The sequence below is a fragment of the Verrucosispora sp. NA02020 genome (assembly GCF_013364215.1).
Classification (GTDB): domain Bacteria; phylum Actinomycetota; class Actinomycetes; order Mycobacteriales; family Micromonosporaceae; genus Micromonospora.
Window position 1 is genome coordinate 3,844,441 of the sequence record NZ_CP054923.1, and the last position, 57,671, is coordinate 3,902,111.

Genomic DNA, 57,671 nt, shown 5'->3' on the forward strand with positions numbered 1-57,671 from the left:
CCGACGGGGTGGGGCCGGCGCTGGTGCGGCCGGGCGTCGGTGCGGCCGGTCCGCTGGTGGCGACCGACGGCGTGCTCTCCGGGTCGCCGGTGGGGAGCACCGACCCGCCCTCCGCGCCCAGGGGTGACAGGGTCGGCGGGTCGGACGGCGACTCCACCGGTGCCTGCGACGGCATCTGGTCCAGCGCGCGGGTGCTCCCGTCCGGCGGCTCCGGCTGCCGGAAGGTGGACCAGAGCACGATCACACCGAGACAGGCCAGCGCGGCAGCGCCGATCAACCGCCACAGTCCGGGACCGGTCGGACCGGGTTGATCATCACTTGCCGCAGACATGGCCACGACGGTAGACGCCGGTTCGTGCCCGTTCCTGAGCCGAAAGACCCAGTCGGGCCCAGAGGCGGCCCGGCCCGGCACCGAAGCCGGCCCCGCTGGGCCCTGGGCGACCCTCACCTGGGTCCTAAGCCTCATCTCCCGGGCCGTCGGGCGTGGTTAGCGTACCGCGACATTCGTCGCCGACGAACGGATCGAGACCTCGGAGGTTCCATGCCAACCCGCGACCTGCCCGCGTCCGGGCCGCGCCGCCGGCCGCGCTGGCGGTACTGGATGGTGGCGGTGACGCTCGCCGTCACCGCCGCGCTGACCTCCTGGACCGCGATGGGACCGCTGCGTCTGGCCGCCGGTGAGGAGGCCCCGCTGTCCCAGGGCAAGCCCGCGACGGCCTCGTCCAGCGAGGGCGGACGGTGGTCCGCCGAGCGCGCGGTCGACGGCGACACCAAGTCCCGCTGGTCCAGCACCTTCGCCGACCCGCAGTGGCTGGGGGTCGACCTCGGGGCTCCGGCCCGGATCGACAGCGTGGTCCTGAACTGGGAGTCCGCCTACGCCACCGAGTTCGAGATCCAGGTGTCGCCGGACGGGCTGGCCTGGACCTCGATCTACCGCACCGGCAACGGCACCGGCGGCACCCAACGCCTCGACGTGTCCGGCGAGGGCCGGTACGTACGGATGTACGGCACGAAGCGGGCCACCGGGTACGGCTACTCACTGTGGGAGTTCCAGGTGTTCGGGGCGTTGACCGGCGCGAGCGCCACCCCCGCCGCCCCACAGACGTCGGGGGCCGCCTCCGGCACGCCCAGCGCGTCGGGCACCCCCGGATCGAGCAGCCCGAGCCAGTCCCACCCCGCCGGCCACGGCAACGGGGCGACCGGTGCGCCGACCCCCGGCGACTACGTGCTCGCCGAGCGGCCGGTCACCGGTGTGACGCCCTCGACCGCGAACCCGCCGCGCCGCGACCACCGCGAGTTCCAGGTCAACTGCGCGGTCAGCCACCGGCTGGAGGACGACCCGATCGTCTTCTTCAACCGGCCCGGGGCGTCGCACGACCACACCTTCATGGGCAACACCACGACCAACGCGGCGAGCACCATGCAGTCGCTGCCGAGGGGCGCGACCACCTGCCGGGTGCCGGGCGACAAGTCGGGCTACTGGATGCCGACTCTGCTCAACGGCAACACGCCGATCGTGCCGCAGGGGCCGCAGGTCATCTACTACAAGAGCGGCGTACGCGACTACACCAGCGTCCGTCCGTTCCCGCCCGGCCTGCGGTTCCTCGTCGGCAGCCCGATGACCACCGCCGCGCAGTTCGAGTCCTCCCCGGCCTACCAGAAGGGCTGGGAGTGCGGGAACAGCTACGACAACGTGGACTTCCCGGCGAACTGCCCCTCCGGCACCCAGCTCAACGTCCGGATGCAGGCGCCGAGCTGCTGGGACGGGCGGCACCTGGACACCCCCGACCACGTCAGCCACATCGTGTACCCGGTCAACGGCGTCTGCCCGACCAGCCACCCGGTCGCGGTGCCGATGATCGAGTTCAAGATGGCCTGGCCGGTCAGCGGCGACATGTCGCAGGTACGGCTCTCCAGCGGGCGGGGCTACTCGTTCCACTACGACTTCTACAACGTGTGGGACACGCCCACCCTGGCCGCGTTGGTGAAGCACTGCATCAACGCCGGTCGCCAGTGCGACAGCCGGGGCTACGACCAGTTCGAGCCCGGCGCGGGTGCGGCCCTCGACGAGCAGTACCAGGTGCCCGGCAGCCGTACCGTCCTGAGCCGGTCGGGCTGGACCGCCACCGCCTCCGGCGGCGCGGACACCGCGGCGCGGATGCTCGACGGTGACACCGGCACCCGGTGGACCTCCGGTGCGCCGATGACCAACGGGCAGTCGTTCACCGTCGACATGCGGTCGGTGCGGACCGTCAGCGGTGTCTCGCTGCTCTCCACCGGTGCCGACCACGCCCGGGGTTACCAGGTGTTCCTCTCCACCGACGGAAGGAACTGGACCGGTCCGGTGGCCAGCGGCAAGGGCTTCACGAACCAGACCCTGGTCGACTTCGAGGCCCGCGACGCCCGCCACGTGCGGGTGGTGCAGACGGGTTCGGCCAGCAACTGGTGGTCGGTGGCGGAGTTCACCGTCTTCTCCGGCTGACCTCTCTCCCGCACGACGAGGCGGCGTGGCCCGGTCCGGGCCACGCCGCCTCGCGCTGTTCGGCGCGTGATCCGATCCGAATGGGTTGACTGGTTATCGTCAATATGATAATTGACGGCCACATTCAGGTGGCGAGTTCTCCTCCGCGCCGCCTCGCAGTTGACTCTCGGTGATTTTTCGGCGACGGCTAGCGCAAGCGAGATCCGCGTTGGATAATATCCGGGCGTCAGTCGCCCCGCATTGCCAATTCGGGCTGTGCCGCCGGTGGAGGGACAATTCCGTGAAGCGTGACCAGTCACCTGTGCTGCCCGGCGACGGTGCCACGGACTACGCACGTTATATGCGTACGGAGGCGTTGCTCGGGCTTCAGCGGGCCCCGGAGGAGATGATCCACCGCGACGAACTGCTGTTCCAGGTGGTGCACCAGTCCACCGAGCTGTGGCTGAAGCTGGCGGCGGCGGAACTGGTCGAGTCGGTGGCCCGGGTGGACGCCGGGGAGATGGTGGCGGCCGAGACGCTGCTCGGTCGGGCGAGCCTCGGGGTCCGGCTGGTCACCGACCAGTTGGAGATGCTGAGGCACCTCTCACCAGCGGATTTCCAGGCCATGCAGCCCGCACTGGGCAACGGCTCCGGTGCCGAGTCGCCGGGATGGCGGCAGGTCCAGACGCTCAGCCGCCGACTCGGCCGGGCCTTCCACGACCACCTCGACGCCCGGGGCATCGCCCCGGCGGCGCTGCCCGACCTGGACCCGACCGACCCGACGCACCGGCTGGCCGAGGCGATGGTGGAGTGGGACGAGCGGGTGGCGTCCTGGCGGGTGCGGCACTACCAGGTGGCGCTGCGGATCGGTGGTCACCCACCGGCCGGCACCCCGGGCAGCCCGGCGAACATGCTCGCCAAGCTCGTCGGCCACCGATTCTTCCCGGAATTATGGCAGGTGCGTCTGCACACCCCCGACGCGGAATCCGTCGCGCTGCACTGACCTTTCCTCGGCCTTCGGCCGACCCCGATTACGATCCTCTTCGGAATGTCGAGGTGCGGTTTCGTGCGCGAATTGACGAGCTGGTCGGCGGGCGCGGCCGATCCCGACGAATTCCCCTACGACCAGGTGGTCGACGCATTCCACCGGGTCGGCAAACATTTCGTCGACAAGGAACTGCTCGCCCGGTTGGACGAGGCGCGCGCGAGGGTGACCGGGTACGACGAACGGGCGCGGTTGCTGCGTGACTTCCTCGACGTCGCGCTGGACAAGTGGGACGGCCGCTACGACTACCGTAGCTACCTCGCCCTGCGGCTGCTCCGGTTGCCCGACGGGACCGACGACCCGCCGCCCGACGCCGGGGCCGACGCCCGGCAGGGCCGGGACCGGCTCGTCGTCCGGCTGGTCGCCGACGCGGTCTCCTTCGAACTGGCGGCTGCCGCCAAGGTCACCGGACTGTTGCCGGAGCAGCGTCCGGGGCGGGCGGTGGTGGCCAAACGCTTCCGGCTCGGCGTCCGCGCCGCCCTGCCCGCCCTGGCCCGTCTCGGTCTCACCGGGACGATCGACGACGCCACGCCCGTCACCGCCGCCACGACCCTGTCCGCCGTCGTCGCCGGCCTGGACACCACCGGCGACCCGTCGCTGCGGCTGAGCATGCTGCCGGTGCACGTCACCCACGACGAATACCTGTTCATCCGGGTGCTCCAGGCATACGAGTGTGTCTTCGCCGGGGTCGCCGACGAACTCCGGGGCGTGGTCGACGCCCTGCGGACCGGGCCGCCCGACCGGGCCGTCGACCGGCTCGGCTACGCCCGCGACCTGCTCGGCACCGCCGGTTCGCTCTTCTCGCTGCTGGCCACCATGCAGCCCGCCGCGTTCCAGACGTTCCGGCAGTACACCGAGGGCGCCAGCGCCATCCAGTCCCGGTCGTACAAGCTCGTGGAGTCGCTCTGCCGTACCCCCGCGCCGGACCGGCTGGACTCGGTGGCCTACCGGTCCGTGCCGGAGGTCCGCGCCCGGGTGCGCGACGGCCAGCCGACCGTGGACGAGGCGTACCGTCGCGCGGTCCACGACGGCCGGCTGGACGAATCGTCGCGCCGCCTGATGGCGGCCGGCATGGGCAGGTTCGCCGAGGCCCTGGCGCAGTGGCGGCGGACCCACTACGGGGTGGCGGTGCGGATGCTGGGCCGCCGTCCCGGCACCGGCTACACCGAGGGCACGCCCTACCTGGCGGCGGTACGCGACCTGCCGGTCTTCGACGCCGTCGGCCCGTACCCGTCTCGTCCGACCGGAGGTCGTCCCGCGTGAACCCCGTCGACCTCCCGCCCGGCCCCGACACGCCGGCCTGCCTCGACCCGGCCGTGCACGCGGCGCTGCGCGCCGAGTTCCCGCTGCTGCGCACCTGCGTCTATCTGAACAACAACTCCACCGGGGCGGTGCCGGCCGGTGCCGAGCGGGTGCTGCACGACTACTGGGACACCCTGCGCACCTGGCGTGACGACGCCTGGCAGGACTGGCACGTCGGCCTCGACCGGTACGCCGACTCGGTGGCCGCCCTGCTCGGCGCGCCACCGGGCAGCGTGGTCACCGACGCCAACCTGAGTACGCTGCTGGCCCGGCTGGCCTCCTGCTTCGACTACCGGCCGCCCCGCGACCGGGTGGTCATCACCGACCTGGAGTTTCCGACGGTCCCGTTCGTCTTCCGGGCGTTCGGTCGCTACGGCGCGCGACTCGACGTGGTCGGCACCGGCGGACCGGACCTCGACCAGGACGCCCTGGAGGCCCGCCTGGACGAGCGGACGCTGCTGGTCTGCGTCACGCACGCCGCCTTCACCTCCGGCGCCACCCTGGACCTGCCCCGGCTGGTGGAGGCGGCCCACCGGGTCGGCGCGCTGGTGGTGGTGGACGCCTTCCAGACCGTCGGGGTGGTGCCGCTGGACGTGACCGCGCTCGGTGTCGACGCCGTCCTCGGCGGCGCGAGCAAGTGGCTCTGCGGCGTCGGCACCGCCTTCCTCTACGTCCGGCCCGACCTGGTGCCGCACCTGGAACCGGCGGCGACCGGCTGGCAGGCCGGCGACCGGGCACTCACCTTCCGCCCCTCCACCGGCTGGGCCCCCGACGCGCGCCGGTTCGCCGGCGGCACGCCGTACCCGCTGACCTCGCTGGTCTCCCAGGTCGGGCTGGACCTGCTGGCCGGGGTCGGCGTACCGGCGATCCGTCGGCACTCGCTCGCTCTCACCCAGCGGGTCCTGGACCGCGCCGCGCAGGCCGGCATCGCCGTGGTCAGCCCGACCGCCGCGCACCGGCGCGGCGGCGTGGTGTTCCTGGACGTGCCCGACGGCGAGGCGGTCAAGCGGCGGCTGGCCGCGCAGCAGTTCGTCTGTAGCTGGCGCGGTTACCTACGGGTCGGCCCGCACGCCTACAACACCCTCGACGAGATCGACGCGTTCATGGACGCGTTGGGCAAGGAGTTGGGTCGATGACCGTCACGCTCTCCCCGCGCGCGTTGATGAGCCTGCTCGCCAACGGGCCCAAGGCCATGGACGTGCTGGAGACGGCGCTCGCGCTCGGGCTGCTCGACGAGCTGGAGCCCGGTCCGGTCCGGCTCGACACCCTGGCCGACGACCTGAAGGTACGCCCGCTGCGGCTGTACAAGTTCCTCGACTGCCTGGAGAGTCTCGGTTTCCTCGTCCGGGAGGGCTCGGGCGGCGACATCGGCGCCACCCGCTACCGGGCGGTGCCCGGACTGCGCGCGGCGGTCGAGGCGGTGGTCGGCCCGGACGCGCTCGAACGCGACCGGGACCGCTACCCGTGGCGGCTGCTGCACGGGCGGCTCGCCGACAGCCTGCGGGGCGAGGTGAGCATCGACGACGACGACTTCGCCTGGCCGCCGAAGACCGACGAACAGACCGCCGACTTCGAACGCAGCATGGCCGTCGGGCTGGGGCCGGTCGTCGAGGCGGTCCGGCAGCACGCCGGTCGGCTCTGGCCGGGGCGTCGTCGGCTGCTGGACGTGGGCGGTGGCGACGGCACACTGGCCGCGCACGTCCTGGACACCGCGCCGGAGCTGCGCGCCGACGTGTACAACCTGCCCGCGGTGGCACCGCTGGTGGACCACACCCGCGTCGCCCGGGGCCATCCGGACCGGCTCGGCTTCGTCGGTGGAGACTTCCTCACCGAGGAACTGCCCCCGGGCTACGACGCGATGTCCTTCGTCCGGGTCCTGCACGACTGGCCCGACGAGGTGGCCCGGCACCTCGTGACCCAGGCGTACGCGGCGCTGGAACCGGGCGGCCTGCTGCTGATCTGCGAGGAGTTCCGCACCCCCGACCGGCTGGCCATGCAGTTCTTCTGGAGCTACTTCCTGATCGGTGTCGACACCTGTGTGAGTCGACTGCGTGAGGCCGGCTACTACACCACACTGCTCGTCGACACCGGCTTCACCGAGGTGACCGTGCTGCCCGGCACCTGGGAGTTGGTGACCGCCCGGAAACCGACCTCGCGGGGCTGATCGTCACCCGTCGACGTCGCGGTGGGCGATGCATTCCCTCTCGTACGGTGATCGGCTCGGCACACCAATTGCCGACCGATTCACGGAATCGTCCCCCACCGTCGGACGGGCCCGCCCAGGGCGGCCGTGATTGTGCTCACGACCGGCACCCCTGAAGCACGGGGAAGTGCCTGCGATCTCCCTATGCTGGCCCGGTGATCGCCCGTTACCGTCCGCCCCGCGCGGCCGGACCGGGCAGGTGGCGGGTGCCTTGCGCGAGGCGGGGGAGGAAGTAGCGAGCAATGACCAGCTCCACGCGGACCTGGGACGGGCTGTCCATTCCCGCCCCCGGCACCTATCGACTCGACCCGGCGCACAAGCGGATCGGGTTCCTCGCCCGACACATGATGGTCAGCCCGGTGCGGGGTGAGTTCCGGGACGCCACCGCGCAGATTGTCGTCGCCGAGGATCCGCTTCTGTCGACGATCGAGGCGACCATTCAAGCGGGCAGTATCGATACGACGAGTACGGATCGGGACACGCACCTGTGCAGTGCCGATTTCCTCGACGTGGAGACGTTTCCCACCCTGGAGTACCGCAGTACCGGAATTGCGCGACTGGAGAAGACCGATCCGATCTTCTACTGGGCGAAGCTCAGGAACCATCGCCTCGGCCGGCGGCCGGCCCCGGAGGAGTCGGCGCATCCGGCGAGCCCGGCGACCGCCCGGTTCGTGCTCGCCGGGGAGTTGACCGTCAAGGGGATCACCCGTCCCGTCGACCTCCAGGTGGAGTTCGGCGGCGCCCGGCGTGACCCGTACGGGCAGGACATCTTCGGGTTCAGCGCGACGGCGGAGATCAACCGTGAGGACTACGGCCTGGTCTGGAACGTGGTGCTGGAGAGCGGTGGGGTGCTGGTCGGCAAGAGCGTCCGCATCGAGATCGCCGGTGAGGCGATCCGCCAGGCGTAGCGTCACGCCGCGTTCACCGCAGGTTGGCGACCGATTAGCATCCATTGATCGCGATGTCTGCGACAATCCGTCTGTGCCTGCCATCCCGTCAGGCGGGACCCCCGCCCGCCGTGGCAGGCGACAGTCAGGAGTCGCCCAGTGGCTCACGCCCGTACGGCCGCCCTCGCCTCGGTGGTCGCCGTCGCCCTGTCCCTCGTCGTGGCCCCGGCACCGGCCGGCGCCACCCCGCCCAACATCCCGTCGCACAGCACGGCGGTGAGCCGGCTCGGCGCGCTCACCGTGGCCGCCGAGTCGCACCAGTCCAGCTACAGCCGGGACCTCTTCCCGCACTGGATCACCGTCACCGGCACCTGCAACACCCGCGAGCAGGTCCTCAAGCGCGACGGCAGCAACGTGGTCGTCGACGCCAACTGCTATCCGACCTCCGGGTCCTGGTACAGCCCGTACGACGGGGTGACCCGGACGAACCCGGCCGACATCTCCATCGACCACGTCGTACCGCTGGCCGAGGCATGGCGGTCCGGGGCCTGGTCCTGGACCACCGCGCGGCGCCAGACCTACGCCAACGACCTGGGCGGTCCGGAGCTGTGGGCGGTCACCGGCAGCGTCAACTCGTCCAAGGGTGACCGGGACCCGGCGGCGTGGAAGCCGCCGCGAGCCGCCTTCCACTGCACCTACGCGCGCGCCTGGATCCAGGTGAAGTGGTACTACGGCCTCTCCGTCGACAGCGCCGAGAAGTCGGCGTTGTCAGGCATGCTGAACACCTGCTGACCCGCGTGTAAGGAAGGGCCCCCTACTAACGCCTCGTGTATAGGAGGGGTCCCTTCCTTACACCTGGTGGGTTGCTGGTGTGGGCCGGGGAAGGACCGGCACGGAGAGGGCGGACGGGTGGAGGGCGTACTCACGGGCTTCGCCGTCATCGCCACCGTCATCGCGATCGGCTACCTGGTCGGGCGCATCGGGCTGCTGGGGCCGGAGGGGCCCGCCGTGCTCTCCCGGGTCTCCTTCTTCGTCGCCACACCCGCCCTGCTCTTCGAGACCGTCTCCCGCGCCGACGTGGCCACCGTCTTCTCGTCGGCCCTGCTCGTCACGCTGATCAGCACCACCGTCGTCGCGGCGGTCTTCGTGGCCGTCACGATGCTGTGGTGGCGGCGATCGGCACCCGAGGCGACGATCGGTGCGCTCGCCGCCTCGTACGTCAACGCGGGCAATATCGGCATCCCGATCGCGGTCTACGTGCTCGGTGACGCCGCACTCGTCGCGCCGGTGCTGATGTTCCAGGTGGTCGTGATGGCACCCCTGGCGTTCGCGGTGCTGGAGTCGTCGGCGGCACGATATTCGTCGGCGGCGCGGGAGCCGTCGGCGGCGCGGGAGCGTCGGTCGGTGGTCCGGGCGGCTGTCCGGCCGTTGTTGAACCCGATCACCGTCGCCTGCGGCCTGGGGGTGCTCGTGAGCGTCGTCGGCTGGTCGCCGCCGGAGCCGGTGATGCGACCGGTGGACCTGGTCGCCGCGATGGCGGTGCCCGCCGCCCTGCTCGCCTACGGCCTGTCCCTGCGCGGTGCCCCGCCGCCCGGTTCCGGGGACACCGCGTGGGACGTCCGGCTCGCCGTGGTGCTCAAGACGCTGGTCCACCCGGCGGTCGCCTACCTGGTGGCCCGCTTCGGGCTCGGCCTGTCCGCACCGCTGGTGCTGGCCTGCACGGTCACCGCCGCCCTGCCCACGGCGCAGAACGTCTTCGTCTACGCCGTCCGCTACGGCCGGGGCGTCGTGCTGGCCCGCGACGCCATCCTGCTCTCCACCGTGACCGCCGTCCCGGTGCTGATCGCCGTGGCGCTGCTCGCCGGCTGACCGGCAGCGGGCCGCACCGGCGATCCGCCCTCGAAAGCACTCCCCGGGCGGCGGGGCGGACAACGGCGGGGCGGAGAACGGCGGCGGGGCGGACAACGGCGGCGGGGCGGAGAACGGCGGCTTGATGGACGGTCCGTGACCGGCGCGGCGGGCGCGTGGTGCACCTGCCCGCCGCGTCCGGCTCCGGCTGCACCGGTGGCGCCGACGAATGACCGCGCAGAAAGCGTTATTCGATCTCGGCTTCGCCAGTCGCCTGTGACCTGCGGAGATAACGCTCTCACGGATTGCGGCGGAGCCCTTGACGGGCCGCCGGCCCAGCCATCACGATGAATGCCCTGCCCCGCCTTTCGCGGCACCGGCGACCTGTCGGACGCGTCGCGACGGGGCAGGCTTCCACCTCCATCACCTCACCAGGCGTGATCGGCGCACGCCCTCCCCACACCGTGGAAAGGACGTATCGTGCGCAGATCCCCCAGAGCCTGGCTCGGTGCCGCGCTGAGCGCGGTGCTCGTGCTGGGCGGCCTGGTCGCGGCGGCACCGCCCGCCGTCGCCGCGCCGTTCAGCGTGCTGGTGTTCAGCAAGACCGCCGGGTTCCGGCACGGCTCCATCGGCCCGGGCATCACCGCCGTCCAGCAGCTCGGCGCCGCCAACGGGTTCACCGTCGAGACCACCGAGGACTCGGCCCAGTTCACCGACGCCAACCTGAGCCGGTTCGCCGCGGTGATCTGGCTCTCCACCACCGGCGACGTGCTCAACGCCGCCCAGCAGGCCGCCTTCGAGCGATACATCACCGCCGGCGGCGGGTACGTGGGCGTGCACGCCGCCGCCGACACCGAGTACGAGTGGCCCTGGTACGGCGGTCTGGTCGGCGCGTACTTCGCCTCGCACCCGGCCGACCAGACCGCCACCGTGAAGGTCGCCGACCGGGTGCACCCGTCCACGGCGAACCTGCCGCAGCGGTGGACCCGGCTGGACGAGTGGTACAACTACCGCACCAACCCCCGGGGCGACGTGCACGTGCTGGCGACGCTGGACGAGAGCACCTACACCGGCGGGAGCATGGGTGCCGACCATCCGATCTCCTGGTGCCACACCTACTCCGGCGGTCGTGCCTGGTACACGGGGATGGGGCACACCGACGCGTCGTACGCCGAGCCGGACTTCCGCCGGCACCTGCTCGGCGGCATCCTCGGCGCGGCCGGTGCGGCGGAGGCCGAGTGCGGTGCCACCGTCGACTCGAACTTCCAGCAGGTGGAGCTGGCCAAGGGCGCGGCCGAGACCGGCGAGCCGATGAGTCTGACCGTGCTGCCGAACCGGGGAGTGCTGCACACCTCCCGCAACGGCGTCATCCGCTACACCGACGCGGTCGGCAACACCAAGGTCGCCGCCACGCTGCCGGTCTACACCGGCGACGAGGAGGGCCTACAGGGCATCACGGTGGACCCGAACTTCACCACCAACCGCTGGGTGTACGTCTTCTACGCACCACCCCTGGACACTCCCGGCGGCGGTGCACCGGCCACCGGCACCGCCGCCGACTTCGCCCGCTGGGCGGGGGTCAACCGGCTGTCCCGGTTCACCGTGAACGCCGACCACACCGTCAACCTGGCCAGCGAGACGCTGGTCCTGGACGTACCCACCGACCGGGGCATGTGCTGCCACGTCGGTGGGGACATGGCCTTCGACGCGGCGGGCAACCTGTATCTGTCCACCGGTGACGACACCAACCCGTTCGACTCGGCCGGGTTCACCCCGATCGACGAGCGGCCTGGCCGTAACCCGGCCTTCGACGCCCAGCGCACCTCGGCCAACAGCAACGACCTGCGCGGCAAGGTGCTCCGGATCAGGCCGAGCGCCACCGGCGGCTACACCGTCCCGGCCGGCAACATGTTCGCCCCGGGCACCGCGCGGACCCGCCCGGAGATCTACGCGATGGGCTTCCGCAACCCGTTCCGGATGAGCGTGGACAGGGCCACCGGCGTCGTCTACCTCGGCGACTACGGGCCGGACGCGGGCACCGCCGACCCGAACCGGGGGCCGGCGGGCAACGTCGAGTTCGCCCGGATCGACCGGCCCGGTTTCTACGGCTGGCCGTACTGCACCGCCCGCAACGACGCCTACAACGACTACACCTTCCCGTCCGGACCGTCGGGCCCGAAGTTCGACTGCGCGGGCGGGCCGGTGAACAACTCGCCGAACAACACCGGCATCACCCAGCTTCCACCGGCCGTGCCGGCCTGGCTGCCGTACGGCGGGTCCGGCTCGCCGCCGGAACTCACCGGCGGCGGACTCTCCCCGATGGGTGGCCCGGTCTACCGGTACGACCCGGCGAGCACCTCCGACGTGGCGTTCCCGGAGTACTACGACGGGACCTACTTCGCCGGTGAGTTCGGTCGACGCTGGATCAAGAACATCACGCTCGACTCCGCCGGCCAACCTTTCACGATCAATCCGTTTCCGTGGACCGGCACCCAGGTCATGGACATGGAGTTCGGCCCGGACGGCGCGCTCTACGTGCTCGACTACGGCACCGGCTGGTTCAACGGCGACGCCAACTCGGCGCTGTACCGCATCGAGTACGCCCGCGACGGCCGCGCACCGAGAGCCGTCGTCTCGGCCACCCCGACCAGCGGGGTCGCCCCGCTGACCGTGCAGTTCTCCTCGGCCGGGTCACTCGATCCGGACGGCGACCCGTTCAGCTACGCGTGGGACTTCGACAACAACGGCACCACCGACTCCACCGCCCCGAACCCGAGCCACACCTACACCACCAACGGGGTACGCACCCCGACGCTGACCGTCCGGGACAGCACCGGCAAGACCGGCACCGCCAGCACGGTCGTCACGGTCGGCAACAGTGCCCCGGTGGTCACCGTCAACACCCCGACCAACGGGCAGACCTTCGCCTTCGGTGACGCGGTGCCGTTCTCGGTCACCGTCACCGACGCCCAGGACGGCCCGATCGACTGCGCCCGGGTCACCGTGAACTACGTCCTCGGCCACGACTCGCACGGCCACCAACTCGGCAGCGTGCGCGGCTGCACCGGGGTCATCCAGACCTCGGTCGACGGCGAGCACGACACCGCGGCGAACATCTTCGGCATCATCGACGCCGAGTACACCGACCGTGGCGGAGGCGGGCAGCCGGCGTTGACCACGCACACGCAGGCGGTGCTGCAACCCCGCACCCGTCAGGCCGAGCACTTCGGGGACTCCTCCGGCATCCAGATCACCCGGCCGGGCAGCGCGCACGGCGGCGCGGCGGTCGGCTACATCGACGACAACGACTGGATCTCGTTCCGCCCGTACGACCTGACGGGCATCCGGTCGTTCAGCGCCCGGGTCGGCGCGCCGGCCGGTGCGGGTGGCACCCTCCACCTGCGGGTCGACTCGCCGACCGGGCCGCTGGTCGGCTCGACCACCGTGACACCCACCGGCGGGTACGGCACCTTCGCCACGGTCGCCGGTGCGGTCACCGCCCCGACCGGCACCCGCACCCTGTTCCTGGTGTTCTCCGGTGGCGGCGGCATGTTCGACCTGGACGAGTTCACGCTCTCCACCAGCACCGTCGGCGGTCCCGGCCCTGGCCCGGACCCCGACCCCGGCACCAACCTGGCGCGCGGTAAGCCGGCGCGGGCGTCCAGTACCGAAGGGGCCTACGTCGCGGCCAACGCCGTCGACGGCGACGCCGGGACCCGGTGGAGCAGCGCGTTCAGCGATCCGCAGTGGATCGACGTGGACCTGGGCGCCACGTACGCGGTCGACCGGGTGAAGCTGACCTGGGAGGCGGCGTACGGCAGCGGCTACCAGATCCAGACCTCACCGGACGGCGTCACCTTCACCACCGTCCGCACCGTCACCGGCGGCGACGGCGGGGTGGACGACCTGACCGGCCTGACCGGCACCGGCCGGTACGTCCGGATCACCGGCACCGCGCGCGGCACCGGCTGGGGCTACTCACTGTTCGAGTTCGAGGTGTACGGCAGCAGCAGCGGCGGCCCGTCCGGCGGCAACCTGCTGCGGAACAAGCCGACGACGACCTCCAGCGACGAGGGGGCCGGCATGACCGGCGCCCAGGCGGTCGACGGTGACCTGACCACCCGATGGTCCTCGGCGTTCTCGGATCCGCAGTGGATCCGGGTCGACCTGGGCGCCCCGACCGCGATCGGCCGGGTCAAGCTGACCTGGGAGGCGGCCTACAGCAGCGCGTACACCATCCAGACCTCGACCGACGGCACCACCTGGACCACCGTGCGCACGGTGACCGGTGCCGACGGCGGAGTGGACGACCACGCCGGACTCGGCGCCAACGGCCGGTACCTGCGGATCCACGCCACCGCCCGGGGCACCGGCTGGGGCCACTCGCTCTACGAGGTGGAGGCGTACACGAGCTGACCCGTCGACGTGGCCGGCACGGACGTCCGTGCCGGCCACGTCCGACCGGGGCCGGTCAGGAGCGCTCCGGCGCACGACCGACCCGGATCGCCAGCCGGTCCAGGTAGCGCACCTGGAGCACGACCAACGCGACCAGGAACAGCAGCAGCATCGGCAGCGGGAGCAGCGCGCCGAGGGCCAGTTCGTCGGCGGGGATCCGGCCGGTCGTGCCCTGCGCCAGCGCCTCGACCGGTGCGGTCCGGGTGCTCGGGGTCTGTGCCACGATCCACGGCCACAGCAGTTGCCCGGAGCTGACCAGCCAGGTCACCAGACCGGCCAGCAGCACCATCGGTACGGCCGGGGCGAGCATGGTGCGGCCGAACCCGCCACCCGCCCGCCACCGGGGCTCCAACCCACGGAACAGCAGCGTGAACAGGAACAGCGCGGGGATGCTGACCCAGCCGGGCGGGATCACCCCCAGGAAGGTGTTGACCTGGTCGAAGTCACGGGTACGCAGGTAGGACTCGACGGCGAGCGGCCCGGTGCCGACGAAGAGCCACGGCGCGAACGGCAGCAGGAGCAGTTCGCTGAACCGGCCCAGTGGGCGCAGCCCGCCGATGGCGAAGCCGCCGGCCACCGCGACGGTGATCGTGACCAGCGTCGCGACCAGGGTCGGCAGCCAGGTCCAGATGAGCATGTCGGACAGACCGGCGCCCGGCACCGGTCCGAGGTCGTTGGTGAACCGGAAGCTGCGCCTCAGCCAGGGCCACGCCACCCAGAGCATCAGGCCGACGGCGACCACGCCCGCCACGGTCAGCCCGATCCGGGCCGGGCCGCTGCCCCCGGTCGTCGGGGCGCTGCTCCCGCTCGTCGGGACGCCCGACGGCGTGGTGACGGCGCTGGACGCGGGCCAGGCCGGTGCGGTGGTCGAGGCCGGCGTGGCCGTGGCGGAATCGCCGGCCGGGGCGTCGGCGAGTTCGATCCGGGCGCGGGTGACCAGCAGCAGCGCCGTCGCGGCCAGGCCCAACACGGCCAGGACGGCGAGCAGCAGCATCGCGTCGGCGGAACCACGGCCGACGTCCATCCGTGCCAGGGACTGCACCACGATGGTCATCAGCGGGAATTGGGCGCGGTTGCTGGCGGCCAGCAGCGGTGCCACGAAGCTCTGCACCGTGGCCGCGACGATCCCGAGCACCAGCAGACCGGCCACGGTCGCCATCGCGGGCAGCGCGTCGGCCGGGCGGCGACGGCCGCGAAGCGTGGCGAGGAAGGCGGTGGTGGCGACGGCGACGACCAGCCCGGCGCTGCCCACGGCGGTCAGTTCCACGAGCGTCGCGTACGGGCGGTCCACGGCCTGTCCGGGCTCGATGCGGTCGAGACGCCAGCCGAGCAGCAGCGCCACCGGGGCGTACCCGGCGACCGGCACGGCCAGCAGGGCACGGGCCGCGAGCCGGGGTCCTCGCCCGGCGCGGTCGGCGAGCAGGGCCAGCAGCGGTGCGACCAGCAGAGCCAGCACGAGCGGCACGATCGCCAGCAGCAGCGCCATCCGGTACTCGCCGATCACACCCTGCTCGAAGCGCTGCCGGTAGTGCTCGGCGCCGACGTCGGTCGCCGGACCGAGCAGGTTGTCCCGGGTGGTGGACCGCTGGATCGCCAACCCGGTGGGCAGCAGATAGGACCAGAGCAGGGCGAGGAAGGCGGGTAGCAGCAGCACGAGCCCGATGCCGACGCGGGCACCGGTGCCCGGTCGGGTGGACGGTTTCGTCACGGAGAGTACCGGGCCGGTCATGGTGCTCCTCGCCTCGTCGGATCCCTGGCCGGGCCCGACGATAGGCGTAACGATCAAGCCGGGCCACCGGAGCGAAGATCTTTCGTCCGCACGGCCCACCAGCGGTACCGATGCGGCGGGGGAGCATGAGCAGGCCGGGCGCCGTCGGGTCGACGACGCCCGGCCAGGGGCTCAGCAGAGGCCGTTGCAGCCGTCCGGATTCCGCGGCGGCGCACCGATCCAGGGCTGGGAGAGGCCGGGTACGTGCTCCGGCTGCGCCCCGCTGATCCGGGGCTCCGAGAAGACCGTGTTGTACGCGTTGGCGGTGTCGTCGACGTAGATGATCCCGCTCAGCTTGTTCTCCGGGATGGTGCCGTTGGCGTACGGCGGCGTCCAGTTCCGGACCGGCGTGATGTTCGCGCCGAGGAAGCGGGTGATGCCGTCGGCACCGGTCAGCACGGAGACCACGTCGCCGGAGTAGTCGGGGTTGACGTACCCGTGGTGGCCCTCCTGGTCGCCGTGGCCGCTGCCGTCGTCACCCCCGTCGTCGCCGTGCTCGCCACCGTCGGAGTCGTCGTCGGAGTCGTAGTGGGTGTTGATGCCGTCGTCGCAGTTGCCGCTGTTGTCGCAGGTGGTGACGGTCTGGTTGCCGGAGCTGTGGGTCGAGCTGTTGAAGGTGACGCTCTCCACATGGACGGTGCCCGTCTTCTTCCCGTTCTGGTCGTAGAGGTGCACGGTCGTCTCGGAGTGGGTGTCCGACTGGCCGTTCTTCGTGTGGCTCTTGGTGGTGGTCTCACTGATCAGGCGACCGTGCGGGTCGAAGACCATGACGGTCTGCTCGGTGTAGAGGTCGCCGGGCTCGCCGCGCTCCTCGTACTGGGTGAAGACGGTGTTGCCCTTGGACCCGTCGGCGTTGACGTGTTCCCGCACCGACCCGCCCGGCACCAGGTCGACCTCGTCGCGCGACCCGTCGGCGTAGTGCAGCCGGTAGTCGGAGTCGCCGAACCACGGCTTCTCGGTCTTCACGACCCCGCCGTACGCGGCCGGGCTGTGCGTCGTCTCGCCCGGCTCGTACTCGACGAACATCGATTCGAAGGGCGTGATCAGTGGGTTGCCCGGCTCGCCGACGGCCTGCGAGCGGGTGCCCCGGCCGATCGCGACGCCGTCGCGCTGCACCGAGAGCTTGAGCTCGTCGAACTGCTTGAGGTCGATGCCGAGCCGGCTGTAGGTGTCCTGCCGCACCGGAAGGGCGAAGACCCCCAGGGTCGGCAGGTTGGTGGTCTCCCGGAGCGCGAGCAGGTCCTCCGGGAACGCGATGAAGCTGCCCCGCCCATACCCGAACGACGGCAGCTTGTTCACCGAGGCCAGTTCCACGGCGACCTCCAGGCTGGGCCGGCTCGCCGGGTCCCACGGGTCGGTGCCCGCCGCCACCTCGTCGGCGTCGCTGAAGCCGTCCTTGTCGCTGTCGACCACCCGCCAGGACAGGTAGCAGCCGGTCGGGTCGCAGACCCGGGCGTACGACAGCTTCTTGCGCGGCGGCTTGTCGGCGGAGGCGGCGGTGCTGCCGGCGGTCAACGCCAGCGGTATGGCGAGCAGCGGGGCGACGACCATCGCCACTCGCCTGCGGTTACGAAGGATCATGAGCGGTACCGTCGCACCCGTCCGGGCGCTTTCCGACCGCTGAGTCGGCAATCAGTCGCCGGGTCGCGGCACCCTGGGAGGATCCCCAGCTAGGGTGTGGCTGCTGCGCTGGTACGACGAAGGTGACGGACGTGGAGATCGACCAGTGTGGCCACCGGCCGGAGGACGCCGACCGACTGCTGGCCGCCGCCGACCGGACCGCCGATCCGGTGGCCGCCGCCCGGCTGGTGGCGGAGGCGTTCGTCGCGGTGTCCCGGACCGCCGACCCGACCGTCCTGCCGCCGATCGTCCGGCGGTTGGCACGGCTACGGACCCTCCCGCCACGTCCCGAGGTCGAGTTCCTGCACCACGCCGTCGGTTGCGCGGTGGGTGCCCGGACCGGGCGGCGGGTCGCTCCCCGGGAGACCGACGACGCGTTGCGCCTCTTCGCCAGCGCCGGGCTGCACGACGATCCGCTGCACGTGGAGTGCGCGATGATCGCCACGTTGAGCGCGCTGCGACCCGACCAGGTGCGCCCGAGGTTCGCCGCCCTCGTCGAGCGGTGGGTGTCCGGCGAGGAGGCGACCGACCCCGCGCGGCGGGCCCGGTTCACCACGATGCTCGGGATGGGCGACGCGTGGTCCGGGGACCTGCTGCGCGGCCGGGCGACGCTGCGTCGCGCCCAGGCGTACGCGGTCGAGGCCGGGCGGCTCGACCTCCAGGCCGAGATCGTGTCGTGGCTGGCCAAGTGCGAGGCGCTCTGCGGTGACCTGACGCAGGCGCGGCGTTGTCTGGACGAGGCTCGGCTGCTGGCGGCCCGCTCGGGGTCGGCCTGGGTCGGGTTCCACATCGCCGAGTGCGCCGCCGCGCTGCACCTGGCGGCGGGCGACGTCGAGGCGTGGGTCGGGGTCGTGGGGCGGTTGGTCGACTCGGCGGTCGGCAGCAACTCCGGGCTCGTCTTCGAGCACCGGTGGGAACTCGCCACCCACCACGCGCTGGGCGGCGACGCCGAGGCCGCGCAGGCCGTCCTCGCCGCCATCGCGGACCCGCCGCTGGACTGGCCGGGTGCGCCCGCCCTGCCGGCCTGGCGGGCCTGGATCGCCGATCCGGCGGACCCGGCGGCGATGGGTTGGCTGGAACAGGCGCTCGCCGGGCTCAACCGGCCGGTGGAGCGGCTCTCCCGGGCCCGGCTGGCCTGGCTGCTCGGCGCCCAGCACGCGCGCCTCGGCCGGCGGGTCGACGCGATCCGGCTGCTCGAACTGGCCAGCAGCGAGTACGCGGCGACCGGCGCGGCGGGTCTGCTCGCCCGGGTCACCGTGGACCTGGACGCCGTCACCGACGTCCCGGTCGGTACGCCGTGGTCCGTGGCGCAGGTGCCGTCGACCCGGCGCGGCCGACCGGCCGACGCCGGCACGCAGGTCCGGCTGACCGCCATGGAGACCAGGGTGGCCGGTGCCGTCGCCGACGGACTCAGCAACCTGGAGGCGGCCCGGCTGCTGGCGGTGTCGGCCAAGACGATCGAGTTCCACCTCGGCAACATCTATCGCAAGCTCGGCGTCCGTAACCGCACCGAACTCGCCCGGCACCTGTCGCGCTGAGCCGTGGCCGTACGGCCGAGCTGAAAGGAAGGGCCCCCTGCTAACGCCTCGTGCATAGCAGGGGACCCCTCCTAACGGCACCGTTCGGTGTGCGGAATCCTCAAGGTTTCCTCAACCGGGCAGCTCAAGATCTATCGACCTCCGTCGCCGCGACTAGTTTGACGGCAACCGATGGACGTGCGTGACACGCCACAAGCAGGAGGAGGGGAGATGCGACGCACACGACTGCGCCTCGCGCTCTTCGCGCTGCCCGCCCTGGTGGGCGGAGTACTCATGGCGGCGGCATCACCCGTGCCGGTGGGCGCGGTGCCCGCCGGCACGGGTGGTCCGGCCGACACCCATCTCGACGAACCCGACCACGTCGGCCACGTCCGGGTCCAGATGACCGGCGCCGACATGCTGGACCGGGTGGCCGCCGCCGGGTTCGACATCGAGCACGGTCTGACCCGGGTGCCGGACGGCATCGAGGGCGAGGTGGCGGCGACCGCCGAGGAGCGCACCGCGCTGGAGGCGATGGGCGTCCGGATCCTCGCCGACGACGAGGGCTTCGAGTGGAGCGACGAGGCCGACGGGGGACTTCAGGCCGTCGCGGCCCGCACCCTGACGGCGGCCGGCGAGGACAACGCGGTCCGGATCGCCCGCGCCGACTGGTTCACCACCAAGGGCCAGGGTTTCCTGTACGTCGAGGCGCGCACCACGGAGGGCAGCCAGACCACGCCGATCGTCGGGATGCAGGTGGAGAACGACTCGGGCAAGGGCACCGAGTTCGGCTTCGCCCGGACGATGAGCCGGTTCGTCGACTCCGGGCAGTACATGTTCCACCGGAACCTGTTCAAACTCGACACCCGCCCGGACCGGATCCGGGTCACCAGTTCGACCGGCGGTGTGGTCACCGGCCCGGTCTCGGACTGGTTGGAGAACGGTGCCCCGCCGCTGACGTCGAACCCCGGCTACCGGTCGGACTTCGTCGACGGCTACCGGCACCCGCAGCAGCTCTTCGCCCGAGCCGAGGAGATCGCCCGCGAGTTCCCGCAGATCGCCGAGATCGTCCACCTGCCGCACCGCACGAACGGCTACCAGCGTAAGGCGCAGGCGACGATCGGCGGGACCGGACAGTCGGCGGTCGTGGTCAGCTCGGCGGCGTGGGGGCACGAGGGCGGCAACGACGTCACCGTCGAGTTCGCGCACCAGTCGGGGGAGAACCTCCCACTCACCGTCGAGGTGACCGGCACGGCGGTCCGCGTCCTGCTGGGCACGGACGCCACCGGTGCGGTGGCGAGCACGGCCGCCGAGGTGGCGCAGGCATTGCGTACCCGGTCGCAGGGGCTGATCGACCGGGCGCACCCGTACCGCAGCAATGCCGGCACCGGCGTCGTGGCGCCGACCACCGGCCCGGTGGCGCTGACCGACTTCCTCGACCAGAAGCGGGTCGGCGCGCCGGAGGGTGAGGTGCCGCGCGGCCCCGCCACCATCCCGGTGCTGCGGATCGGCAAGCACCGCGACGGCCGCAACCCGGGCGTGCTGATCCAGGCGCAGGACCACGCCCGTGAGTGGGTGCCGCCGACGACCACGCTGGAGACGGCCGAACGGCTGGTCCACAACTACCGCACCGACAAGGAGACCAAGAAGATCGTCGACAACACCGACGTCTTCCTGATCCTCTCCAACAACCCGGACGGCGCGAACTACAGCTTCTACAACTTCGCCTCGCAGCGCCGCAACATGACCAACCACTGCGCGGACGACAACGCCGACCCGGCCCGCCGCAACGCCTGGGGCGTGGACCTGAACCGCAACTACCGGGTCGGTTCGGGCCACGACGGGTACGCGGGCGGCTCGACCAGTTGCGTCAGCGACACGTTCCAGGGGCCGGAGAAGCTGTCCGAGCCCGAGTCGAAGAACGTCGTCTGGCTCGTCGAGACGTACTCGAACATCAAGTTCATGATGTCCGTGCACTCCAACGGCGGCCAGTTGTTCTGGCAGCCCGGCGCGTACATCGCGAACGGGCGGATCACCACGCCCCGGCCGCCGCTCGGTGACGAGGCGTTCTACTGGCAGTCGGCGGCCCGGATCCTGTCGCAGGTGAAGGCACACCGGCAGACCGTGGTGACGCCGCAGAACGTGGGCGGTTCCTCGGACGTCCTCTACTCCTCGGCGGGCAACGTCCGGGAGGACCTCTACCACACGTACGGCATCTACTCGTTCGGCTGGGAGGTCGGCGGCTCGATCTACAACCCGGCCACCGGCAACTGGCAGGGCGGCTCGTTCCAGCCGCCGTGGGTGGGCAACCCCGAGCTGGTCAGCGGGCACGCCGAGACGATGGAGTACGCCAACGGGATCATGGAGATGTTCCGGATCGCGGCGGACTGGGGCAAGGACAAGAAGAAGCCGACGTCCACGCTCGTGCCCGGCGGCGGCCGGTACGCGGGCCCGGTCGACGTCCGGTTCGAGACCAGCGAACCGGCCACCATCTACTACACGACCGACGGCAGCCGGCCCACCCTGGAGTCGCCGCGCTACCAGGCGACCGAGTTCCGGGAGCCGGGTCAGGTGTTCCGCGTGACCGAGACGACCACGTTCCACTGGTTCTCGGTCGACACGGCGGGCAACGTCGAGAAGGGCTACGACCCGACGAAGAACGACAAGCGCAACAACTACCGCAAGGCGACGGTCACCATCACCCGGTAGCCCTCCTCCGGTGACGCCTCGTCGGTGCGGGTCGCTCCGCGCCGACGGGGCGTCGTCGTGCGCGCGTCGACGTGGACCGTCGCCGACGCGCGTCGGGAACACCGCACCGGGTACGCCCACGGGCGACTCGGCCCGCGTCTGCGGGCGGCAGACGGTGCGGGCCGCCGGACCCAGCATGGGAGACGACGTCAGCGCGCCCGGTCCGGGTGCCGTCGCGCCAGGAGGTGCCCGTCGTGACCCGTACCCGACTGACCTGGATCGTGCTCGTCGCGCTCGTGTGGGCGGCGATGATGTCCTTCGGCGGTGTCGCCGCCGAGACCGTCATGCTCTATCCGAACATCTTCGACGACGCTCCGGCATCGCTGCTGCGCGCCCGCGAGTTCCTGGTGGTCAGCGGCCCGAGCGACTACTTCCCGCCGCTGGGTGCCTCGGTGATCCTCGGCAGTCTCGCCGCCACGGTGCTCACCTGGCGTGACCGGCGGCTGCGCTGGTGGGTGGCGTCCGCGACGGCGGTCTTCGTGGTCTGCGAGTTCCTCTTCTCGGCGGTCTTCTTCTGGCCGCGCAACGAGATCATGTTCGTGGACCCGGTGGGCACCCACTCGCCGGAGTACCTGCGTCAGGTCGCCGCCGAGTTCGTCGCCGGGCACCGGGTACGCCTCGTCGGCGGCGCGGTCACGGCGGCGCTGGCCTTCACCGCGCTGCTGCGTTTCGCCCGCGACACCGGCCGCGCGAGTAGTGACCACGGGGCGGTCCGGGCCGTCTCCTGACGTCCTGCGGGTAGGGATCGGCAGGTCAGCACCCTGGTGGGCTCGACGGCACGTGCTAGGAAGTAGGCGTGAATCGTGATCGTCTTTCTGCCGTGCCGCCGGTCCCGGTGACGACGCATGGCTGAGCGCAGACTCCGGACCGGCCTCGCGTTCGTGCTCGGTCTGACCGTGTTGTCCGGGTGCGCCGTCAACAAGGGCAGCGCCCTGGCCGCCGACTTCGAGGCCGACTGGGCCGGTACGCCCGACGTGGCGACCGTCCACGCCACCGAGGAGAACACCCTGCCCTTCTTCGGCACGTCGACCGGCACCCTGACCGTGCAGGAGGGCACCTCGGCCGACCGGGTCAGCGAGCTGGCGGGCGAACTGCGGCAGTACGTCGCCGGCCGCGACGACGTCACGGGCAAGATCGCCGCCGCCGACATCATCTTCACCGTCGTCCCGGACAGCGCCCGCACCGACGAGGTGGTGTCGTTGTGGCGGTCGATGAGCACCGACCCCCAGGTGACGTCGGCCCACATCTCGAAGCCGTCCCGGGCCGACGTCAACCGGTGGCGGATCGTCGGCACCGCGCCCAACGTGGTCGGCGCGATGGAACTCTTCGACGACCTGACCACCGGCGGCGGCCGACACGGCACGCTGACCGGCGTCACGACGGTGCTGATCTCCACTGACCGCACCGTCGAGCCGGCCGTCTCCGTGGAGACCGGTGCCGACGGTGCGGTCCCGGTGGAGGCGATCGCCGCGTTCCGGGCGGTCGTCGGCAGGTATCCGATGGTCCGGGCAACACTGCGGGTCGACCGGGTCAGCATCGTCCTGACGCGGCCCGAGGACCGGTCAGCCGCCGAGGAGGTAGCTCGGGCCCTGGCACCGAACCTCGGCACCGTCGAGGTGACCAGCCAGAACCGCTGAACCACGGCGATCGGGCCAGAGGCGGTGTCGGTTCACACCCGAGAGATCACTGGTGCGATCTCAATATCGCCCACCAGGTAGAGGACCGGATCACATTGATGGTCCGAGACTCTTTCCATTCCTGAGTGACTACGCCTCTGAAGGCCCGAAGATCGCATCCATGACCTGTGCGCCGCCGAGGCGTCCCGGCTCGGCTCACTCACCACACCCTCACTGTGCCTTGTGAGTGAGACGTTCAACGCATCTGCCCGGCAGCTACGCCCAAGGCACCGGCTCAGTATCGCTGAACCATCCGAACGGTGGCATCTGACGACAGAATTTGCCCCGGTAACCCATTGAATGCAGAACAAGGAGCGTCAGATAATGCCGGGACAAGAACCATGCGTCCCGCGACAGTCCTGCCACGTGGTAGATCTGCTCCCGAGGCGACTTGGGATGCACCAGCCCGTTACGAAACCGCACAAGCGCTGCCGGCCCATCAGAGAGGCTTTCCCTCGCCGCGAACTCCTGCAAGGCTGGCAGTTCTAAGCCATCTAGGGCAAAGGGAATAGCGCCAAGCTCCAATACGCGACGCAGTCGATCCTCGCCCGTAAGGCCGCGATAGTCGCGACGACGGACATGACCCCCAAGTACGAGGTTCACCCATTCAATATTCTCTAGGGCGGTGAAGGCGGATAGCACCCGCTGCTCCACGAAGCCGACGCTGTTTGTCTGTACGGCGGAAACCATCTGAAAGCGCAGAATTCCTTGCTCACCGTCGCAGGCAAAGGCTTGCACTAGCGAGCATAAGTAGGCGTGAAAATCTTGCGTGGAGTAGTAGTAAAGCCACGCTGACCCTGGCCCCTTGCTTGCTGGGTCACAAATAGGCGATACCCATGACTCCCACGACACCTTGCCATCCGGAGCGTAGCCAATTGGCAAAACCGGCGAGACCCAACGACCGAAGGCGAAAGAAAGTCCCACCCTCAGTTGTTCCAGTAATGCCTTCGCAGCCTCCACCGAGAATGCCTCGTCATTCACGCGCCTGATCTCCATCACGTGCGTCAGCACGTAAAGGTGATCGCTTCGACTCTCCTTGAGTAGCTCCGTCAGGTCCGAGCGGCTATCAAGCGTTATTCGCCAGCCTTCAACGTCCCCCTGCCACCGCCCTGCCCACAATCTCCGCCCATTGGTCAAAACGGCATTTCCGAGAATTGCCGGTAAGTTCATCCAGTGGACAAGCAAGTGATCGAGCTCCGCCTCCGGTTCTACGTACTCACACTGCCCGATCCAACCATCATTGGAGACTCGGTGAGCGCCTGAGATTGTCCAAGAACGGCCCTGCTTTTCGATCGACAGGTCGACTTTTCCAGGATCGGTAAACCACTCATCATCAAGCGGGCCTACCGACCATCGGAGCCCGGGCTCCGGGGTAAATTCAAGCCGAACTACGCCTTGGCGCTCCGTCGCTCCAAGTCCGCCGATTTCTCCTTGGTGCAGCAGTACGGGCTCTTTGGGCTTATTGAAGCTATACACAGGCTTTAGCGGCGTCTTGGCCTCCCTGTGCTGCTGGTTCGGAATCACCGTAACTCTCCTTCAGAGGTAGAGCCTGCTGACGGAAGCCAGCCATCCAGAATAAACAGTCACGCCATGGAGGGCCAGTAAGTTTGCTACAACACGCCGGACACACGTCGGACAGCCGGTGAGAAGTATCTATACGTCTTCAAGGTGGCCCTGAGCGGGCCGCACGCGCCGCCGCCAGGACACACGTCCGTCGCTCCGCTGGCGCTCCGACTCCAGGCCGGCTGCCGGCTGGGCCGCGCCGGAGCGACGCGGCGCAGGAAGGGCACGCCGGGTCCGCGCGGGCGAGTCGCGCTGGCGAACCGGTCGCGGTTACTGCGCCTCCGGCGGGGGGCAACGACTCCAGGATGGCTGGGGCTCCGTCTGCGGGCTGCGGTCCGTGGGTCGTTGCGCAGCCATCCCGCCAGCCGACAACCCGGGCGAGTCGGGCAGAGCACCGCCCGACCTACCAGCGTCCGTATGTGTGTCAAGGTCCGCTTGACGTGGCGGGCCGCGCGGCGGCCAGTCCCAATGGGGGCGGATCGGCGGCAGACGGGATGGCAGCGATGCGGAGGTGTCGACCGAAGTTCTATGAACGCCGAGTGCTTGCAGCCACCGCTAACATCCTGGCCGTGACAGACACTTGGACGGGCAGTGATCTATCGGTCCTCAAGGCCGCTGTGAAGTACATCGAGGAGCGAGACTACGGCGTGTTCCCCCCAAGCGTACGACCTTGCAGCTTTAGTCAATCTTGACGAGAACGAGGTCGGAAAGGCGCTGTTGAGACTTGATGGCACCTACATCGAAGGGGTCTGTCCCGTACCGGAGTCAGAAGGATCTAACCCCCCAGCACGCAGCGCTATCGGACAGTGGCCTACGCCTGAAGACCTCGCGGAGCGCCTTCTCGCAGCATTGCAGTCTGCCGCCGACGTTGAGGCAGATATGGGGAAGCGGTCCAAATTAAAGCAAACCGCCATATTCTCGGCGAGGGCAGAAGGGACTTGCTTGGCAACGTTTCTTGCGTCAGCGATCAACCGGGGCTTGGGCCTGGGGTGACTGCGCCTCGAACTTGCTGAGTGCGGCTCTCAAGCCTGAGTTGCGGTCTAAGGTTCGGCTGAGCTGTCGTTCCTCTGGAGGTCACCCTGGGGCATACGGCATGCTGATCGGATGGATTCCTGGCACTCACTCTCCCAGCCGCAGGCTGCGCTCATCGCCGGCCTGATCGGGGCATGCGGGGCGCTTCTCGCTGGTCTCCTCGCCACCACGCTCACGCAGTTTTTGACCTTCCTGGGGCAGGACAAACGGCGATGGGAGGAGACCCGCCGATCGGCCTACGCGCGGATGTACCGCGCAGTGATGGCCGCTTGGGACGCCTACGACGAGGCCGGCAAGGAGCCCGAAGAGTGGGCAACCGTCGGCGAATCGCGTGCAGAAATTCGGGATGCATACACAGAGGCGGCGCTACTTGTACGTCACCGGAGGACCGACCGTGCGCTCGATGATGTTTACGACGCCTCCTCGTATCTCTGGGCACGACGTGGGCGCGGCTGGGAGCAGGTCGACAGACACCTCTACGATGCGCAGGCTCGCTTCCTGGAAGCGGTGCGTAAGGAGTTGCGGATGCCTGCCTTGAGAAGCGAGTCTTACGAGGAGTACAAGGCGGCCTTTCGGGGCACCAGCCCCTACAGCCCGCCGCAACCCGACATTCGTGGAGCGGGAGAACCGCCGGGCCGCGCTGCCGTTGATCAGGGTGTGATTTCGTAGTGCGTCGGTCGTCCGCTGGACCAGGTCGCCACAGCGTGGGAGCACCAGCGTGCCCGGCAATGGGTTAAGAGGTTGGCGTGCCGCCGGGAGGAAGGCCCAAGATCATGACGTTCCCAGGCCGTCAGAGGCCAACCCGCAGTTCCATCAATTATCATCAATGTTAAGCGTAATGGCAGCCTAGAGGCTAAGTCGTCCGCTTTGATCGACTACGCCCCCTCGCATGATCAATGCAACGCCGTATGTCAAGCTCCGCCGCTTCCCGTCTTGCAGCAGAACTTAACATCCGTAGGAGTGTCGGGGATCGCGCCGCACAATGGATAGCTGTGCGGCATTTTCAACAAGCGCTGGCCTCGTTCTCGGTCGACCCGATAAACGAAATGGATCCGAATGACTGTCGAAAGCTGGGGAACGACGTATTGGGGTGGGCCGGGTGCGACCGGAGGTACCTGGTGGCCGGTGGGAGACCGTGTAGTAGAACACGATCGGTTGAAGCAGGTGCTCGCTCTGTCTGCTAGGAATCACGCGAGACAGGCAATCGAGTTGTTTGCAAATGAGGACCAAGAGGGTCTGAGTCAGGCGGCTATCAGTGCGGGCTGCGCCGTGGAATTGCTTGCCAAAGCGTATATTGCCAGCGTTGAGCACGGATTGCTTGCCGAGAAGGGTGACCGGGATACGGTACTCATTCTTTCCGGAAATGCGAACCTGGCCTCTGCTCGAATCGCTGAGATGAAGACGATCGGTGCGTTGGAATCTTTGAAGATGGCCAAGTACCTGCATCCAGCCTTACCTTTCATTGTTCAGTCTGACCAGGTCGTTCTGCGGGTCCGGAATGCGGCCGTACATATGGCGATGGTTCTGCCGGACGAGCTGCGCGCGTCCGTTGCGGTGATGTGTCGTCTCGTGGACGGATTGCTGGCAGCCCTATCTTTGGACCGCGATGATTACTGGGGCGATCATGCAGTTGGAGTGGTCGACGAGATTCTTGACATGGCCAAGAGTGAGGTTCGTCGCATCGTTGCCGCGAAGATCGCTGCTGCTGAAAGGCGTTTTTCGATCCTGATTTCTGGGCTTGATTCAGCAGGAAAGACGGTCGTTCTTGCCGCCTTGTCTGGGCGTACTCCGTATACGATTGCTGACCACAACGAGCCTCAAGAGTGTCCTGCCTGTAAACAGCAAGGATGGCTAGTCTGTCATGTTGATGAAGGGCAGCCCGAAGTGGAATACGACGATAATGGAACCCGGCATGAATTTGCGCCGAGGGCAGCCTACCCATCTACCTTCGAATGTCCGGTGTGTGATCTTGACTTGCAAGAGGAGGAGTTGGCTGAGTTTGACTACCCTATGGAGATTGAGCTTGAAGCGAATAGTGACCCGTACTCGGATTATGAGCCAGGCGAGGACTGGTTCCGTGGGCGATAACTTATCTGTGGCCGGCAACCCTTGGGATATTCCTGCGCTCGGACTGTTGACCGGACTCCTGATTCGTGCGAGGTTGGAACTCCTCGCATTAAAGGGTGTCTCGTAACTCGGTGAAGGCGTTGCCGGGCAACGGTACTGGTGTCATCCGGTGAGGATGATGTTGTGGAGGTGGGCGATACCGGAGGTGGTGTCGGTCAATGTGTGGGCGGCGCGGCGGTAGTCGCGCAGGATCTTGAAGGTCTTCATGCGGGCCAGGGCGTGTTCAACCTGCGCACGGACGGTGCGGTGTTGCCGGTTCAGGTCTTTCTTCCAGTCGGGTAGTTCGGTGCCGTCGGTGGGTTTGCGGTACGGGATGATGACGTCGGGGTTGCCGCGGTAAGCGCCGTCTGCCATGACTGGCCGCCCGGAGAGTTGCTGGTCGATGCCGCTGGTGCGGTAGACGATGGTGTCGTTGCGGTTGCCCGGTTGCGGGTCGCCGAGAGCGACGACGAGGCGGGTGTGGGCGTCGATGGCGACCTGCAGATTCGTGGAGTAGCGGTAGTTCTTACTCGGGGCGGCCAGCCGGTGATCGCGGGTCGGGACGAGGGTGCCGTCGACGATGGTGATCTGGTCGACCCGCCGCCGACGCACCGGCGCCAACGCGAGCAGTGGGCCGAGGGTGTCGATGACCCGGTGCGCGGCGGAGTGCGACACCCCGAATAGTGGGCCGATCTGCCGCATGGTCAGGTTCGTGCGCCAGTACGCGGCGACGAGCAGCACCCGGTCGGCGAGGTCGAGCGACCACTGCCGGCCCGGCCGACCGTCGGCGATCGCGCCACCGCCGCGTTCGGCGACCAGCCGGACCAGCCGGCGGAACTGAGCGGGCTGCAGCCCGGTGAACGGAAAGATCCACTCCTGGCGGGCCGCCGAGATCACCTGCACCCCGACATGATCCACCATGGATGCACGAGCGAGTTACGAGACGTCCCTTAGAGTTCAGGCCGTCGCCAGGCCGTTATACGAATTAGGCACCCTGGCTGCATTGCCGATAGGAGACGTACTAATCTACTTGACCTGAGTCAAGGAAAGAAGTATCTGCTGTCGCTTCTTCAGTTCCAAGAACGAGCCTCGAATGTAGTCATGATAGGGGTCTCGGGGATGTGGGATGATTGATGTGAGGGTCGAGCGATCGCCGGACTCCCATTGTTTAACTACAACTTCGAAGCCAGCAACATGTGCCGCGAAATCCAGGAAGCAATCAGGCATAGAATCTCCAACAATCAAGTGAGCTTTCGACGCAATTATCTCAACGGAATTCCTGTTGGCGGGCATGAAAACCTGACTCATCCACGCAATCCATAAATCCATCTCTTTGCTGCTCAAATTTGCCGTGATGTCAACCTTAAGCTCGGGCTTAAAGACGCTTCGAAAGACGCGCCAGGTTGCCTGGCTGGTAGAGGACAAGGACAGCAGTGGGCCGTATAGCTCCTCTAGTTGAGTGTTAATTCTTCTCAAGCTTTCTTGCCGCTGGTTCATGATTCGGGTATTCAGGTATGTCGCCACCCCTGCTATGGCCGCGACTGCAAGACTTACGCTTGCCGCAATGAACGTAGTCATGCGCCCGATGGTTCCATGCGCAAGCAAGAGATCATCTGCTGGGTGATGGGTAGGGAAAGGCCAGACACCAAGGACGATCGGAGTGCGGACAGTAGTTAAGACGTTAGTCAGTCGGTACGTGGACGCGGCTGGGTGGCCGAGGGCTGGACGATCACCGGGGCCACGCATGTAGCTTAATCTCGCTGGACAGTGCGCCCAGAACTTGCAAGGAAGAGATTCGGCTACCCATCAAGGCGTGGGAGAGCGCCCGGAGTCTCGGGGGTTATGAGGGGTCGGTCTGGTCGGTAGCGTTGGCGGTGGTGGTGGTGGCCGGTGGGTCGGTGGTGCGTCCTGCGCTACGCGAGGAGGGTTCCGGGTGGATTCCTTGCCGGAGTTGACGTTCGGGCAGCGGTTGAAGGTCTATCGGGAGCGGTCCGGGAAGTCTCGGACGGTGCTGGGTGGGTTGGTGGGTCGCAGCGCCGAGTGGGTCAAGGCGGTCGAGACGGATCGGATCCTGCCGCCGCGCATTCACATGCTGGATCGGATCGCGCGAGCCTTGAAGATCGACGTGTCGGCCTTGGCAGCCGAGTTGGGTGATCGCTCTGCTGTGGTTAACGGGCCGGAGCATCCGGCGTTGGTGTCGGTCCGGGCTGCCCTGAATCATGTCGCGCTTCCCGATGACACCCCGCCGGTGTTGTTGTCGGGTCTGCGGGAGCGGCTTGCGGCGGGGTGGCGGGCGCGTCATCAGGCGGCGGATCACCGTACGGTGCTGGGCGGGTTGTTGCCGGGGTTGCTGCGGGACGGGCAGCGGGCGGTGTTGGGGTACGAGGGTGACCGGCGGCGGGAGGCGCAGGCTCTGTGGGCGGAGACGCTGGGGTTGGCGCAGATGTTCGTCGCCTATCAGCCTGCGGCCGAGTTGTTGTGGCGGGTGACGGATCGGGCGATGGTGGCGGCGCAGGAGTCCGGTGATCCGGAGGCAATTGCCCGTGCGGGGTGGTTTCTGTGTCAGGTGCATCGGGAGGCCGGTGACTGGGACACCGCGATGAGGGTGACGCTGGAGGTGCTGTCGGCGTTGGAGCCGAGGGCGGCTGACGGGAGCGCGAATCTGTTGGCGTTGTGGGGTGCGCTGAACTTCGAGGCCGCGTACACGTCTGCTCGTGCTGGTGAGGAAGGTCGTGCCTGGCGGTACTGGGACCGCGCGGACCAGGTGGCGCAGCGTCTGCCGGAGGGCTTCTACCAGCCGCAGACGTCGTTCTCGCGGGTCATCATGGGTGCTCATGCGGTGACGGTGGCGGTGGAGTTGCAGCAGTCGGGCGAGGCGGTGCGGCAGGCCCGTCGTCATGATGCGGCGGCGATTCCGTCGAGGCCGCGTCGGGCACGCCATCTGATCGAGGTCGCGCGGGCGTACTACGGCAAGGACGACAAGGAAGCGGCCGTGGCGGCGCTGCGGCAGGCGTACGAGTCGGCTCCGGAGACGATTCGGTTCAACGGGTACGCCCGTCAGATCACCATGGACCTGCTCGACGGTCCGCGTTCCACCCGGGATGCCGCCCGTGACCTGGCGGCGAAGGTCGGACTCGTCTCCTGAACCAGGGGTAGGGACCTTACCCATTCTGCCCGGCCACCGACCGTAGCTTTCCGCTCACGGGATGCGGTGGTCGGTGCGAGTCACGCCCGGCCGCCGTGTCTCCCAGCCAGAGGGCGACCGAGCCGCCCTCATGAGCGACGAGGGAGGGTACGTGCGGCGCGTCTCATACGACAGCTATCTGTCCGCCACCGCGTTGACCTTTGCCCGGCGGCATCGGCCGGTGTGGTCCTGGCAGCACTGGCGGCGTATCTGCAACTGCGGGGCTGACCTGCCGTGCCGGGCCCGGCACCGGATACCGATCAACCGAGGGCACTGGCCTCAGGCGGAGGATCAACGGTGACCAGTCACGGTCCGGTGATGCCGATCTGGAGCTGCGGCGGCTGCGACCTGCCGTGGCCGTGTCCGACGCGACGGCGGGAACTACGCGCGGAGTATGCGGATGCGCCGGTGTCGCTGGCTCTCTACCTCGGGGCCTACCTCATCCAGGCCGCCGAGGACATGCCTTGGGCACCTGCCGGCACCCTGCACCGCCGTTTCATTGGTTGGACCCGACAGCCGCCGGAAGCACCGCAACGAGGCACAGCAACCATGCCTACCGAAACCGAACGCCACCAGACCCGATGACCTCGTACGACACCCGATCCGACCTGCCTGCCGTGATCACATACCGAACGGCGGCGGATCGTGATGGCGGATTCATGTCGTAACATCGTCCTGTTTCTTTCCTGGGCGGTGCGGAGGACCGCATGGACGATGTGACCCTCCGGGCGCTGAGACTCGTCGAGGAGGCCCAGACCGGCGCCGCCGCCCCGGCGTTGGCGACCGCCGAGACGACGCTGCGCGAGGCCACCGGGGAGATCGCCGACGGTCCGGCGGCGCTGCACTTCGCCCGGGTCGTGGCGCTGACCCGGCTCGGTGAGCTGCGTGCCGCCGTGGCCGCCGCCGATCTGATGCTGGCCGCTGCGGACCGCGAGGGCAGCGCCGGCTGGCGGTCGTGCGCGCTGTCGCTGCGCGCCACCCGGCGGCTGCGCGTCGGTGACAAGGACATCTCCGAGTACGACGTGGAGACGGTGCTGCGGGACCTGGTCAGTGCCGAGACCGCCCTGCTCGTCGACGAACCCGACCCGGTGATCATGGGCAACGCGCACACCGGGATCGCCATCGGCTACGCCCAACTGCGGCTCTACGAGTTGGCCGCGCCGCAGTTCGAGGCGGCGTACGAGACGACCCGGCATCCGGACTACCCGGACAACGGCAACCGGGCCATGTGGTTGTGCAACCTCGCCGAACTCAACCTGCTGTGGGCGCTGGAGTTGTATCAGGTGGGCCAGGTCGCGGTGGCGGAGCGGCACACCACCACCGCCGAGACGCACGCGACCCGCGCGGCGGCCGAGGCGTCCGGCCCCCAGGCGCGGGTATGGCGGCTGCTGGCGCTGCTCTATGCCGCCTGCGCCCGCGCCGACCGCCAGGACCCGGCCGGCGCGGCGGCCGACATTCCCCGGTACGCGGCCCTGCTGGAGGACTCCGGTCTGCGACAACACCAGGAACTGCTGCTGTGTCGACCGTTCCACGCCGTCGCGTTGCGCCGCTCGGGGCGACCGGGTGAGGCGCTCCGGGTCATCCAGCGGGCCGTGTCCGCCCTGCCGGTCGAGACCGACTGGCTGATCTCGGCGGCCCTGCACCGGACGCACGCGGTGCTGCTGACCATCAACGGCTCGTCGGACGCCGTGCCGGGGCTCACTTACGGTGACGCGCTCGCCGAACTGCTCTGGCGGCAACGGCACCGCTGGCTGCACACGGCGATGACCATGCAGTCGTACGACGTGTTGCGCTGGCAGCACGAGCAGGCCGAACGGGCGGCGCAGACCGACCCGCTCACCGGCGTCGCCAACCGTCGGGGACTCGACGTCTTCCTGCGGACCCTGGCCGCCTCGGGCGCCCCCGCCGACCGGCTGGTGGCGGTGCTGGCGGTGGACATCGACCGGTTCAAGCACATCAACGACTCGCTCGGCCACGCGGCCGGCGACGAGGTGCTGCGGGCCGTCGCGCACGTGCTCACCGCCAGCGTCCGCAAGGGCGACTTCGTGGCCCGGCTCGGTGGCGACGAGTTCGTCGCGATCCTGCCCGACGCCGACACCGCCGACGGCACGAAGGTCGCCCGACGGGCCGTGGACGCGGTGGCCGGGATGGCGGTGTGGCGCGCCCGGGTCAGCGTCGGCGTGGCCAGCGGGCCGGTGTACGCGGTCGGCGACGCCCTCGCCCAGGCCGACCGCGCCATGTACGCGGCGAAACGCGCGGGCGGCAACCAGGCGACCTACCGTCCGGCGGCCGTCGAGCAGTGATCCGCGTACCCGTGGTCGACGGTGGCGACTACGGTGTGTGCGACGGTCGTCGACAGAGGAGGACCACGTGAAGCCCTGGCACCTCACCGCTGTGGTGATCACCGTGGCGCTGCTCGGATTCGTCGTCTGGTGCGTCATCGCCTTCCTCCAGGGCCGACGCGGCGGTCCGTCGGATCACTGACGCCGGGCCGGTCGCCGTCCGGGCACCGGGCCGCCGATGTGCTGACAGTCCGGTCGGACGCCGGGCCGCCGGTGCGGCGGGTCGGGCGCGACCGCTACCCTGCGGCGGTGGCTGACGACGCGGAACGGGTGGCGGCGTCGTTGGCGGTCCGGCTCGACGCGGTCACCTTCACCGACCTGACCGTCGACCAGGTCACCGCCCGGCTGATCGACGAGGTCGTGCGCTGGGCGGGGGAGCGGGGCTGGCGGGTCTATCGGCGCGCGCCCAGCGTGGTGCCGTTGCCGCCGCCGATGTCGGACCGGCAGTCGGTCCTGGACGTGGCATGTGCCCGACCGGACGGGCCACCGGTCGTCGTCGAGGTCGACCACGGCACCCGGCGGCGGACCTGGGACAAGCTGATCGCCGAGGCCGACGCGGGACGCGTACCGCTGTGGGTGCGGTGGGGTGCCGGCCGGTTCACCGCGCCGCCGCCGCCGATCCTGATGGTGACCTGCGAGGTGTCCGGGCGGACGGACCCGGCCGGCGCACGGCTGCACACTCGGCTGCCACGCGCCGACATGCAGCCACCGGCGCACTCCGCCGGGCGGGTCGGCGAGGCGTCCCCCGTCGAGCTGCCGCTCCCGCCGTCCGGTTCCTGAGGGCTATCCGGTCTCCGCTGCGGGCCGGATCGGGCGGTACGCCTCACAGGCCAGGGTGACCAGCTCGGTGAGGTGGGCCGGCGGGTCGTCCTTCCACCAGGCCAACCAGACCGGGATCGGCGGGGTGTCGCGGACGGCCCGGTATGCCACCCCGGGGCGGGGATTCTGGTGGGCGGTGGCCTCCGAGGTGATGCCGACCGCCTGACCGGCCGCGATCAGCGTGAGCCACTCGTCGACGCTGTGCGTGGTGCGGATGGTGCCCGGTGCCGCGCCCGACGGGAACAAGGCGGGGGTGGTGGTGCCGGTGCGGCTGTCGATGGCGACCGGATACCGGATCAGGTCGGCGAGGCGTACCGACCGCCGTCGGGCCAGCGGGTTGTCGGTGGCCACGGCGGCGTAGCGGGACTCCACCCCGAGCAGGGCGCTGTCGAAGCGGGGGTCGGTGAGCTGGCGGCGGACCACGGCGACGTCGGCGTTGCCCTCGCTGAGCCCGGCGGTCGGCGTGTTGCAGTGCACGAACACCAGCGGCACCTGCGGGTGGGCGGCGGCCCAGACGCGTTGCAGGCGACGGGTGTGCTTGCCCAACGCCGCCCAGGCGTAGCCGAGGCGCAGCTCGGCGCGGGACTCCTCGACGATCCGGTGCAGGTGGGCGACGTCGTCGAGGACCCGACGCGCGGCGGCGAGGACGCGGGTGCCGGTGCCGGTGAGCGAGACGTGCCGGGTGGTCCGCTGGAGCAGCCGGGCGCCGAGCGTGGCCTCCAGCGCGCCGATCGACCGGGAGACCGCCGCCTGGGAGACGCCCAGGACCGCCGCCGCGTCGGTGAACGTGCCGGCGTCGACCACCGCGACCAGCGTACGGAGTTGGCGGAGCTGCACATCCATACGCTCAGCGTATAGGTGACACGGTCCATGCATTTCCGGTATCAGTCGGTGCGCTCGACACTGACCTCATGACGGTGCGGACAGTGGAGCGCGACGACGTCACCCCGAGCGACGGTCGGGTGGCCGGTGTCGGCCGAGGGCCGCTGCTGCGCGGGATCGTCACGATGACCGGCAGCGCGGCGAGCAACCAGGTCGGGGCGGCCCTGGGAGCGCACGCCTTCGGTGCAATCGGGCCCGCCGGGGTGGTGGCCGTCCGGCAACTCGTCGCGGCGGCGGTGCTCCTGCCGACCGTACGCCCCGACCTGCGTCGCTTCACCTGGGCGCAGTGGTGGCCGACCCTGCTGCTCGGGCTGGTCTTCGCCACGATGAACCTCAGCCTCTACAGCGCGGTCGACCGCATCGGTCTCGGCCTGGCCGTCACCCTGGAGTTCCTCGGCCCGCTCGCGGTCGCGCTGGTCGCCTCCCGGACCCGCCGCGACCTGCTCTGCGCGGCCGGCGCCTGCCTCGGTGTCTACGTGCTGGTCCTGCCGGGCCCGGCCAGCGACCTCGTCGGGGTGGCACTGGGGCTGCTCGCGGCGGCGTGCTGGGCGTCGTACATCCTGCTCAACCGGCTCGTCGGGGCCCGGCTGCCGGGGTTGCAGGCCCCGGCCGCGGCGAGCCTGGTCTCCGCGCTGCTCGCCCTGCCGGTCGCGGTCACCCTGCTGGCCCAGGGACGCCTGGCCGGCACCGCGCTGCTGTTCGCCGTCGCCGCCGGTGTCCTCGCCTCGGTGGTGCCGTACGCCGCCGACCTCGTCGCGCTGCGCACCGTGCCGGCCCGGTTCTTCGGCGTCTTCATGAGCATCCACCCGGTGCTGGCCGCGCTCGCCGGTCTCGTGCTGCTCGGTCAGGTGCTCCGACCGCACGAGTGGCTCGGCATCGCCATGGTCGTGACGGCCAACGCGGTGGCCGTCCGGTCCGCCACCGCCTGATCCGCCACGAGCCGGTCTCGCTTCCGCCGATCGGCGTTGCCCGCACGGTGTTCCTGGAAGGGTCGACGGTGCGGGCAGCGGGCGCGAGGCGGAGGCACGGTGGGCAGGTCGGGGCAGGACCCGGAGCAGGAGGCGGGGTCGGCGACCTTCAGCCCCTCGGCGGAACTGCCGCCGCCGTCCCCGGCCGACCTCGACGTGCTGCGGCGGGTCGGCGCGCGGTGGCGGGTCGACGACACCGTACGGGCGCTGCCGGTGGACCCGCAGGCGGACGAGGTGCGGACCGCGACGGGTACGGGCCGACACAGTGTGCTGTTCGTGCCGGACGAGGCGGGTCGGCTGACCGCCACCCCCACCGTCGAACGGCAGGACACCGTCGAGGGGCGGGCGCTCGGCGGTCTGCGTCGACTCCTGCTCGGGCCGCCGCTGACCAGCGGGGCGATCCTGCGCGAGCGGATGCCGAAGTTCCTCGCGCTGCCGGTGCTCGCCTCCGACCTGCTCTCCTCGGTCGCGTACGGGCCGGAGGCGATGTTGACCGTGCTGGTCCTCGCCGGCAGCGGCGCCCTGGGGCTGTCGTTGCCGATCGCGGCGGGACTGGTGGTGCTGATGCTCGCGGTCGGCACGTCGTACCGGCAGACCGTGTACGCGTACCCGCACGGCGCCGGGTCGTACCTGGTGGCCAGCGACACCCTGGGGCCCCGCGCGGGCCTGGGCGCGGCGGCCGGTCTCGTCCTCGACTACGTGCTCACGGTCGCGGTGTCGGTGTCGGCCGGGACCGCCGCGATCACCTCGGCGCTGCCCGCGCTCGCGCCGTACCGGGTACCGTTCGCGCTGGCCGTCATCGGGCTGCTGCTGACCGGCAACCTGCGCGGCATCCGGGTCGCCGGCAACGTGTTCGCCGCACCGACCTACTTCTTCCTGGTCGCCGTGCTCGGGCTGATCGTCGTCGGGCTGGTGCGGGCCGCCGCCGACGGGTTCACCGTCGCCGCCCCACCGCCGACGCCGGCCGTGGAGGGGCTCGGGCTGCTCCTGGTGCTGCGCGCCTTCGCCTCCGGCGCGACGTCGATGACCGGCATCGAGGCGGTCTCCAACGCGGTGCCGGTCTTCCGGCCCACCGAGTGGCGCAACGCCCGTACGGTGCTGACCTGGATGGTCGGCATCCTGATCGTGATCTTCGTCGGCCTGGTGGTGCTGTTCCACCTCAACGGCCTGGTGCCCACTGCCGACCAGACGCTGCTGTCCCAACTGGCCCGGCACACCTTCCCCACCGGGCCCTGGTACGCACTCGTGCAGGCCGCCACCGCCCTCGTGCTGCTGCTGGCCGCGAACACCGCCTTCAACGACCTGCCGCGCCTGCTGTACTTCATGGCCCGCGACAGCTACGTGCCCCGCCGCTTCCTGCACCTGGGGGACCGGCTGGCGTTGAGCAACGGGCTGATCGTGCTCGCGGTCGCCGCCGCGGTGCTGCTGGTCGCGTTCGGCGGTCGGACCCACTCGCTGATCCCGCTGTACGCGGTCGGTGTCTTTCTCGCCTTCACGCTCTCCCAGACCGGGATGGTCCGCCACTGGCGGCGGCACCGCGAACGGGGCTGGCGGCGGCGCGCCACCATCAACGGCACCGGCGCGGCACTGTCGGCGCTGGTCCTGGTGACCGCCGCGGTCACGAAGTTCACCGAGGGCGCCTGGGTGGTGGTGCTCGCCGTACCGCTGCTGATCCACCTGTTCCGCCGGGTCCGCCGCCACTACGACCAGGTTCAGCAGGCCCTCGGCCTGCACGCGGTGGCGCGGACCGACGACGCGGGCCCGGCCGGGGACGAACCACCGCCGATCGTCCCGCAGCAGGTCCGGCACCTGTTCCTGGTCCCGGTGGCCCGGCTCAACCAGGCGACACTGCGCACCCTCGCCTACGTCGGCTCGCTCGGCCAACCGGCGCTCGCCCTGCACGTCAGCCCGGAGCGGACCGAGGCGGACCGGTTCCGCGCGCAGTGGGCCACCTGGGGCGACCACGTCCCGCTGGAGACGATCCTGTCACCGCACCGCGTGATCATCACGCCGCTGGCCGGGTACGTCAGCGCGCTGCGGCACAGCCGTCCCGACCTGACCCTCACCGTGGTGGTGCCCGACGTGATCGTCGAGCACCCCTGGCAGCGGCTGCTGCACTACCGCACCGAGCAGCGGCTGCGCCGGACCCTGCGACGGCACCCCGGCATCGTGGTGACCAGCATGCCCACCCACCTGAGCCGCTGAGCTACCGGCGATCAGCGGCCCACGTAGGCCGCCAGGTGCTCGCCGGTGAGGGTGGAACGGGCGGCGACCAGGTCGGCGGGGGTGCCCTCGAAGACGATCCGGCCGCCGTCGTGACCGGCACCCGGCCCGAGGTCGACGATCCAGTCGGCGTGCGCCATCACCGCCTGGTGGTGCTCCACCACGATGACCGACCGGCCGGCGTCCACCAGCCGGTCGAGCAGGCCGAGCAGGTGCGTGACGTCGGCCAGGTGCAGGCCGGTGGTCGGTTCGTCGAGGACCCAGACGCCGCCCTTGTCGCCCATGTGGGTGGCGAGCTTGAGGCGCTGCCGCTCGCCGCCGGAGAGCGTGGTGAGCGGCTGGCCGAGGCTGAGGTAGCCGAGGCCGACGTCCACCAGTCGCCCGAGGATCGTGGACGCGGCAGGCGTACGCGCCGCACCCGCGCCGAAGAACTCCCGCGCCTCGCTCACCGGCATCGCGAGCACCTCGCTGATGTCCCGACCGTCCAGCCGGTACTCCAGCACCGAGGCGTCGAACCGGCGGCCCTCGCACTCCTCGCAGGTGGTCGCCACGCCGGCCATGATCCCCAGATCGGTGTAGAGCACCCCGGCGCCGTTGCAGGCCGGGCAGGCACCCTCGGAGTTCGGGCTGAACAGCGCCGGCTTCACCCCGTTGGCCTTGGCGAACGCCTTGCGGATCGGCTCCAGCAGGCCGGTGTAGGTGGCCGGGTTGCTGCGACGCGAACCCCGGATCGGGGCCTGGTCCACCGACACCACGTCCATGCCGGGCGGGATCGAGCCGTGCACCAGCGAACTCTTGCCGGAGCCGGCCACCCCGGTCACCGCGACCAGCACGCCGAGCGGGATGTCGACGTCGACGCCGCGCAGGTTGTGCGTACTCGCACCCCGGATCTGAAGCGTGCCGGTGGGCTTGCGGACCGACTCCTTCAGGGCGACCCGGTCGTCCAGGTGCCGGCCGGTGACGGTGCCGCTGGCCCGCAACCCCTCGACGGTGCCCTCGAAACAGACCGTGCCGCCGTCCGCGCCCGCGCCGGGACCGAGATCGACCACGTGGTCGGCGATCGCGATGGTGTCCGGCTCGTGTTCCACCACGAGCACCGTGTTGCCCTTGTCCCGCAGCCGCAGCAGCAGGTCGTTCATCCGGGCGATGTCGTGCGGATGCAGCCCGGTGGTGGGCTCGTCGAAGACGTACGTGGCGTCGGTCAGCGAGGAACCCAGGTGCCGGATCATCTTGGTGCGCTGCGCCTCGCCGCCGGAGAGCGTGCCCGCCGGCCGGTCGAGCGAGAGGTAGCCCAGCCCGATCTCCACGAACGAGTCCAGGGTGTGCCCCAGCGCGGCCAGCAGCGGGGCCGCCGAGGGCTCGGACAGGCCACGGACCCACTGCGCCAGGTCGCTGATCTGCATCGCGCAGGCGTCGGCGATGCTGACACCCTCGATCTTCGAGGACCGGGCCGCCTCGCTGAGCCGGGTGCCGCCGCACTCCGGGCAGGTGGTGAACGTGACCGCCCGGTCCACGAAGGCCCGGATGTGCGGCTGGAGGGACTCCCGGTCCTTGGCCAGGAACGAGCGCTGCACCTTGGGGATCAGCCCCTCGTAGGTGAGGTTGACCCCCTCGACCTTCACCTTGGTCGGCTCCCGGTAGAGGAAGTCCTGCATCTCCTTCTTGGTGAACTTCCGGATCGGCTTGTGCGGGTCGAGGAAACCGGACTCCGCGTACGTCCGCACCGTCCACCAGCTGTCCGACTTCCAGCCGGGGATCGTGAAGGCCCCCTCGGCGATCGACTTGGAGTCGTCGTAGAGCTGGCTCAGGTCGATGTCGGAGACCGAGCCGCGCCCCTCGCAGCGCGGACACATCCCACCGGTCCGCGTGAAGGTCTGCCGCGTCGTCTTGCCGGCCCCACGCTCGACGGTGATCGTGCCGCTGGCCTTCACCGAGGCGACGTTGAAGGAGAACGCGTTGGGCGAGCCGATGTGCGGCTTCCCGAGCCGGCTGAACAGGATGCGCAGCATGGCGTTGGCGTCGGTGGCGGTGCCGACCGTGGAGCGGGGATCGGCGCCCATCCGCTGCTGGTCGATGATGATCGCGGTGGTCAGCCCGTCGAGGACGTCCACCTCGGGCCGGGCCTGCGTCGGCATGAAGCCCTGCACGAAGGTGCTGTAGGTCTCGTTGATCAGCCGCCGTGACTCGGCCGCGATGGTGTCGAACACCAGCGAGCTCTTGCCCGAGCCGGAGACCCCGGTGAACACCGTCAGACGGCGCTTGGGAAGCTCGATGCTGACGTCCGCCAGGTTGTTCTCCCGTGCGCCGTGCACCCGGATCAGGTCGTGGCTGTCGGCGACGTGCGCCGTACCCGCCTGCGAGCGGCCCTTCGGGACCGTGCTCATCGTCTCTCCCTCGGTCTCACCGGCCGTCGGCCGTCGTGCATCCCTGTCCAGGCCGTCGTGCATCCCACCCCGGCCGTCGTGCGTCGGCGCGCGGGGCGGACGGCGGCTCAGGCGATCTGCTGGATGCGGATCAGGTTGCCGGCGGGGTCGCGGACGGCGCAGTCGCGGATCCCGTACGGCTGGTCGGTCGGCTCCTGCACGACGTCGGTGTCGCCGGCCTGCAACTGCTCGAACGTGGCGTCGACGTCCCTGGTCGCCAGCACGATGCCGGCATACGTGCCCTTCGCCATCATCTCGGCGATGGTGCGACGCTCGTCCTCGGTGACGCCCGGGTCGGCGGTCGGCGGGTGCAGGACGATGGAGGTGCCGGGCTGGTCGGGTGGACCGACCGTGATCCAGCGCATCCCGCCGTACCCGACGTCGTTGCGGACCTCGAAGCCGAGCGCGTCCCGATAGAAACGCACCGCGGCGTCCGGGTCGGTCTGCGGAAGGAAACTCGCGTGAATGGTGACGTCCATGCCGGTCACGTTAGTTGCGGCTGCCTGACCTGTGCTTCTCGATTCCTGATCGGTCTGGTCACCTGCTTCGACAGGCAGGCCGGGATGCCCGCCGTCGCCTGGGCGGCCTGCCGACGGTAGACACTCGGCGGCACACCGACCAACTCGGTGAAGCGGGTGCTGAAGGTGCCCAACGAGGCGCACCCGACCGCGAAACAGACATCGGTGACGCTGAGGTCGCCGCGCCGCAGCAACGCCATGGCGCGTTCGATGCGGCGGGTCATCAGATAGCCGTACGGTGATTCGCCGTAGGCGAGGCGGAACTGGCGGCTGAGGTGCCCGGCGGACATGTTCGCCCCCCGGGCGAGCGCCTCGACGTCGAGCGGCTGGGCGTACTCGCGGTCGATCCGGTCCCGGACGCGGCGCAGTCGCGCGAGATCACGCAGGTGGGCCGCTTCGGCGGGGCTGCTGGTCACCCGCCGAATGGTGCCACGTCCCACCGACGTTGCCCAGCACCGACGGCGTCGCGAGCGCCCGCACCCACGGTGTCGGGCCGCCGGTATGGTCGGGCGGGTGTCGCGGCCTGCCGTGTCGCGCCGGAGCGGAGGGGGACGATCGTGACGGGTCCGGGTGCGGTGCCACCGGTACGCCAGTTGCGGCTGGTGGTCGAGGCCGAGGACTACGAGGCGGCGGTCCGGTTCTACCGTGACGTGCTGGGCCTGCCCGAGCAGGCGGCCTACTCCGGCGGCGACGGCGCCGAGGTGGTGATCCTGGACGCCGGCCGTGCCACGCTGGAGATCGCCAACCCGGCGCAGAAGCGGATGATCGACGACGTCGAGGTGGGCCGCCAGGTCGCACCGCGCATCCGGGTCGCGTTCGAGGTCGACGACGCGCGGGCCACCACGGACCGGTTGGTCGACGGCGGCGCCGCCGAGGTGGCCCCGCCGACGCGTACGCCCTGGCAGTCGGTCAACGCCCGCCTCGACGCGCCCGCCGACCTGCACATCACCGTCTTCGAGGAGTTGCGCACCCTCGACGAGCGCGTCGCGCTCGACGGTTTCGGCACCGACGGCGGCCCGGCACCGGTCGCGGACGGCCCGCCACCGACCCACTGACCCGCCGCTGGTCCGCCGGCCGCGCCACCGGCTCGTGGTGCCGGTGGCGCGGCCGTCCGTCAGAGGCTGCGGTTCGTCCAGCTCCAGTAGCTGCCGTTCCACCATCGGCTCCACAGGTTGCCGGCGGTGTCCCGCAGGAAGATCGCCGGCCGGGTGGAGTTCTGCGGCGCGAGCACCGCCGTGCCGGTCAGGGCGGGCCGGAACGGCGGACTCTGGTCACTCCAGTACCAGTTCGACCCGTCCCAGTAGTTGATCCACAGGCCGCCCCCGTCGGTGGCGAAGAAGGAGAACGGCGAGGTGCCGTTCACCGCGAGGGCACCGAGCGTGCCCGGGACCAGTTGCTCCGGCGGTGAACCCAGGTTGTGCCACTCCCACTGGGTACCGGTCCACCAGCGCAGCCAGGCGTTGTCGTCGCTGCCGGTGGCGAGCAGGTACGGCCGGGCGTCCGGCGCGACCTGCACCGCGCTGCGGGCACCGAACGGCGTACCCGCGTCGGTGAGCCAGACACCCGGCGGCTGGCCGAGGTCGACCCAGGGCGCGGCCGTGTCGTCGAAGCGGGTGGTCCAGAGCCGGCCGCCGTTGCCGACGGTGTAGACCTGCGGCGTGCCGTTCTCCAGCAGCACACCGACCGGGCCGGTGGCCGCGATGCCGTCGGGCGGCGAACTGATGTTCGTCCAGTTCCACACCGACCCGTTCCACCAGTTCACCCACACCGTCTCGTCGCCGTCGCTGCGGACGAAGAGGTACGGGCTGGTGTCGTTCACCGCGACGGCGGCGAAGCTCGGCCAGCTCACGAAGTTTGCCCCCGGCGGAGCGCCCTGGTTACGCCACTGCCAACTCGTCGCCGACCGCCACAGGCTCCAGACGTTCTGGTCGCTGCCGAGCACGAAGGCGTACGGGCGGCTGAAGCCGTCGACGATGGTCACGCCGATCGCCATCCGCAGAGCGACCCCCGGTGGCGTGCCCATGTTCGACCAGTTCCACTGCTCGGACTGGTCCTGCCAGTTGATCCAGAGGTTGCCGTCGGTCCCGATGACGAAGACGTACGGATACCGGTCGCCCACCGCGACCGCGCCGACGATCTGCCGGGTCATCGGAGCTGTGTTCGCGGCGGCGGCGGCGGTGAGCTGTTGCGTGCCGGTGGCGACCGGTGCCGCCGTCACCGGTGTGGCCAGCGACGCGACCCCCAGCGCGATCGCGGTCGCGACGGCCGGGAACCGGCGCGTGATGGTGCTGACTCGCATGCTGTCCTCTCGTGGCAGGAGCACTCCCCGCAGGAGTATGAACGCCGCTCGTCTATCCGCAGTAGCCGGGAAGTCGACCGGATCGCTTTCCCGACAACGGTTTGGCGGTCCCGTCCACCAGATCGGGTGACGGGTCGAGCCCGGGTCGGCGTGACCGGTACGCCGGTCGCGGAGGAGCCCGGCGCGGGGATGACCGTCGCCGCGTACACTGGCCGGCATCTGGCCGCGATGCGCGGCCCTCGCGTGAGGCGGTGATGGACATGGTGCTGGTCACCGTCCGCCGCTCGCGCCTGCGACGACGATAGTCGTCCGCTTCTCCGCGCGTTCCTCCCGTCGTGCCCGCCTTCGTGCGTGCGCGCGACGTGTCTCGTGACGATCCTGCCCATCCCCACCGGGAGTCCCCGTGACCGTGCCTTCGCTGGCCTCGTCGTTGTCCGCCGCCGTCACCACCGCCGCTGTCGCGCTGCCGGGGTTCGCCCCGCTGGTGCGCCGATCCGAGCGGGCCGACTTCCAGGTCGACGGCGCGTTGGCGGCGGCGCGGACGCTGCGGCGCAACCCTCGGGACGTGGCGGCGGAGATCGTCGCGGGCCTGCCGGTCGGTGGTCTGGTGGCCACCGCCGAGGTCGCCGGTCCGGGATTCGTCAACCTCGGCCTGACCGACGCGGCGTTGCTGTCCCAGGTCGCGGGCCGGCTCGCCGATCCCCGGCTCGGCGTCGGCACCCCCGAGGCGGGTGTCACCACCGTGGTCGACTACTCGCAGCCGAACATCGCCAAGGAGATGCACGTCGGTCACCTGCGGTCCACGATCATCGGCGACGCGCTGGTGCGGATCCTGGAGCACCTGGGCGGAACGGTGGTGCGGCGCAACCACGTCGGCGACTGGGGCACGCAGTTCGGGATGCTGATCCAGTACCGGTCCGAGCATCCCGCGCCGGTCACCGAGGACACCTCCCTGCGCGGGCTGGCCCTGCTCTACCGCCGGGCACGGGCGGCGTTCGACGCCGACCCGGCGTTCGCCGAGCGGTCCCGGCGGCGGGTGGTGGCCCTCCAGGGCGGCGACCCGGAGACGACGCGTGCCTGGCAGCAGATCGTGGCCGAGTCGACCCGCTACTTCACCGACGTCTACGACCTGCTCGGCGTACGGCTGACCGCCGCCGACGCGGTGGGGGAGAGCGCGTACAACGCCGCACTGCCCGGGGTCGCGGCCGACCTCGCCGCCCAGCGGACGGCGGTGACCAGCGACGGCGCGCTCTGCGTCTTCTTCGACGACGTGCGTGGGCCGGACGGCGAGCCGACGCCGCTGATCGTGCGCAAGCGCGACGGCGGGTTCGGGTACGCCGCCACCGACCTCGCCGCGCTGCGGCAGCGGGTCACCGAACTGCGCGCCGACCGGCTGCTGTACGTGGTCGACGCCCGGCAGGCGCTGCACTTCCGGATGGTCTTCGACACCGCGCGGCGGGCCGGCTGGCTGCCGTCCGACGTGCCCGCCGCCCACGTCGCGTTCGGCACCGTCCTCGGTCCCGACGGGCGGCCCTTCAAGACCCGGGCCGGCGACACCGTCCGCCTGGTCGACCTGCTCACCGAGGCGGTGGACCGGGCCCGCGAGGTGGTCGCCGCCAAGAACCCCGACCTGACCGACGCGGCACGCGACGAACGGGCCCGGCAGGTCGGCATCGGCGCGGTCAAGTACGCGGACCTGGCGACCAGCCGGACCCGCGACTACACCTACGACCCGGACCGGATGCTGGCGTTGACCGGCAACACCGGGGTCTACCTCCAGTACGCGCACGCCCGGGTGCGGTCCATCCTGGCCCGCGCCGACGGTGCCGACGAGACCGTGGACCCGGGCGTCGCGCTGGACCCGGCGGAACGCGCGTTGATCCTCGACCTGGACGCCTTCGCCGACGTCCTCGACGAGGTGGTGGCCGGGTACGAGCCGCACCGGCTCTGCGGACACCTGCACCGGCTGGCGCAGAGCTTCACCACCTTCTACGAGCGGTGTCCGGTGCTGCGGGCCGAGTCGCCGTACCGGGGCAACCGGTTGGCGCTGTGCCGCCTCACCGGCGACACCCTGCGTACCGGCCTGGGCCTGCTCGGCATCGACGCCCCCGAGCGGCTCTGACGCGGATGTAAGGAGGGGTCCCCTGCTATCGCCTGGTGTATAGCAGGGGACCCCTCCTTACATCCGGGTCTTCTTGACAGTGGACGAAGGGACGTCGAGACTTCGAAACAAGCCCGAAACAGTGATTCTCGCCGATCGGTTTCGCGAGGCTTGTTAGCGCTAACAGTGGATCCGATCCGGTGCGTTCGAGGAGAGTCGCCGATGCCGAGAGTCCTGGCCCGGGTGAGCGCCCTGCTCACCGCCTTCCTGTTGATGGTGTCCGCCGCGCCCGCGCCGCGCGCCGACGCCGCCGCACTCGACCCGTTCACCGGGTACCTGATGGCGCACTTCATCGGGGAGTCGGCGAACGGGGAACAGCTCTACCTCGCCCACAGCCGCGACGGGCTGACCTGGCGCGACCTGAACAACGGCGCGCCCGTCCTGCTCTCCACCATCGGCACGAGGGGCGTCCGGGACCCCGCCCTGGTCCGCTCGCCCGCCGGTGACCGCTACTGGATCGTCGCCACCGACCTGCGCATCGCCAGCGGCACCTCGTGGAGCGACGCGGCCAACCGGGGCAGCACCAACCTGGTCGTGTGGGAGTCGCGCGACCTGGTGAACTGGTCCGCGCCGTGGCTGATCAACGTCGCCGGGGCGATCCCCGGCGCCGGCAACGCCTGGGCACCCGAGGCGATCTACAACGCGGCCACCGGCGACTACGTCGTCTACTGGGCCACCAACTCCGCGCGCAACGGCGTCACCAAACACCGCATCTGGTACGTGCGGACCACCGACTTCCGCAGCTTCACCGCACCCCAGCTCTACATCGAACGCCCCGGCACCCAGGGGCTGATCGACACGCAGATCGTCGAGGTGCCGAACAGCGTCGGCGGCTACCGCTACTACCGGGCCTCCGCCGACGGGCACATCACCATCGAGGCCAGCAACTCGATCCTCGGCTCGTGGACCACCCTCGGCAACCTGTCGCACCTCGGCATCTCCAACGGCACCGGTGGCGGCAACGTGGTGGAGGGACCGATGTGGGCCCAGTTCAACGGCCGCAACGAATGGGCGCTCTGGCTCGACCAGTACGCCACCGGGCGCGGCTACATGCCGGTCACCTCGACGAACCTGGGCGGCGTCACCAACTTCCGGACCCGCACCGACTACGCCATGGGCGGCACCCGCAAGCGGCACGGCTCGATCCTCAACCTGACGGCGGCCGAGGAGAGCCGGGTGCTCGCCCGCTGGGGCACCAGCACGCCGGTCAACCGGATCCAGGCGTACACCCACCAGGACCGGTACGTGCGGCACGTCAACTACGACGTCCGCATCGACCCGAACGTCAACCCGGCCCAGGACGCCCAGTTCCGGGTGGTGCCCGGTCTGGCGAACGCCTCCGGGAACGTCTCCTTCGAGTCCGTCAACCACCCCGGGTACTACCTGCGGCACTACGGTTTCGACTTCGTGCTGGCGGCCAACGACGGCAGCTCGGTGTTCGCCGCCGACGCCACCTTCCGGCAGGTCGCCGGGCTGGGGAACTCCTCCTGGAGCTCGTTCCAGTCCTACAACTACCCCGACCGCCACATCCGGCACTACGACTACCAGTTGCGGCTCGACCAGATCGGCGACACCCAGGCGCGCAACGACGCCACCTTCCGGCTCACCTCCTGAGAGGTACGCCCGGGCGAGCCTGCCGGCTCCGGCGCCACGCGGCGCCGGAGCCGGCGCGTCGTCGACTACTCGGTGGTGGTGGTGTCACGGAAGGCGGGCGGGCTCGTACGATTGCCCCGGGATCGTGGACAGGACAGCGGGGAGGGGCCATGGGCAAGGGCATCTACGTGCAGGAACTACCGGGCATCGGCAAGCGGTACGACGTCGACCTGGGCAGCAACACCCAACGGATCTCGATCGTGGTACGCCGCGACGGCAACCGCGACCTGTACGTCTTCGCCGCCGGGGCGGACGACCCGGTGGCCGTGATCGAGATGTCCGAGGAGCAGGCCCGCAAGGTGGGCGCGCTGCTGTCCGGCACGTACTTCTCCGAGTAACCGGCGCGCCGCCCGCTCCGCTCCGTCTAGCCCGCTCCAGGAGTCCTCACCGTGCACGCTGACCTCGTGGGCTTCGGTGCCCTTGTGCTCATCGCCGGGTTGCTGGCCCGCTTCGGCCGCCGGATCAACCTGCCGACCGTGCCGTTCTTCATGCTCGCCGGCATCCTGTTCGGGCCGGGCACCCCGGGTCCCGTGCTGGTCGCCCACCCCGAGGACCTCAGCCTGCTGGCCTCCCTCGGTCTGGTGCTCCTGCTGTTCCACCTGGGTGTCGAGTTCCCGGTCGAGCAGGTGCTCGGCAGCGGCAAACGGCTGTTCGTCGCCGCCGCCGCGTACATCGCCCTGAACGTCGGCGCCGGACTCCTCTTCGGGCTCGCCCTCGGCTGGGGCGGCTACGAGGCGTTCGTGATCGCCGGGGCGCTCGGCATCTCCTCGTCGGCCATCGTCACCAAGCTGCTCATCGAGTTACGCCGGCTGGCCAACGCCGAGACACCCGTGATCCTCGGCATCATCGTGATCGAGGACCTCTTCCTCGCGCTCTATCTGGCGCTGCTGTCGCCGTTGCTCTCCGGAGCCGGGTCGGCCGGCGAACTCACGCTGCGCATCGGGCTGAGCTTCGCGTACCTGGTCCTCCTCTTCGCCGTGGCCCGGTTCGGCGCCCGCCTGGTCGGCAAGCTGATCGACAGCCACGAGGACGAGTTGCTGGCCGTCCTGATGGTCGGGCTGGTGGTGCTGGTCGCCGGCATCTCGGCCGAGATCGGCGTCTCCGACGCCATCGGCGCGCTGATGATCGGCCTGGTGGTGGCCCGCACCCCCATCCGGGAACGGGCCGAACGCCTGGTGCTGCCGCTGCGGGACGTCTTCGCGGCGGTCTTCTTCGTGGTCTTCGGCCTGAGTATCGACGTGGGCGACTTCGGCGCGGTGGCGGTGCCGGTGCTGGCGGCCGTCGCGCTGACCGTCGTGACCAACGTGCTGGCCGGCCTGATCGCCGGGCGGCTGTTCGGGCTCAACCAGCGGGGTGCCGCCAACGTCGGCCTGACGGTGCTGGGACGCGGCGAGTTCTCGCTGATCCTGGCCACCCTCGCCCTCGGTGCCGGCCTGGACGAGCGCCTCGGCCCCTTCATCGCCCTGTACGTGCTGGTGCTGGCGGTGGCGAGTCCGCTGCTCGCGGCGAACTCCCGCTACCTCGCCCGGGTCATCCCGGACCGGCTGCTGCACTCAAGTTGGCGGTACGTCCGTGAGGAGACGATGAGCACCGCCTGCACCCACCTGGACCGCATCCAGATCACCGAGAGCGACGCCGAGGCGTGCCCGCAGTGCCTGGAGACCGGTGACGACTGGGTGCAACTGCGGATGTGCCTCACCTGCGGCGCGGTCGGTTGTTGCAGCGACTCGGTCAACAACCACGCCGAGGAGCACTACCGGCAGACCGGCCACCCGTTGATCCGCTCCCTGGAGGAGGGGGAGGACTGGCGGTACTGCTACATCGACGGCGCGCTGGTCCGGGCACCGATGGGCGCCGACCGGTGAGGTGGGCGCTCAGCGTCCCGCCGGTCGGGGCGTACCGACCCGGGTGACGCCGGAGCCGTGCTCGACCAGCGGCGCGACCAGTGCGGCGAGGACTCCGCCGAGCAGCGGGAAGACGATGAACACCCAGAGTTGGCGGAGGGCGGTCCCGCCTTCGAAGATCGCCGGTCCGAAGGCCCGCGCGGGGTTCACCGCCGCCCCGGTCAGCGCCACGCCGACCAGGTTCGCCACGGCGAGGGCCATTCCGATGGCCAGGCCGGCGAAGCCGGACAGGTCGGTGCTGCGCTTGCCCACCACCAGCACCACCAGGACGAAGAGGAACGTCAGGACGGTCTCCAGCAGCATCGCGCCACCGGCGTTGATGTGGGTGCCGTAGCCGTTGGCACCCAGTACACCCGTCTGGTCGGTCACGCCGCCCCAGCGGACCAGCACCCAGAGCAGGAACGAGCCCAGCGCGGCACCGGCGAACTGGGCGATCCAGTACGCCACCGCCCCGATCGGCGAGATCTTGCCGGAGAGCAGGACGCCGAGGGTCACCGCCGGGTTCACGTGGCTGCCGGAGAGCTGACCGATGGTGTAGACCAGCGCCAGCATGACGAACCCGAAGGACAGCGCGACCACCACCACGCCACCTTCGACGCGGGCCGCGACGGCGCTGCCCACACCGAGGAACACCAGCAGGAATGTGCCGATGAACTCGGCCACGTACCGCCTGACGTCGACCATGGCGTCAGTCTCACCCACCCGGTCACCCGGCACACCCGTTTCCCCTGATCACCACTCCCACCCGGCGTGCTCCTCGTCGATCATGGAGTGGTGGTGGCCGCGAATGCGCTATACCGGTGCAAACCGCCGACCACAAGCCCATGATCGACGAGGCAGGCGCCGGGCGCGGGTCAGCCTCGGGGGAGGCGGGACCGGTCCGGGCGGTTCAGGCGTCGGTAGAGCGGTGCCAGTCGGCGGTGCAGTTCCCGGTAGTCGGCGAAGATCTCGTCGTAGGTGGCCCGGTGCGCCGGATCCGGGGTGAAGGCCCGGTCGGTCCGCATCAGGCCGGGGATGTCGGCGAAGGTGAGCATCCCGGTGCCGACCGCGCCGATCCAGCCCGCGCCCCGGGCGTTGACCGCCAGCGGCTGGGCGTCCCGCCGGATCTCCACGTCGAGCACGTCGGCGAAGATCTGGCACCACGAGTCCGACAGCGCGCCGCCGCCGGTGATCGCCATCGAGGTGACCCGCGCGCCGAGGAACCGGTCCACCGCCCCGACCAGCCAGCGGGTGTTGAGGGCGACCCCCTCGAAGACCGCCCGCAGCAGGTCGGAGCGGTTGGTGTCGAGCGAGATGTTGAGGAAGGCGGCGCGCAGGTTCGGGTCGTCGACAGGGGCGCGTTCGCCGTACAGCCAGGGGGTGTAGAGCACGCCGTTGGCGCCCGGCGGCACGGTCGGGATGATCGCGTCGAACGCGTCGAAGATGGTGCCCTCGTCCCGGCTGACGTGCCCGGCGGCGAGCAGCGGGTCGTCGTACTCGACGATCTTGTCCCGTAGCCAGGTCAGGTTGGCCCCGGCGGTGGCCTGGAGGGCGGTCATCAGGTAGCGGTCGCCGATGGCGCAGGGCACCGAGGCGATGCCCGCCGCCACGTCGGTCTTCTTGCCCGGCACGTGCGCCGCGATCCACGACGAGGTGCCGAGATACAGGTGGGGTTCGCGGTCGCCGGTGGTGCCCGCGCCGATCGCCGCCGCGGTGTTGTCGATCGCCCCGGCGACCACCTCGACCGACTCCGGCAACCCCAGGTGCGTGGCGGCGGCCGGGGTCAGCGTGCCGATCACGTCGGTGCAGGCCACGATCGGGGGCAGCTTGTCGCGGTCGATGCCGCAGTCGGCGACCAGGGCGGGGGAGTAGCGGATGTCGCCGGGCCGCCGGTTGTCGGTCACCCACGAGGTGAGGATCGAGTCGACGGTCGCCACCGTCCGCCCGGTCAACTTCAGGTTGATCCAGTCCAGCACGTTGAGGAAGGACGCGGTCCGCGCGTACACCTGCGGCATCTCGTCGCGGACCAGCAGCATGTGCGCGGCCGGGTCCTTGCCGGTGGGCGAGGGCATCCCGCCGGTGAGCCGCAGCCACCGCGCGATGCGGCGCACCGACATCCCCTGGTACGCGGGGAAGCCGCCGAACTGTCGACGCAGGTGGGGTGCGCCGCGCATGTCGAGCCAACTGATGCACGGCGTCAACGGCTCCCCGGCGGCGTCCACCGCGATGGTGCCCTCGCCCTGCGTGGAGGCGCACACCGCGCGGACCGCCCGCATCTGGTCCGGATGCGCCCGGCCCAGCTCGGCGGCGACCTCCCCGAGCGCCGTCCACCACGCCACCGGGTCCTGCTCGGCGCCGCCGCCGGGCAGCACGTGTAGCGGCACCGGCCGTTCGGCCCAGCCGGTCACGGTGCCGTCGGCGGCGACCAGGGCGGCCTTCATCCCGGACGTGCCGAGGTCGATCGCCAGGATCTGCGGTGCCGTGGCGACCACCCGCCTCAGACCCCCTCGACCTGCGCGAAGACCCGGTTGAACCGGGCCAGCGCGTCGTCGATCACCTCGTCGGTGTCGGCCAGCGAGGTGTACATCCGGGAGCCGGCCAGCGTGACGATGCCGTGCGCGGTGTACGCGGCGCCCATCTGCTCCATGAGTCGCTTGCGGGCCTTGTTCTCGCGCAGCAGCTTCACCGGGTTGCGCATGTCCAGCAGCATCACGCCGCTGCACTCCAGGTGCACGATCGACCCCTGGTTGTACGCGACGTACGGCAGGCCGTACGTGTCGATCAACCGTTGCAGACCCCGGGTCAGCCGGTCACCGGCACGGCCGGCGACCACCGGCGCGTTGGTGCGCGCCATCTCCTCGATCGCGAAGTACCCGGCCGCGCAGGAGAGCGGGTTGGCCGACAACGTGCCGCCGACCTGGATGTGCGCGCCGCTCTTGCCGTCCAGCCCGGAGCCGAAGACCGCCATCACGTCGGAGCGTCCGCCGACCCCGCCGGCCATCGGGTACCCGCCGGAGACCGCCTTGCCGAGCACCGTCAGGTCCGGGGTGACGCCGAAGTAGCCGGCGGCCCCGCCCAGCCCGAGGCGGAAGCCGGTGACCACCTCGTCGAAGACCAGCAGCGCGCCGAACTCGTCGCACAGCTCGCGGACCCCGGCGTTGAAGTCGCGGGGCGCCGGCCGGGTGCCGGACTCCGGGCCGACCGGTTCCACCACCACCGCCGCCGTGCCGCCGCGCAGCCGGTTCTCCACCAGCTTGCGCTTGAGCTGCCCGAGGTCGTGCGGGAACGCCTCCCGGGTCCGGCTGGTCGCGCCGAACGGGATGCCCTTGGCGTTCATCCGGTACGTGCCGGGCACCCGCAGCCCGTACACCATCGTGTCGGACCAGCCGTGGTACGCGCCGCCGACCTTGATCACCATCTTCTTGCCGGTGAACGCGCGGGCACCCCGGACCGCCGCCATCACCGCCTCGGTGCCGGAGCCCAGGGCGCGGTACATCTCCACGTGCGGCATGTACCGGTGGATGATCTCGGCGAGCTTGAGTTCGTACTCGTGGAACAGGCCGGTCACCGGTCCGGAGGCGCGCACCACCTCGGCCACCCGCTCGTTGACCGGGCCGTAGTTGCTGCCCAGGATCGTCGGCCCGCCGGCCTGGAGGAAGTCGATGTAGGTGTTGCCGTCCCGGTCGACCAGGTACGCCCCGTCGGCCTTCTCGACCGCCAGCGGGAACGGGTAGTTGAAGGCCAGGTTGTGCTGCACCCCGCCGGGGATGCGCAGCTTGGCCCGGTCGGTGATCTCCTTGCTGGCCCGGCACTTGGTCTCGAAGTAGTTCAGCACGTCCAGCATCGCGTCGTGGCGCAGCCCACGCAGCGGCTGGGCGGTCAGCGCCTTGAGCCGGCGCATCACGTCGTCGACGTCGGGGTACTCGCTGATGGCGTACCCGAGCCGGGCGGACTCCGCACCCGGCGCCTCGGTCTCGTCGGCGACCCGGGCGTCAGTCGCCCCGGCGTCGGCGTCGGCGGCGTTCTCGGCTCCGGCGTCGGTCCGGGTGGTCGCGGTCTGGGCGGCGGCGGTCGCGTCGGCGCTGGGCAGGTCCTCGTCGGCGGGTACCCGCAGCGGTTCGACCGCCTCGGTGATCTGCGCGGCGATCCGCTTCTCGTCGGCGCGCAGCTTGCCGAAGGCGATCTCGCGGATCGCGGTCGGGATGGTGTAGACCTTGCCCGTCTCGCTGGTCAACGCCAGCAGGTACGCGATGGAGACCTTCTCCAGCAGCGCCATGTTGAACACCGCCCGGTCCGGGTCGGTGCCGACGGCCACCACGCCGTGGTTGGCGATGATGAAAGCGTTGTCGCCACTGGCCACCTTCTTCTGCACGTTGCGGGCCAGGAAGCCGGTGCCGGACGGGGCGTAGTCGATGATCGCCACCTCCCGGCCGAGGAAGCGCACCTGCTCGTCGGTGAGCGCCGGGATCGGCTTGCGCAGGAAGGCCAGCGCCGACGCGTACGGCTGGTGGGTGTGCACGATCGCGTTGACGTCCGGGCGTTCCCGGTAGATGTTGGCGTGCATCCCGCACTCGATGGAGGGCTTGAGGTCGGCACCGGTGCCGTCGGGCACGTGCTTGCCGTCGAAGTCCACCAGGCAGATGTCCTCGACCCGCATCCGGTCGTAGTCGTAGTTGCTCGGGGTCACCGCGTACAGCCGGTGGCCGGGCACCCGCACCGAGACGTTGCCCTCGGTGGCCTTGAGATATCCCCGGGCGAGCATCGTCCGGCACATGTCGACCACGTGCTGACGGGAGAGTCGGTGCTGCACGATGCGCTCCTCGGTCGGATCGGCGGCGGGCTCCATCCTCGCCCGGACGTACAGGTCGAAGCACCGTCCCGTAGGCAGCGAGAATCGGCGGCTCTTTTATCCCGACGTGACAAAATCGGCCGGGTGAACGCCCCCGTCTCCGCCACCCCCTGGCGGCGTCTCCCCGCCGACCTGGCCGCCTCCATGCGTCCGTACCTGCCGTCGACGGTTGCCGCCGTGGCGGGCGCGGTCACCGAGGCCACACCCGCCTTCGCCGGCATCGCCGACGACAAGTTCGTCCGCGACGTGCACACCGCCGTCCAGGTCGCCCTCGACCGGTTCCTCGACCTGGTCGGCACCGACGAGCCCGCGTTGCCGCCCCGGATCCGGGAGGTCTTCGTCGCCCTCGGTGCCGCCGAGGCCCGCGAGGACCGGGGGCCGGAGGCCCTGCTCGCGGCCCTGCGGATGGCCGCCCGGCTGCTGCTGCGGACCGCCTCGCAGTCGCTGGCCCGACTCCGCCCGGTCGACACCGAGGAACTCATCGACCTCTCCGACGCGGTCAGCGCGTACGTCGCCGAACTGGCCGCGGCGAGCACCGACGGGTACGCCCTCCAGGTGCGCGAGCAGGCCGGCGAGGGTGACCGCCGCCGGCAGCTCGCCGAGCTGCTGCTGCGCGGCGACGGCATGCCCAGCGCGGTGGCGGCGGCAGCCGCCCGGATCGGCTGGCCGGACCTGGACACCGTGGTGCCCGTGCTCCTGCCGCCCGACCAGGCCCGTGACGCCCGGTTCCGGTACGGCGCCGACGGCCTGGTGATCGATCGCGGCCGGGACGCGGTGCTGCTGCTGCGGGCCGGTCCCCGGGCGGCCCGCGCCCCGCTGGCCGAGGCGCTTGCCGGTCGACGCGCCGTGGTCGGCCCCGCGCTGGACTGGCCCCAGGTGCCGGCCGCCGTACGCCTCGCCGAACTGACCGCCGGCCTGGTCGGACCCGACCCCGGCCCGGTCTTCGCCGACGACCACCTGATCCCGCTGACCCTGCGCGGCGAACCCGGCGCCTTGGCGGTGCTCACCGCCCGCCGGCTGGCACCACTGGCCCACCTGCGTCCGGCCCAGCGGGACAACCTGCTGGTCACCCTGCACTCGTGGCTGCGGCACTGGGGCTCGCGGGCCGAGGTCGCCGCCGAGCTGTTCGTCCACCCGCAGACGGTCAGCTACCGGCTCAAGCGCCTGCGCGAGCGGTACGGCACCGACCTCGACGACCCGGCGACCCGCTTCGAGCTGCTGGTGGTGCTCACCAGCCACCTCGACGCCCCGCCGTCCCCGCCCCGCCGACCCGACTGAGATCGGCGTGCTCACGCATTCGCGAACCGGTGGGTAGCGACCGCCGCTGACGGCCCGACGTCTGCGGAATTGACGTGCGCGGCCGTACCGCGAAGTTGTTAGGCTGGCGGAGCGCGGGTCAGCCGCGCGATCTGCGACGAGGAGCGCGACATGCTGTCGGGGGACGACGACATCTCGGGGTGAGCGGCCCCGCCGCCGACCGGCCACTGCCGGGGCGGCCTGTCATGTCACCGCCCTGTCTGTCCGACCGGGGCGCCGGTTGCGTCCCGGCCTTCCTCCCGAGGTCTCACTGTGATGTCCGACGTCTGCGTCGTCTGCACCAACCTCTCCTTCTCCTGGCCCGACGACACCCCCGTGTTCCGGGACCTGTCGTTCACCGTGCCGCCCGGCCGCACCGGCCTGGTCGCGCCGAACGGCGCCGGCAAGTCGACCCTGCTGCGCCTGATCGCCGGTGAGCTGACCCCCACCGGCGGTGGCGTGACGGTCGAGGGCGTGCTCGGCTATCTGCCGCAGAACCTTCCGCTCGCCGGTGAGCTGACCGTCGCCGAGGTGCTGGGCGTCGCCCCGACCATCGCGGCGCTCCGGGCGATCGAGGCCGGCGACGCCGGCGAGGAGAACTTCACCGTCGTCGGCGACGACTGGGACGTCGAGGAGCGCAGCCGCGTCGAACTCGACCGGCTCGGTCTGGACGGGGTGGCGCTCGACCGGCCGCTGCACACGCTCAGCGGCGGGCAGGTCGTCTCCCTCGGCCTGGCCGCGCAGTTGCTGCGCCGCCCCGACGTGCTGCTGCTCGACGAACCCACCAACAACCTCGACGTCGACGCCCGGCACCGGCTGTACTCGGTGCTGGAGAACTGGTCCGGCTGCCTGTTGCTGGTCAGCCACGACCGGATGCTGCTGGACCGGATGGACCGCATCGCCGAACTCGACGGCGGGCAGCTCCGGTTGTTCGGCGGCAACTTCACCGCCTACCAGGAGGCCGCCCAGGCTGCCCGGGAGCTGGCCGAGCGCACCGTGCGCAGCGCCGAGTTGGAGGTCAAGCGGGAGAAGCGGGAGATGCAGCAGGCCCGGGAACGGGCCGAACGCCGGGCCGGGAACGCCGCCCGCAACCTCGGCAACGCCGGCCTGGCCCGGATCGTCGCCGGTGGACTCAAACGCAGCGCGCAGGAGTCGGCCGGCCGGGCCCAGCAGGCGCACGCCAGCCGCGTCAGCGACGCGCAGGGACGCCTCGACGAGGCCAGCCGGGGTCTGCGCGACGACCAGGCACTCACGCTGGACCTGCCGGAGACCGACGTGCCCGCCGGCCGGACGCTCGTCGAGGGGCAGCGGATGCAGGTGCGGTACGACGGCCGACCGTTGTTCCCCGGCGACGGTCTGGAGCTGACCATCCGCGGCCCGGAACGGATCGCGCTCACCGGTCCGAACGGCGTCGGCAAGTCCACGGTGCTGCGCTTGGTGACCGGCCAGACCGCGTCCGAGGGTGGGCAGGTGCGTCGGGCAGACGGCCGGATGGCGTACCTGTCGCAGCGGCTGGACCTGCTCGACCTCGACCGGACGGTGGCGGAGAACCTCGCCGCGTACGCCCCGGAGCGACCGCAGTCGCAGCGGTTGAACCTGCTGGCGCGCTTCCTGTTCCGGGGCGCCCGGGCCCAGTTGCCGGTGGGCGTGCTCTCCGGAGGTGAACGGCTGCGGGCCACCCTCGCCTGCGTCCTCTACGCCCAACCCGCCCCGCACCTGCTGCTGCTCGACGAACCCACCAACAACCTGGACCTGGTCAGCGTTGGCCAGTTGGAGAACGCGCTGAACGCCTACCGGGGCGCGTTCGTGGTGGTCAGCCACGACGAGCGCTTCCTGCACGCCATCGGCGTACGACGGTGGCTGCGCCTCGACGGAGACGGCCTGCGCGAGGTACCGGCTCCGGACGTCGACTGAGTGAAGGTGGGTGGATTTGTTGTCGC

General features: G+C 70.4%; 41 protein-coding genes (1 of these 41 running past the window's edge). 27 read left to right on the forward strand and 14 right to left on the reverse strand.

Annotated features, from left to right (window positions below; genetic code table 11):
• Positions 1 to 331, reverse strand: partial view of a hypothetical protein gene (locus tag HUT12_RS16620; RefSeq protein WP_176093962.1) — the 5' end (the start) only. Its footprint begins 449 nt before the window's first position; only the first 331 of its 780 coding nucleotides appear in the window; it begins with the start codon at positions 329 to 331; its stop codon lies beyond the left edge, outside the window.
• Positions 332 to 541: 210 nt separating this feature from the next.
• Between HUT12_RS16620 and HUT12_RS16625 the strand changes: the two genes are divergently transcribed.
• The 9 genes from HUT12_RS16625 to HUT12_RS16670 all read left to right on the forward strand — a co-directional run bounded on the left by HUT12_RS16625 (position 542) and on the right by HUT12_RS16670 (position 14,162).
• A complete protein-coding gene (locus HUT12_RS16625; protein WP_176093963.1) occupies positions 542 to 2,482 on the forward strand; it encodes a DUF1996 domain-containing protein in 1,941 nt (646 codons plus the stop codon).
• 280 nt (positions 2,483 to 2,762) lie between these two features.
• Positions 2,763 to 3,464, forward strand: a complete 702-nt coding sequence (locus HUT12_RS16630) for a tryptophan 2,3-dioxygenase family protein (RefSeq protein WP_131053328.1) — start codon at positions 2,763 to 2,765, stop codon at positions 3,462 to 3,464.
• 45 nt (positions 3,465 to 3,509) lie between these two features.
• Positions 3,510 to 4,769 (forward strand): tryptophan 2,3-dioxygenase family protein, encoded by a 1,260-nt coding sequence (locus tag HUT12_RS16635; RefSeq protein WP_131053327.1) that lies wholly within the window; start codon positions 3,510 to 3,512, stop codon positions 4,767 to 4,769.
• Positions 4,766 to 5,944 (forward strand): aminotransferase class V-fold PLP-dependent enzyme, encoded by a 1,179-nt coding sequence (locus HUT12_RS16640; protein ID WP_176093964.1) that lies wholly within the window; start codon positions 4,766 to 4,768, stop codon positions 5,942 to 5,944. The genes HUT12_RS16635 and HUT12_RS16640 overlap by 4 nt, the downstream gene beginning before the upstream one ends.
• The gene (locus HUT12_RS16645; RefSeq protein WP_131053325.1) at positions 5,941 to 6,972 is read left to right on the forward strand and encodes a methyltransferase; all 1,032 of its coding nucleotides are present in this window, start codon (positions 5,941 to 5,943) and stop codon (positions 6,970 to 6,972) included. Before HUT12_RS16640 ends, HUT12_RS16645 begins: the two co-directional genes overlap by 4 nt.
• A 281-nt stretch (positions 6,973 to 7,253) precedes the next feature.
• Complete coding sequence (locus HUT12_RS16650; RefSeq protein WP_131053324.1) at positions 7,254 to 7,919, forward strand: YceI family protein; 666 nt, start codon at positions 7,254 to 7,256, stop codon at positions 7,917 to 7,919.
• 138 nt (positions 7,920 to 8,057) lie between these two features.
• Complete coding sequence (locus HUT12_RS16655; RefSeq protein WP_131053323.1) at positions 8,058 to 8,690, forward strand: HNH endonuclease family protein; 633 nt, start codon at positions 8,058 to 8,060, stop codon at positions 8,688 to 8,690.
• 117 nt (positions 8,691 to 8,807) lie between these two features.
• A complete protein-coding gene (locus tag HUT12_RS16660; RefSeq protein ID WP_176093965.1) occupies positions 8,808 to 9,767 on the forward strand; it encodes an AEC family transporter in 960 nt (319 codons plus the stop codon).
• A gap of 459 nt (positions 9,768 to 10,226) precedes the next feature.
• The gene (locus HUT12_RS16670) at positions 10,227 to 14,162 is read left to right on the forward strand and encodes a ThuA domain-containing protein (RefSeq protein WP_217706016.1); all 3,936 of its coding nucleotides are present in this window, start codon (positions 10,227 to 10,229) and stop codon (positions 14,160 to 14,162) included.
• Positions 14,163 to 14,217: 55 nt separating this feature from the next.
• On the opposite strand, the gene HUT12_RS16675 is transcribed toward HUT12_RS16670, so the two are convergent.
• On the reverse strand, positions 14,218 to 15,930 hold the full coding sequence (locus tag HUT12_RS16675) for a sugar ABC transporter permease (RefSeq protein WP_176093966.1): 1,713 nt from the start codon (positions 15,928 to 15,930) through the stop codon (positions 14,218 to 14,220).
• A gap of 171 nt (positions 15,931 to 16,101) precedes the next feature.
• Positions 16,102 to 17,550, reverse strand: coding sequence for a thrombospondin type 3 repeat-containing protein (locus HUT12_RS16680; protein ID WP_176093967.1), 1,449 nt, complete (start codon positions 17,548 to 17,550; stop codon positions 16,102 to 16,104).
• A gap of 131 nt (positions 17,551 to 17,681) precedes the next feature.
• Between HUT12_RS16680 and HUT12_RS16685 the strand changes: the two genes are divergently transcribed.
• From HUT12_RS16685 to HUT12_RS16700, 4 genes are all read left to right on the forward strand, one after another.
• The gene (locus tag HUT12_RS16685) at positions 17,682 to 19,127 is read left to right on the forward strand and encodes a helix-turn-helix transcriptional regulator (protein ID WP_176093968.1); all 1,446 of its coding nucleotides are present in this window, start codon (positions 17,682 to 17,684) and stop codon (positions 19,125 to 19,127) included.
• A gap of 210 nt (positions 19,128 to 19,337) precedes the next feature.
• Complete coding sequence (locus HUT12_RS16690) at positions 19,338 to 21,815, forward strand: M14 family zinc carboxypeptidase (protein ID WP_176093969.1); 2,478 nt, start codon at positions 19,338 to 19,340, stop codon at positions 21,813 to 21,815.
• 233 nt (positions 21,816 to 22,048) lie between these two features.
• Positions 22,049 to 22,582, forward strand: a complete 534-nt coding sequence (locus tag HUT12_RS16695; RefSeq protein ID WP_254876852.1) for a DUF1772 domain-containing protein — start codon at positions 22,049 to 22,051, stop codon at positions 22,580 to 22,582.
• 117 nt (positions 22,583 to 22,699) lie between these two features.
• The gene (locus HUT12_RS16700; RefSeq protein ID WP_176093970.1) at positions 22,700 to 23,491 is read left to right on the forward strand and encodes a hypothetical protein; all 792 of its coding nucleotides are present in this window, start codon (positions 22,700 to 22,702) and stop codon (positions 23,489 to 23,491) included.
• Positions 23,492 to 23,746: 255 nt separating this feature from the next.
• Here the strand turns inward: HUT12_RS16700 and HUT12_RS16705 are convergent, their stop codons facing one another.
• Positions 23,747 to 25,054, reverse strand: a complete 1,308-nt coding sequence (locus HUT12_RS16705) for a hypothetical protein (protein ID WP_176093971.1) — start codon at positions 25,052 to 25,054, stop codon at positions 23,747 to 23,749.
• Positions 25,055 to 26,197: 1,143 nt separating this feature from the next.
• Between HUT12_RS16705 and HUT12_RS16710 the strand changes: the two genes are divergently transcribed.
• Positions 26,198 to 26,794: a hypothetical protein gene (locus HUT12_RS16710; protein WP_176093972.1), complete on the forward strand. Its 597-nt coding sequence runs from the start codon at positions 26,198 to 26,200 to the stop codon at positions 26,792 to 26,794.
• A 486-nt stretch (positions 26,795 to 27,280) separates the two neighbouring features.
• On the forward strand, positions 27,281 to 28,213 hold the full coding sequence (locus HUT12_RS16715; RefSeq protein WP_176093973.1) for a hypothetical protein: 933 nt from the start codon (positions 27,281 to 27,283) through the stop codon (positions 28,211 to 28,213).
• A 141-nt stretch (positions 28,214 to 28,354) separates the two neighbouring features.
• On the opposite strand, the gene HUT12_RS16720 is transcribed toward HUT12_RS16715, so the two are convergent.
• Both HUT12_RS16720 and HUT12_RS16725 read right to left on the reverse strand, forming a co-directional pair.
• A complete protein-coding gene (locus HUT12_RS16720; protein WP_176095822.1) occupies positions 28,355 to 29,134 on the reverse strand; it encodes a transposase family protein in 780 nt (259 codons plus the stop codon).
• 123 nt (positions 29,135 to 29,257) lie between these two features.
• Positions 29,258 to 29,809 (reverse strand): hypothetical protein, encoded by a 552-nt coding sequence (locus HUT12_RS16725; RefSeq protein WP_176093974.1) that lies wholly within the window; start codon positions 29,807 to 29,809, stop codon positions 29,258 to 29,260.
• 355 nt (positions 29,810 to 30,164) lie between these two features.
• On the opposite strand from HUT12_RS16725, the gene HUT12_RS16730 reads away from it, so the two are divergent.
• The 3 genes from HUT12_RS16730 to HUT12_RS16740 all read left to right on the forward strand — a co-directional run bounded on the left by HUT12_RS16730 (position 30,165) and on the right by HUT12_RS16740 (position 34,537).
• Positions 30,165 to 31,376 (forward strand): helix-turn-helix transcriptional regulator, encoded by a 1,212-nt coding sequence (locus HUT12_RS16730; protein WP_176093975.1) that lies wholly within the window; start codon positions 30,165 to 30,167, stop codon positions 31,374 to 31,376.
• Between the two features lie 746 nt (positions 31,377 to 32,122).
• Positions 32,123 to 33,718: a diguanylate cyclase gene (locus HUT12_RS16735; protein WP_176093976.1), complete on the forward strand. Its 1,596-nt coding sequence runs from the start codon at positions 32,123 to 32,125 to the stop codon at positions 33,716 to 33,718.
• 288 nt (positions 33,719 to 34,006) lie between these two features.
• Positions 34,007 to 34,537: a hypothetical protein gene (locus tag HUT12_RS16740; protein ID WP_176093977.1), complete on the forward strand. Its 531-nt coding sequence runs from the start codon at positions 34,007 to 34,009 to the stop codon at positions 34,535 to 34,537.
• Between the two features lie 3 nt (positions 34,538 to 34,540).
• Here HUT12_RS16740 and HUT12_RS16745 read toward each other — a convergent pair whose 3' ends face one another.
• Entirely contained in the window at positions 34,541 to 35,419 is an 879-nt protein-coding gene (locus HUT12_RS16745) for a LysR family transcriptional regulator (RefSeq protein ID WP_131052590.1), read from the reverse strand.
• 68 nt (positions 35,420 to 35,487) lie between these two features.
• On the opposite strand from HUT12_RS16745, the gene HUT12_RS16750 reads away from it, so the two are divergent.
• Entirely contained in the window at positions 35,488 to 36,387 is a 900-nt protein-coding gene (locus HUT12_RS16750) for a DMT family transporter (RefSeq protein ID WP_217706017.1), read from the forward strand.
• Positions 36,388 to 36,486: 99 nt separating this feature from the next.
• Positions 36,487 to 38,631 carry an APC family permease gene (locus HUT12_RS16755; RefSeq protein WP_176093978.1) on the forward strand — a complete coding sequence of 715 codons (2,145 nt, stop codon included), beginning with the start codon at positions 36,487 to 36,489 and terminating at the stop codon, positions 38,629 to 38,631.
• 11 nt (positions 38,632 to 38,642) lie between these two features.
• Here the strand turns inward: HUT12_RS16755 and HUT12_RS16760 are convergent, their stop codons facing one another.
• The 3 genes from HUT12_RS16760 to HUT12_RS16770 form a co-directional block, all read right to left on the reverse strand.
• The gene (locus tag HUT12_RS16760; protein ID WP_176093979.1) at positions 38,643 to 41,033 is read right to left on the reverse strand and encodes an excinuclease ABC subunit UvrA; all 2,391 of its coding nucleotides are present in this window, start codon (positions 41,031 to 41,033) and stop codon (positions 38,643 to 38,645) included.
• Positions 41,034 to 41,140: 107 nt separating this feature from the next.
• Complete coding sequence (locus tag HUT12_RS16765) at positions 41,141 to 41,551, reverse strand: VOC family protein (RefSeq protein ID WP_176093980.1); 411 nt, start codon at positions 41,549 to 41,551, stop codon at positions 41,141 to 41,143.
• A 5-nt stretch (positions 41,552 to 41,556) separates the two neighbouring features.
• Positions 41,557 to 42,006, reverse strand: a complete 450-nt coding sequence (locus HUT12_RS16770; protein WP_131052586.1) for a helix-turn-helix transcriptional regulator — start codon at positions 42,004 to 42,006, stop codon at positions 41,557 to 41,559.
• Between the two features lie 141 nt (positions 42,007 to 42,147).
• Between HUT12_RS16770 and HUT12_RS16775 the strand changes: the two genes are divergently transcribed.
• Positions 42,148 to 42,645, forward strand: a complete 498-nt coding sequence (locus HUT12_RS16775; RefSeq protein WP_254876853.1) for a VOC family protein — start codon at positions 42,148 to 42,150, stop codon at positions 42,643 to 42,645.
• Positions 42,646 to 42,704: 59 nt separating this feature from the next.
• Here the strand turns inward: HUT12_RS16775 and HUT12_RS16780 are convergent, their stop codons facing one another.
• Complete coding sequence (locus HUT12_RS16780) at positions 42,705 to 43,889, reverse strand: hypothetical protein (RefSeq protein WP_176093981.1); 1,185 nt, start codon at positions 43,887 to 43,889, stop codon at positions 42,705 to 42,707.
• Between the two features lie 403 nt (positions 43,890 to 44,292).
• On the opposite strand from HUT12_RS16780, the gene argS reads away from it, so the two are divergent.
• The 4 genes from argS to HUT12_RS16800 all read left to right on the forward strand — a co-directional run bounded on the left by argS (position 44,293) and on the right by HUT12_RS16800 (position 49,568).
• Complete coding sequence (gene argS / locus HUT12_RS16785) at positions 44,293 to 46,011, forward strand: arginine--tRNA ligase (protein ID WP_176093982.1); 1,719 nt, start codon at positions 44,293 to 44,295, stop codon at positions 46,009 to 46,011.
• A gap of 201 nt (positions 46,012 to 46,212) precedes the next feature.
• Positions 46,213 to 47,664, forward strand: a complete 1,452-nt coding sequence (locus HUT12_RS16790) for a glycoside hydrolase family 43 protein (RefSeq protein ID WP_176093983.1) — start codon at positions 46,213 to 46,215, stop codon at positions 47,662 to 47,664.
• 149 nt (positions 47,665 to 47,813) lie between these two features.
• Positions 47,814 to 48,041 carry a potassium transporter TrkA gene (locus tag HUT12_RS16795; RefSeq protein ID WP_131053759.1) on the forward strand — a complete coding sequence of 76 codons (228 nt, stop codon included), beginning with the start codon at positions 47,814 to 47,816 and terminating at the stop codon, positions 48,039 to 48,041.
• A 51-nt stretch (positions 48,042 to 48,092) separates the two neighbouring features.
• Complete coding sequence (locus tag HUT12_RS16800; RefSeq protein WP_131053760.1) at positions 48,093 to 49,568, forward strand: cation:proton antiporter; 1,476 nt, start codon at positions 48,093 to 48,095, stop codon at positions 49,566 to 49,568.
• A 9-nt stretch (positions 49,569 to 49,577) separates the two neighbouring features.
• Here HUT12_RS16800 and HUT12_RS16805 read toward each other — a convergent pair whose 3' ends face one another.
• The 3 genes from HUT12_RS16805 to HUT12_RS16815 all read right to left on the reverse strand — a co-directional run bounded on the left by HUT12_RS16805 (position 49,578) and on the right by HUT12_RS16815 (position 54,396).
• Complete coding sequence (locus HUT12_RS16805; RefSeq protein WP_131053761.1) at positions 49,578 to 50,291, reverse strand: MIP/aquaporin family protein; 714 nt, start codon at positions 50,289 to 50,291, stop codon at positions 49,578 to 49,580.
• 170 nt (positions 50,292 to 50,461) lie between these two features.
• Positions 50,462 to 52,078, reverse strand: a complete 1,617-nt coding sequence (locus HUT12_RS16810; protein WP_176093984.1) for an FGGY-family carbohydrate kinase — start codon at positions 52,076 to 52,078, stop codon at positions 50,462 to 50,464.
• A 5-nt stretch (positions 52,079 to 52,083) separates the two neighbouring features.
• A complete protein-coding gene (locus HUT12_RS16815; RefSeq protein ID WP_176093985.1) occupies positions 52,084 to 54,396 on the reverse strand; it encodes an aminotransferase class III-fold pyridoxal phosphate-dependent enzyme in 2,313 nt (770 codons plus the stop codon).
• A gap of 123 nt (positions 54,397 to 54,519) precedes the next feature.
• On the opposite strand from HUT12_RS16815, the gene HUT12_RS16820 reads away from it, so the two are divergent.
• On the forward strand, positions 54,520 to 55,713 hold the full coding sequence (locus HUT12_RS16820) for a helix-turn-helix domain-containing protein (protein WP_254876854.1): 1,194 nt from the start codon (positions 54,520 to 54,522) through the stop codon (positions 55,711 to 55,713).
• A 294-nt stretch (positions 55,714 to 56,007) separates the two neighbouring features.
• Entirely contained in the window at positions 56,008 to 57,645 is a 1,638-nt protein-coding gene (locus HUT12_RS16825) for an ABC-F family ATP-binding cassette domain-containing protein (protein WP_176093986.1), read from the forward strand.
• Positions 57,646 to 57,671: the final 26 nt, after the last annotated feature.

What these genes read in the sequence shown, in the direction of transcription:
- HUT12_RS16625 (WP_176093963.1), top strand. Translation starts at nt 542, where the DNA reads ATGCCAACCCGCGACCTGCCCGCGTCCGGGCCGCGCCGCCGGCCGCGC.
- HUT12_RS16635 (WP_131053327.1), top strand. Translation starts at nt 3,510, where the DNA reads ATGTCGAGGTGCGGTTTCGTGCGCGAATTGACGAGCTGGTCGGCGGGC.
- HUT12_RS16645 (WP_131053325.1), top strand. Translation starts at nt 5,941, where the DNA reads ATGACCGTCACGCTCTCCCCGCGCGCGTTGATGAGCCTGCTCGCCAAC.
- HUT12_RS16650 (WP_131053324.1), top strand. Translation starts at nt 7,254, where the DNA reads ATGACCAGCTCCACGCGGACCTGGGACGGGCTGTCCATTCCCGCCCCC.
- HUT12_RS16675 (WP_176093966.1), bottom strand. Translation starts at nt 15,930, where the DNA reads ATGACCGGCCCGGTACTCTCCGTGACGAAACCGTCCACCCGACCGGGC.
- HUT12_RS16680 (WP_176093967.1), bottom strand. Translation starts at nt 17,550, where the DNA reads ATGATCCTTCGTAACCGCAGGCGAGTGGCGATGGTCGTCGCCCCGCTG.
- HUT12_RS16690 (WP_176093969.1), top strand. Translation starts at nt 19,338, where the DNA reads ATGCGACGCACACGACTGCGCCTCGCGCTCTTCGCGCTGCCCGCCCTG.
- HUT12_RS16700 (WP_176093970.1), top strand. Translation starts at nt 22,700, where the DNA reads ATGGCTGAGCGCAGACTCCGGACCGGCCTCGCGTTCGTGCTCGGTCTG.
- HUT12_RS16710 (WP_176093972.1), top strand. Translation starts at nt 26,198, where the DNA reads ATGGATTCCTGGCACTCACTCTCCCAGCCGCAGGCTGCGCTCATCGCC.
- HUT12_RS16725 (WP_176093974.1), bottom strand. Translation starts at nt 29,809, where the DNA reads ATGACTACGTTCATTGCGGCAAGCGTAAGTCTTGCAGTCGCGGCCATA.
- HUT12_RS16735 (WP_176093976.1), top strand. Translation starts at nt 32,123, where the DNA reads ATGGACGATGTGACCCTCCGGGCGCTGAGACTCGTCGAGGAGGCCCAG.
- HUT12_RS16745 (WP_131052590.1), bottom strand. Translation starts at nt 35,419, where the DNA reads ATGGATGTGCAGCTCCGCCAACTCCGTACGCTGGTCGCGGTGGTCGAC.
- HUT12_RS16750 (WP_217706017.1), top strand. Translation starts at nt 35,488, where the DNA reads ATGACGGTGCGGACAGTGGAGCGCGACGACGTCACCCCGAGCGACGGT.
- HUT12_RS16760 (WP_176093979.1), bottom strand. Translation starts at nt 41,033, where the DNA reads ATGAGCACGGTCCCGAAGGGCCGCTCGCAGGCGGGTACGGCGCACGTC.
- HUT12_RS16765 (WP_176093980.1), bottom strand. Translation starts at nt 41,551, where the DNA reads ATGGACGTCACCATTCACGCGAGTTTCCTTCCGCAGACCGACCCGGAC.
- HUT12_RS16780 (WP_176093981.1), bottom strand. Translation starts at nt 43,889, where the DNA reads ATGCGAGTCAGCACCATCACGCGCCGGTTCCCGGCCGTCGCGACCGCG.
- HUT12_RS16790 (WP_176093983.1), top strand. Translation starts at nt 46,213, where the DNA reads ATGCCGAGAGTCCTGGCCCGGGTGAGCGCCCTGCTCACCGCCTTCCTG.
- HUT12_RS16795 (WP_131053759.1), top strand. Translation starts at nt 47,814, where the DNA reads ATGGGCAAGGGCATCTACGTGCAGGAACTACCGGGCATCGGCAAGCGG.
- HUT12_RS16805 (WP_131053761.1), bottom strand. Translation starts at nt 50,291, where the DNA reads ATGGTCGACGTCAGGCGGTACGTGGCCGAGTTCATCGGCACATTCCTG.
- HUT12_RS16825 (WP_176093986.1), top strand. Translation starts at nt 56,008, where the DNA reads ATGTCCGACGTCTGCGTCGTCTGCACCAACCTCTCCTTCTCCTGGCCC.